This window comes from Siphonobacter sp. SORGH_AS_0500 (assembly GCF_002838835.1).
Classification (GTDB): domain Bacteria; phylum Bacteroidota; class Bacteroidia; order Cytophagales; family Spirosomataceae; genus Siphonobacter.
In genome coordinates this window covers 1-46,475 of sequence record NZ_NHPP01000028.1, presented here as the reverse complement: position 1 = coordinate 46,475, position 46,475 = coordinate 1, and the positions used below count along the sequence as shown (strand labels likewise).

General features: G+C 45.2%; 36 protein-coding genes, 4 pseudogenes and 1 riboswitch. Of the genes and pseudogenes, 19 read left to right on the top strand and 21 right to left on the bottom strand.

Annotated features, from left to right (window positions below; genetic code table 11):
- A partial coding sequence (locus BWI96_RS20875) for an OmpA family protein (protein ID WP_157830317.1) occupies positions 1-226 on the top strand: 226 nt, incomplete at its 5' end.
- Positions 227-485: 259 nt separating this feature from the next.
- Here the strand turns inward: BWI96_RS20875 and BWI96_RS20870 are convergent.
- Positions 486-1,514: a hypothetical protein gene (locus BWI96_RS20870; protein WP_157830474.1), complete on the bottom strand. Its 1,029-nt coding sequence runs from the start codon at positions 1,512-1,514 to the stop codon at positions 486-488.
- 134 nt (positions 1,515-1,648) lie between these two features.
- Positions 1,649-1,744: riboswitch (TPP riboswitch) on the top strand.
- Positions 1,745-1,857: 113 nt separating this feature from the next.
- Between BWI96_RS20870 and BWI96_RS20865 the strand changes: the two are divergent.
- A pseudogene (locus BWI96_RS20865) lies at positions 1,858-4,276 on the top strand (TonB-dependent receptor).
- Positions 4,277-4,388: 112 nt separating this feature from the next.
- On the opposite strand, the gene BWI96_RS20860 reads toward BWI96_RS20865, so the two are convergent.
- From BWI96_RS20860 to BWI96_RS20825, 8 genes are all read right to left on the bottom strand, one after another.
- Positions 4,389-4,658 (bottom strand): YtxH domain-containing protein, encoded by a 270-nt coding sequence (locus BWI96_RS20860; protein WP_106638436.1) that lies wholly within the window; start codon positions 4,656-4,658, stop codon positions 4,389-4,391.
- A gap of 40 nt (positions 4,659-4,698) precedes the next feature.
- On the bottom strand, positions 4,699-5,175 hold the full coding sequence (locus BWI96_RS20855; protein ID WP_157830473.1) for a hypothetical protein: 477 nt from the start codon (positions 5,173-5,175) through the stop codon (positions 4,699-4,701).
- Between the two features lie 380 nt (positions 5,176-5,555).
- Positions 5,556-6,854 carry a threonine synthase gene (gene thrC / locus BWI96_RS20850; RefSeq protein WP_106638434.1) on the bottom strand — a complete coding sequence of 433 codons (1,299 nt, stop codon included), beginning with the start codon at positions 6,852-6,854 and terminating at the stop codon, positions 5,556-5,558.
- A gap of 471 nt (positions 6,855-7,325) precedes the next feature.
- A complete protein-coding gene (locus BWI96_RS20845) occupies positions 7,326-9,026 on the bottom strand; it encodes an AAA family ATPase (RefSeq protein WP_106638433.1) in 1,701 nt (566 codons plus the stop codon).
- Positions 9,026-10,288: a DUF4350 domain-containing protein gene (locus BWI96_RS20840; protein ID WP_106638432.1), complete on the bottom strand. Its 1,263-nt coding sequence runs from the start codon at positions 10,286-10,288 to the stop codon at positions 9,026-9,028. The genes BWI96_RS20845 and BWI96_RS20840 overlap by 1 nt, the downstream gene beginning before the upstream one ends.
- A gap of 2 nt (positions 10,289-10,290) precedes the next feature.
- On the bottom strand, positions 10,291-11,013 hold the full coding sequence (locus BWI96_RS20835; protein ID WP_106638431.1) for a DUF4129 domain-containing protein: 723 nt from the start codon (positions 11,011-11,013) through the stop codon (positions 10,291-10,293).
- Between the two features lie 141 nt (positions 11,014-11,154).
- Complete coding sequence (locus BWI96_RS20830) at positions 11,155-12,021, bottom strand: hypothetical protein (protein WP_106638430.1); 867 nt, start codon at positions 12,019-12,021, stop codon at positions 11,155-11,157.
- Between the two features lie 28 nt (positions 12,022-12,049).
- Complete coding sequence (locus BWI96_RS20825) at positions 12,050-13,000, bottom strand: stage II sporulation protein M (RefSeq protein WP_106638429.1); 951 nt, start codon at positions 12,998-13,000, stop codon at positions 12,050-12,052.
- Positions 13,001-13,224: 224 nt separating this feature from the next.
- On the opposite strand from BWI96_RS20825, the gene BWI96_RS20820 reads away from it, so the two are divergent.
- Positions 13,225-13,965 carry an RDD family protein gene (locus tag BWI96_RS20820; RefSeq protein WP_106638428.1) on the top strand — a complete coding sequence of 247 codons (741 nt, stop codon included), beginning with the start codon at positions 13,225-13,227 and terminating at the stop codon, positions 13,963-13,965.
- A gap of 306 nt (positions 13,966-14,271) precedes the next feature.
- Here the strand turns inward: BWI96_RS20820 and BWI96_RS20815 are convergent, their stop codons facing one another.
- The 6 genes and pseudogenes from BWI96_RS20815 to BWI96_RS23020 all read right to left on the bottom strand — a co-directional run bounded on the left by BWI96_RS20815 (position 14,272) and on the right by BWI96_RS23020 (position 19,230).
- Positions 14,272-14,454 carry a hypothetical protein gene (locus tag BWI96_RS20815; RefSeq protein WP_106638427.1) on the bottom strand — a complete coding sequence of 61 codons (183 nt, stop codon included), beginning with the start codon at positions 14,452-14,454 and terminating at the stop codon, positions 14,272-14,274.
- Entirely contained in the window at positions 14,451-14,729 is a 279-nt protein-coding gene (locus BWI96_RS20810; RefSeq protein ID WP_106638426.1) for a hypothetical protein, read from the bottom strand. Before BWI96_RS20810 ends, BWI96_RS20815 begins: the two co-directional genes overlap by 4 nt.
- A gap of 66 nt (positions 14,730-14,795) precedes the next feature.
- A complete protein-coding gene (locus BWI96_RS20805) occupies positions 14,796-15,101 on the bottom strand; it encodes a hypothetical protein (protein WP_106638425.1) in 306 nt (101 codons plus the stop codon).
- A 3-nt stretch (positions 15,102-15,104) separates the two neighbouring features.
- Complete coding sequence (locus BWI96_RS20800) at positions 15,105-15,650, bottom strand: RNA polymerase sigma factor (RefSeq protein ID WP_106638424.1); 546 nt, start codon at positions 15,648-15,650, stop codon at positions 15,105-15,107.
- Positions 15,651-15,910: 260 nt separating this feature from the next.
- Positions 15,911-16,999: pseudogene (locus BWI96_RS23025) on the bottom strand (TonB-dependent receptor domain-containing protein); the annotation flags it as partial.
- Between the two features lie 38 nt (positions 17,000-17,037).
- Positions 17,038-19,230: a carboxypeptidase regulatory-like domain-containing protein gene (locus BWI96_RS23020; RefSeq protein ID WP_106638422.1), complete on the bottom strand. Its 2,193-nt coding sequence runs from the start codon at positions 19,228-19,230 to the stop codon at positions 17,038-17,040.
- Between the two features lie 437 nt (positions 19,231-19,667).
- Here BWI96_RS23020 and BWI96_RS20785 point away from each other — a divergent pair, with 437 nt between their 5' ends.
- The 6 genes from BWI96_RS20785 to BWI96_RS20760 all read left to right on the top strand — a co-directional run bounded on the left by BWI96_RS20785 (position 19,668) and on the right by BWI96_RS20760 (position 27,177).
- Positions 19,668-21,755, top strand: a complete 2,088-nt coding sequence (locus BWI96_RS20785) for a HEPN domain-containing protein (RefSeq protein ID WP_106638421.1) — start codon at positions 19,668-19,670, stop codon at positions 21,753-21,755.
- A gap of 10 nt (positions 21,756-21,765) precedes the next feature.
- Positions 21,766-22,545 carry a uroporphyrinogen-III C-methyltransferase gene (cobA, locus tag BWI96_RS20780; RefSeq protein WP_106638420.1) on the top strand — a complete coding sequence of 260 codons (780 nt, stop codon included), beginning with the start codon at positions 21,766-21,768 and terminating at the stop codon, positions 22,543-22,545.
- A gap of 137 nt (positions 22,546-22,682) precedes the next feature.
- On the top strand, positions 22,683-23,405 hold the full coding sequence (gene lipB, locus BWI96_RS20775) for a lipoyl(octanoyl) transferase LipB (RefSeq protein WP_106638419.1): 723 nt from the start codon (positions 22,683-22,685) through the stop codon (positions 23,403-23,405).
- A gap of 70 nt (positions 23,406-23,475) precedes the next feature.
- Entirely contained in the window at positions 23,476-23,889 is a 414-nt protein-coding gene (locus tag BWI96_RS20770) for a hypothetical protein (protein ID WP_106638418.1), read from the top strand.
- Between the two features lie 618 nt (positions 23,890-24,507).
- A complete protein-coding gene (locus BWI96_RS20765) occupies positions 24,508-25,242 on the top strand; it encodes a 3'-5' exonuclease (protein WP_106638417.1) in 735 nt (244 codons plus the stop codon).
- 54 nt (positions 25,243-25,296) lie between these two features.
- Complete coding sequence (locus BWI96_RS20760; RefSeq protein ID WP_106638416.1) at positions 25,297-27,177, top strand: hypothetical protein; 1,881 nt, start codon at positions 25,297-25,299, stop codon at positions 27,175-27,177.
- 27 nt (positions 27,178-27,204) lie between these two features.
- Here BWI96_RS20760 and BWI96_RS20755 read toward each other — a convergent pair whose 3' ends face one another.
- A complete protein-coding gene (locus BWI96_RS20755) occupies positions 27,205-27,615 on the bottom strand; it encodes a hypothetical protein (protein ID WP_106638415.1) in 411 nt (136 codons plus the stop codon).
- Between the two features lie 693 nt (positions 27,616-28,308).
- On the opposite strand from BWI96_RS20755, the gene BWI96_RS20750 reads away from it, so the two are divergent.
- Positions 28,309-29,235, top strand: a complete 927-nt coding sequence (locus BWI96_RS20750; protein WP_106638414.1) for an AraC family transcriptional regulator — start codon at positions 28,309-28,311, stop codon at positions 29,233-29,235.
- Between the two features lie 74 nt (positions 29,236-29,309).
- Here the strand turns inward: BWI96_RS20750 and BWI96_RS22730 are convergent.
- Positions 29,310-32,035: pseudogene (locus tag BWI96_RS22730) on the bottom strand (putative LPS assembly protein LptD).
- Between the two features lie 302 nt (positions 32,036-32,337).
- Between BWI96_RS22730 and BWI96_RS20735 the strand changes: the two are divergent.
- Both BWI96_RS20735 and BWI96_RS20730 read left to right on the top strand, forming a co-directional pair.
- Positions 32,338-33,165 (top strand): N-acetylmuramoyl-L-alanine amidase, encoded by an 828-nt coding sequence (locus BWI96_RS20735; RefSeq protein WP_106638411.1) that lies wholly within the window; start codon positions 32,338-32,340, stop codon positions 33,163-33,165.
- 143 nt (positions 33,166-33,308) lie between these two features.
- Positions 33,309-33,973 (top strand): annotated as a pseudogene (locus BWI96_RS20730) (phosphatase PAP2 family protein).
- A gap of 39 nt (positions 33,974-34,012) precedes the next feature.
- Here the strand turns inward: BWI96_RS20730 and BWI96_RS20725 are convergent.
- Positions 34,013-35,401, bottom strand: coding sequence for an alpha-L-fucosidase (locus tag BWI96_RS20725; RefSeq protein WP_106638409.1), 1,389 nt, complete (start codon positions 35,399-35,401; stop codon positions 34,013-34,015).
- Between the two features lie 72 nt (positions 35,402-35,473).
- On the bottom strand, positions 35,474-35,899 hold the full coding sequence (locus BWI96_RS20720; RefSeq protein WP_106638408.1) for a YraN family protein: 426 nt from the start codon (positions 35,897-35,899) through the stop codon (positions 35,474-35,476).
- On the opposite strand from BWI96_RS20720, the gene BWI96_RS20715 reads away from it, so the two are divergent.
- Complete coding sequence (locus BWI96_RS20715; RefSeq protein WP_106638407.1) at positions 35,898-36,179, top strand: SelT/SelW/SelH family protein; 282 nt, start codon at positions 35,898-35,900, stop codon at positions 36,177-36,179. The two genes, BWI96_RS20720 and BWI96_RS20715, sit on opposite strands and share 2 nt — an antisense overlap.
- A 118-nt stretch (positions 36,180-36,297) precedes the next feature.
- Positions 36,298-37,218, top strand: a complete 921-nt coding sequence (locus BWI96_RS20710; RefSeq protein ID WP_106638406.1) for an SdiA-regulated domain-containing protein — start codon at positions 36,298-36,300, stop codon at positions 37,216-37,218.
- A 207-nt stretch (positions 37,219-37,425) separates the two neighbouring features.
- On the opposite strand, the gene BWI96_RS20705 is transcribed toward BWI96_RS20710, so the two are convergent.
- Positions 37,426-37,671 carry a type B 50S ribosomal protein L31 gene (locus BWI96_RS20705; protein ID WP_106638405.1) on the bottom strand — a complete coding sequence of 82 codons (246 nt, stop codon included), beginning with the start codon at positions 37,669-37,671 and terminating at the stop codon, positions 37,426-37,428.
- A 451-nt stretch (positions 37,672-38,122) separates the two neighbouring features.
- Here BWI96_RS20705 and BWI96_RS20700 point away from each other — a divergent pair, with 451 nt between their 5' ends.
- The 3 genes from BWI96_RS20700 (at position 38,123) to BWI96_RS20695 (ending at position 42,822) form a co-directional block, all read left to right on the top strand.
- Entirely contained in the window at positions 38,123-40,606 is a 2,484-nt protein-coding gene (locus BWI96_RS20700; protein WP_106638404.1) for a ribonucleoside-diphosphate reductase subunit alpha, read from the top strand.
- A gap of 124 nt (positions 40,607-40,730) precedes the next feature.
- Positions 40,731-40,898: a hypothetical protein gene (locus BWI96_RS21765; RefSeq protein ID WP_157830470.1), complete on the top strand. Its 168-nt coding sequence runs from the start codon at positions 40,731-40,733 to the stop codon at positions 40,896-40,898.
- A 94-nt stretch (positions 40,899-40,992) separates the two neighbouring features.
- Positions 40,993-42,822, top strand: a complete 1,830-nt coding sequence (locus tag BWI96_RS20695) for a hypothetical protein (protein ID WP_232793858.1) — start codon at positions 40,993-40,995, stop codon at positions 42,820-42,822.
- A 284-nt stretch (positions 42,823-43,106) separates the two neighbouring features.
- On the opposite strand, the gene BWI96_RS20690 is transcribed toward BWI96_RS20695, so the two are convergent.
- Entirely contained in the window at positions 43,107-44,339 is a 1,233-nt protein-coding gene (locus BWI96_RS20690) for a S9 family peptidase (protein WP_106638403.1), read from the bottom strand.
- A gap of 828 nt (positions 44,340-45,167) precedes the next feature.
- On the opposite strand from BWI96_RS20690, the gene BWI96_RS20685 reads away from it, so the two are divergent.
- Both BWI96_RS20685 and BWI96_RS20680 read left to right on the top strand, forming a co-directional pair.
- Entirely contained in the window at positions 45,168-45,503 is a 336-nt protein-coding gene (locus BWI96_RS20685; RefSeq protein ID WP_106638402.1) for a hypothetical protein, read from the top strand.
- Between the two features lie 789 nt (positions 45,504-46,292).
- On the top strand, positions 46,293-46,475 hold a 183-nt coding region (locus BWI96_RS20680), incomplete at its 3' end, for a hypothetical protein (protein WP_157830368.1).

Sequence of the window (46,475 nt, the reverse complement as noted above, 5' to 3'; positions counted from 1 at the left end):
CAACAAGGATAACTGGGATCTAAGCGTACGCCGGGCCACTTCCGTGGTACGCCTGCTGCAAAGCAAGTTCAAGGTCGATCCCGCTCGTTTGACCGCCGCTGGCAAGGGTGAGTACGAACCCAAGGACTCTAACAAGAGTGCGGCCGGACGTAAAGTCAACCGCAGAACCGAGATTATCCTCACCCCACGTCTGGATGAATTCTTCCAGTTGCTGGAGAAAAAATAAGGCATTCCTTGAAGGAGGATACACGTGAAAAACCCCGCTCACTCATATGTGAGCCGGGGTTTTTTATGAACGCCCCTCTTAACTTTAGACGCAACTTTACCGCCTCTGGGTAAGAGGCGGTTTTTCTTACCTCTCATTCATTCTCACCTACCGGCCAGACGAGCATCCATTGCGTCTGGTTAAGAAGCGGTCTTGATACCCTTTTATTTATCTTCTTCTCCCGGCCAGACGCGATAAAGTCGCGTCTCTACAGAGGGAATTAGAAACTTTTCAACATCGTTATTCGAATCCCAGACTTAGGTAAAGCGGTTACCCCGTACCGGGTACTTGTTTGAAAGTGCTTCTGATTCTCTTCTTTCTTATGAAATAGATTCCAGGAACTTAAAGCCATAGTTAAGGCCCCTAAACTTACGTTTGCCCAAGAGAGTATTTCCTGATGCCGATTTGTGTAGTATACTTCGGTGAGTGTACCATAGCAGCCCCCGCAAATCATATTCTTCATATCCACATACTTACCATCAATTTTATAAGCTGTACCTAAAGGCTCTGGCCGATTGATTAATCCTAATACTATTTCCCCTGCTCCAGATAACATTCCTATTGCTGGTATCCATTTATCATTACTTCCTGTTTGAAGCTGATGTATATTCAAAGCACTTATTCCCAGACTTAGCCCCCCTACAATCCCGGAACTAATTCCGTACGCAGTTGAAATACGATTTCGAGATACGTACTCACTGGAACCATAACTAAAATAACTCGGCTGAATCATCGCACATTCCTCTTCCGTTAATCCTGATTGCTGAATCCATTCTTTCACTTCCGGCATATCCATGTCCTGAATATAATCATATTGATGCCGGGCGTTTATTCGCTCGGCTACTTCCCGGCCCGCGGTTTGCTCAATCAGATACCCTACCGCACAGATGGCTCCATCGCGATCAATAAAACAGGGGCGACGTTCGTCAGGATGATCGTAGTTTTTAGGGAACCGCCCTTCATCCCGATACTGCTGTAACAATTCCAGCATCTGCTTTCGCTTTTTTTGGAGATTTTCAGGCAGGTAACTGACATTACGGGAACGCAGTTTTGTGGTCACGTAAGCCAGATGGGTTTCAATTCGAAAGGTTTCCGAAGTCTGGTTATCCGGGCGACGGCCAAACGTTTCGAGGTAACTCTCGTCGCCAATGACAGCATTAATAGGTTGAACCTGTTTTTGGGTAGAGGCGAGCGTCATACCCAGGAAGGCTGCTATGCCCATAAAGCAAAGCATGGTGAAAACTTTCATGGTAGGTAAGGTTATGGAAGGACCATCTAAAGACCCCAGATTCTTTCCAAAGGTTGGAACGCAGGCGATTACCCTATAAAATAAATTGGTTTTAACCCTTTGAACTAAACACAAACGCCTACCTTTGTTCTACTGATCGCATAAAGGGGTGCCCTACCCAACGGGCTGAGATCATACCCATTGAACCTGATACGGATAATGCCGTCGAAGGGAAAGCGTTGAAAATTCAGCATGTACTGTCAATAGTCCGCCGAATTTTCACATCATCCATCGTTTCATTTACTAGTATTACTGAACCCAGACGGGATTCAGCCCCTTTACCTGTCGCTTGGCGTTACATCCTATGCATGCGACTTTTATTACTTCCGCAAGAAGCACAACGGCCTTCCTTAGAGTCCTGCTGTGCGGTCTTTTCTTTCTTTCCTTCACCACTTATGCCCAGAAAAATAGTACCGGAACGGTTATCGATGCTGCCGACCGACAGCCTTTACCCGGTGCTAGTGTTCGGGTCATTGGAACCCAGCGAGGCATAACAACGAAGTCCGACGGTACTTTCTCCTTAAGTAATCTTCCCGCTACTGCTCAAACGCTGGAGGTTAGTTACCTTGGTTACGAAAAACAACGCGTTAATCTGGATCCGTCACAACCACTTCAGATCGCATTGGTTCGTAGTTCGTACATGGCCGATGAAGTCGTGGTTTCAGCCACACGGGCCAATCAGCGGACGGGTATGGCTTTCACCAATGTCGGTGGAGAAGAGATTCAGAAGCAGAACTTAGGACAGGATTTACCCGTATTATTGAACTTTCAGCCTTCCCTAGTTAGTACAAGCGAAGCTGGAGCGGGCATTGGCTATACGGGCTTTCGCATTCGCGGTTCGGATGCCACCCGCATTAATGTAACGTTGAATGGCATTCCTTATAATGATGCCGAAAGTCAGGGTTTGTTCTGGGTAAACATGCCCGATTTTGCCAGTAGTACCACCAGCATTCAGATTCAGCGGGGGGTGGGAACTTCTACTAACGGAGCAGGTGCTTTCGGGGCGACCGTAAACGTACAAACCAATGAATTTCGCAAGGAGCTTACGCTGAAACGAACCACAGTGTGGGTTCTTTTCATACCATCAAGAATAATGTTCTGGTTGGTTCCGGCCTAATTAACGGCAAGTTCACCGTTGATGCCCGTTTATCCCGACTTACTTCCGATGGATACATTGACCGGGCGGGTTCTAATCTCAAATCGTTTTATCTGTCAGGGGCTTACTTTGGCAAGAAATCGTTCGTTCGTCTGAATGTTTTCTCCGGTATTGAAAAAACCTATCAGGCCTGGAATGGCGTACCTGAAGCGTTGCTAAAAACCAATCGGACGTATAACGAATTTACTTACGATAATCAGACGGATAACTATCAGCAGGATAACTATCAGTTGCTAAGCTCCCATCAGTTGAGCCGCAACTGGACCTTCAATTTCAACCTGCATTACACCAAAGGCCGTGGGTATTTCGAGGAATACAAGCCTAAGCAAAACCTAAGCGATTATGGCTTATTACCCGTAGTCATTGGTGGAGTTACGATAGACACTACGACGTTAATTCGTCGGAAATGGCTGGATAATGATTTCTACGGGACGGTCTTCTCCTTTGATTATGATTCCTTCAAAAAGCTGAAAGTGAATATTGGTGGGGGCTGGAATAAGTACACTGGCAAACATTTTGGGGAAGTCATCTGGGCCCGTTTTGCGAGTAACTCTAACATTCGTACGCGTTATTACGAAGACGACGCTAGTAAAACCGATCTTAACTTTTACGCTAAAGCGTATTACCAGTTAACCGAACAACTCAATGTCTTTGCGGATGCTCAATTCCGAAAAGTAAACTATGATTTTTACGGGATTGGAAGCCTCGGTCAAAACACGCAGCAGCAGGCGGCTCTTCGTTTCTTCAATCCTAAACTTGGACTGAATTATCAGATCAATGAGCATCACTCCGCTTATGCCTCCTTTAGCGTAGCTCACCGGGAACCTAACCGCGACGATTATACGCAATCTACGATCCAGAGTCGCCCCAAGGCGGAAGGGTTGCAAGATTGGGAAGCTGGGTATCGATACCAGTCCGGGAAGCTGGCTTTGAATGTAAATGGCTATTACATGAATTACCGCGATCAGCTCGTGTTAACGGGAAAGCTGAATGACGTAGGAAGCCCCACGCGAACGAACGCGGGCAAGAGTTACCGCTCTGGTATTGAAGTAGAAGGAGCGTTTCAATTCACGAAAACACTTACGCTGAATGCAAACGCAACTTTTAGCCGGAATAAAATCAAGACGTTTACGGCTTATTACGATAATTACGATGTGTACGACGCATTGGGTCGTCCTACCCAAACGCAGGCTACTTTCAATAATACGGACATCTCATTTTCTCCTAATGTCATTGCCGGTGGACAGTTACTGTGGAAGCCCGTTACAAACCTGGAATTAGGCTGGCTGGCGAAGTACGTAGGAAAACAATACCTAGATAATACGCAGGATGAAAACCGTAAGTTAACCAGTTACTTCACAAACGATATTCGGGCGATTTATAGCATTAAGCCCAAATTTGTGAAGGAAATAAACCTGAGTTTACTGCTCAATAACGTTTTCAATAGACTTTATGAATCGAATGGCTATACGTTCAGCTATACATCAGAGGACAGTTTACTACTGAAAATTATTACTATCCACAAGCCGGATTTAACTTCCTGGCGGCAATAGGAATCAAGTTCTAACATCATTTATCCAATCCAATAAAAAAAACCGGTAAGCAAGCTACGTTTTTTATGGATTGGATAAACAGCCTCTCTTAAGAGAAAGATTTGTTAACATCCGATTTTGCGTCAGCTACGTATGACGAACATCATCAGCAAAATCCTCAGCTTTCGCCTGTGCTTTTCCTTTTAGTTCAAATGCTTTGTCGCGAGCTTCATCTGCGTAATCTTCCAGGTTGTCTTTACCAGCCTGAATTTCATCCAGCATCTTGGTTGCCCAATCGTTAATGAAACGCTTTACGCTTTTGAAATTTTTACTGCCTTTTTCAGGAGCAACTACGATTCCAATCAGTACGCCTACCGCTCCGGCAGCTGCGTATCCTAATAAACTGTTTTTAGCCATGGTTGAATGGTTTTACCTTGAATTAACTCGAATGATATATTTAGTTTTTCAAGTCTTTCTTTACATCATCAAACGTCTTTTCAACGTCTGATTTGAACGATTTCCAGTCGCGTTTCAAACCGCCTTTGAGTTCGTCCATATCGTCTTCGATTTTGTCTTTACGTTTTTCGAGACGGTCTTTTCGAGCTTCCCAGCGAGCTTTCTCTTCGCCCTTGGTTTCATCAATTCTTGCGTTAATCTGTTTCAGCTCGGCATCAATGTTATCTCGTTGAGCTTCCATACGAGCCATGAATTCCCGCTCCTCGTCTTTCAATTCAGCATTTACTTCCGCTTTCTTGGCTGCTGCATCATTTTCTGCCTCTGCCAGATCTTTGTTGATTTCAGCCTTTTCTTCACGAGCGTCTTCCTGAGCTTCGGCTAAATCTTCACGAGCACTTTTTGGTTTTTCTTCGCAGGAAGTGAGCGTAAAAGCACTCACCAGCAAAGCAGCACTAATGGTCATCAAACTCTTTTTCATGGCAAAAAATAACGTAGGTTGGATTGAATGATAATGACAGGTTGAAAAGATAATTTTAATAATTAATAAAACGTAGGTTGGATTATAAATTTCAATTGTAGGTTGATGTACTGAATAAATGATTGGTTGAACGTGGTGATAAATTTCAAGTTTTGTCTCAGGTTGACGAACAGGTTATTAAAATCAAAAAGTGATACCAAACGAATAACAAGGTGCTTTTTGGGGAAAAAATTCCCACTTTTCTTTCTATTTATTACCTTAACTTACTTTTCGTTGACTGCTATACACGGTCAAGACTCAATTTCCCAGAGCTGTTACTACTTAATACAAACGAAAGAGCCGGACTTTCGCCCGGCTCTTCACTATACATTGGGAAAGGGTTATTGCAACAAATACGCCTTAAAATCGGCGAAAGTGGTAGTCATGGGTGTGGCTACTTTAGGTTTGTCCAGTAACTCCGCCAGACGCTCTGGTACGGGTAAAGTCGTTCCTAAGGTTGCTTCCATCGTTGGAAGGAATTTAGCGTAATGAGCAGTCGACAGGAACACACCCGTTACGTCCTCATTCATTTCAGCAACCACGTCTTTCAGTCCCTGGTAAGCAATGGCAGTGTGCGGACAAACGAGGTAAGCCGTGTTTTCGTACACCCGACGAATGGTATCCTGCGTTTTCGCATCGTCATACCACACACCCGTAACCAGATTTTTTACGCTTTCCCAATCGCCACCCCCCAAGAGTAATAAACGGGGGAAGTTACTGGGGTTACCCACGTCCATCGCGTTAGAAATCGTTTCCTGCGAAGGTTTTGGTTCAAAGGTACCCGTTGCCAGATAGTCAGGAACGATGTGATTGCTATTCGTAGCGGCAATAAATTTGCGAACGGGCAGACCCATCCGATACGCAATAATCCCCGCCGAAAGATTACCAAAATTACCACTAGGCACACAGAACACTAAGGGTTTACCCAAGTGTTTCAGGCGGGCGTAGGCATTGAAGTAATAAAATGACTGCGGAATCAAGCGGCTAATATTAATGGAATTAGCCGAAGCCAGATTGAACTTCGCTCGTAAATCAGCGTCCAGAAATGCTTCTTTTACCAGTCGCTGGCAATCATCAAACGTACCGTCTACTTCCAGAGCCGTTACGTTGGCTCCAAGCGTAGTTAACTGCTTCTCCTGAATGTCGGAAACCTTTCCACTGGGGTAAAGAATCGTTACTTTGATACCGGGTGTTTGGTAAAAACCCTGAGCAACAGCACCACCCGTATCACCCGAAGTAGCCACCAGAATATGAATTTCCTTCGCTGATTTTTCCAGGAAGTATGACATCAGTGAAGCCATAAAGCGACCACCAAAATCCTTGAACGCCATGGAAGGACCGTGGAATAATTCCAGCACATAGGTGTCAGGTTCCACCGCAACGACGGGAGCATCAAAGGTAATGGACTGGTCAATGATTCGCTTTAAATCCGCTTCCGGGATATCATCACCAATTAATGCTTTTGAAACCTCCAGAGCAATCTCGGTTAAGGACAGATTCTGAATATTCTCAAAAAACGAAAGAGGAAGCGTGGGAATATGGTCGGGCATATATAGACCATTATCAGGGGGAAGTCCCCGGAAAACAGCCTCTTCAAGACTAACGTCTGGACTCTGGTGTTTGGTGGAATACAGATTCATCCGAGTTTGCTTTTCATAATCAGTGGAAGTCTAAGTCCTAAGTAATTGGGGTCGGAACTCAACTCGCAGCAGCTTTCATCGAAAGACTTTCCACTGAAACCAGTAACTATTTTAGTATTAGAGCCGCAAAATTCGAGTTTTCCCTCGGGCTTGCCAAATAGAGTTTGGTTTTTTAATGAAACCACCAAGCATACTAACTGTGGATAACTCCGAAACCTGGGGATATCGGGAGTGGGTCAAGCTAGTTACAACCGCTATTTCTTGTTCGTGCACGAATGCGATCGAAGGTCTGTGCTTGGCACGGTAGCTTAGGTTAGCAGTCACTCGGCAAAGCCGAGCGACTGCGGGTAGATGTTTTTTTCTGTAATGTAGAGACGCGACTTCATCACGTCTGGGTAAGAGGTGGTTATCGTTGCTTTTCGAAAGTATAAATCCCTTACAGCCGCTTTCGAAAGTAGCGACATAGCCTAGCTATTCCTTCAACAAAAACTGGATGTATTCTTCCGCCAATTCGGGCTGATCAAACCAGTATTCCCGTAGTAACGGAGCGATTTCTAGTTTAATAATCCGCTTATACCATTCCTGAAAAGGCTCCTGCGGATGGGTGAAGTAGCTATGTCCAATGAGATATCCACCGCCCAACTGCCGATCATTGTGGATAACTTCGTTGATAACTTTTATTTTATCCACTAATTTGTGGATAACTCCTGTAGATACGTTCTGATTTTCCAAATGCTTCTGAAAATCAGCCCCAAACTCTGGGGATAAGTCTGCAAAGGCAAAACGACGGCGTAAGGCATAATCCACCAATGCCAGCGAACGGTCGGCGGTGTTCATGGTGCCAATCAAATATACATTTGCCGGAACGTAGAAACGCTCTTCCGAATAAGTCAGGGTAATGGCATTTTCGGGACCTCGTTTGTCGCTTTCGATGAGTTGAAATACTTCACCAAAAATCCGACTCAGATTTCCTCGATTAATCTCATCAATGATGAAGACAAAAGGTTGCGTTGACTGACGGGCTCGCTGACAGAATTCATAAAAAACACCATTACGTAAATAGAAATTTCCGCCGCCGTCCGGGCGAATACCCTGTAGAAAATCTTCGTAAGCGTAGGACTGATGAAACTGAATCGTTTCGATTCGGCTTTCGTCTTTTTGTTCCAGTAAGGTATAAGCCAGCCGCTTGGCAACGAAGGTTTTACCTACTCCGGGCGGCCCTTGCAGGATTACATTCTGCTTGTAATGCAAGGCTTCCAGCAACTCCCGGAAACGTTCGTCCGAAAGAAATAACTCAGCCTGAGCATCGGACTGGGTATACGCCGGTATTTCATAGGGAACGTCGGGTTCTTCTACTACTGCTGGCTGGATTACCTCCATCGGAACCAAAGCTACTTTCTCCTGAAGTTGAAGCTCCCGCTGATTCCAGGCATAATAGTCGCTTTTCAGACGCTTCAGAAAGGCCAAAGCTGTTTCGTAGGTATGAAAACGCTGCACAGATCCTTCAAAGGAAGGTTTATTCTGTTCTCCTGACCATAAGCCTGCTTTTAGTCCCTCTGCTTCGATAGTAATAAACAAATGGTGACAATGCCGGTGCGAAGAACAGTTTTTAGGAAACAACGCTAACCAGCAGTTGAGCGTACCCATGTTGGTACTACCCCTAAAATCGACGTGGTGGGTTTTATACTTCTCTATCCCGAGCTCGTCAGCAATCGTTTCGGCAATGTCCTGTAGAGTCTGGTGAATTTTTTGGGACTCAATTCGCCGGTAAAAGAGCGTGTATAATAATCGAAAGTATAGATGCTTTCCCTGTTTGCGGTACAGGCTAAAGGAATCTTTCTTGGTATGATTAGCCAGACCATCCACGACATTAACGCCGTATTTCAGAAAGTAATCCGTGTCTTTCCGCTCGATTCGTTCGCGGTAAAAATCCACGTCCTGAGCACTCAGCGGCGGACGCTCTTCCTGAAGCTGATTTAATACTTCGTAGCGTAAAAGGTTAATGGGCTGAAAATTCTGAGTAACTTGTTTATAATCTTCCAGTAACTCCTCAACGGTAGCTTTTGGAATCTCATTCAATCGGGAAAATAAAGCCGCATCGTCTGCTTCCAGTGTTTGTAAATACTGAGCAATCTGCTGAATACGCTTAATTTTCTCCTCAATGTCTGTCATTACTTCGTACGCTGATAAAATTGTTCAATCTGATTGCTGAGGTCTACTAACTGATTTTCAGGAAGATTTCCCGAAAAGTATCGTACCTGACCAATCCGTCCCAACAGACGGTCAATTTCGGACCGCTCCAGTCCACTTTTGGCCGTTAGGGTTTCTTTAAATTCTTCATCCAGTTCGGTAGTAGGTATGTTGAATCGCTGTCTTACATACGCCAGCCAGTACTGAATTTTTTTCTCCGCAATCGAGGCGTGATCGGCCTGCTGGTAATATAACTGACCCACCGTCTCTACGAATTCCAGCGATTTATTTTTGACGGGTTCAATCACCGGAATGACCCGTTGGCGGCGTTTACTTTCAAAAATCATGAATAATCCCAGCCCTGCCAGCGTGAGGTAATAAGCCCAGGTCAGGCTTGGGGTAGTGAAGAGAAAACGTAACAAACTCTGTTCACCTTCGCGGCCCTGTTTACTGTATTCATCGTAATAAATCGGCAGGTTAGGTAAATACGACAAAGCTCTAAAGGCGTAATTATCCGAACCCTGTTTTAATACATAATAGTTCGTAAAGACTTCAGGAGCCGAATGCAGGAATAGCTCGCCCTTCCCCAGCCGAAAATGCAGAAAGTTATACTGCCCGTGCTGGTTTACCCCCAAAGCTGTTCCCATTCGGGTAGAGTCCGTGGTAATAAAATGGTTTTCAGCCGTTTCTTTTTCCATGACATACCCCTGCCCTGCCTGAGCAAACACTGGGTTTAGAAAATTAATAGTCATCGTATCCAGCCGAAACCGGTTGTAAAAGGACTCCTGACTTTCTTCTGCCTCCTGCTGGCTCTGATACGCCCGATTGAAATCGATCAGGTTATGCGTCCCCGTTTTCAGGTGAAGTGTATCGAGAATGGCTTTCGGGAAACTGTTCGCCGATAAAAACACGACATTACCCCGCTTTATAAATCGGAATAAAGCTCGAATATCGGGCGTTTCAAACGTAGAATTCTCATTGATATACAGATAGGTACTTCGCAGCGGCCACTCGTTTTCCTTTTCCAAATTATAAAAAGGAACCCGTACTGATTTAACCGGCTGGCTGGGAAAAAGGCCGGGTAATAAATCAAAAATAGCTTCAGCGGCAAAGGGTATTTTCTGGTCATTACGGTACGTACGCGTCCAGTCAATGGGGCGAGGGCGGAAATATTCTACTGCGATGAACAGAGCCACAATGCCCAGCAGAATGAGGCTAAATTTGGAATTTTTCAGTTTCATCATTCTTACTGAGTTACGGGTTTGAAGGAATCAAACTCCCGCTTTATTTCCTGATACCGTTCTTCATTAATGGGAAAGTCGCCGTACCAAACGTACTCAAACGAAGAGGTTAACTGCTCGAAGCGACTGCGTACGGAAGGTTCCGTTATTTCGTAGACGTAAGTGCGGTTCGTCTTGTTAATCTGCCAGCCAATTAACTCCTGATCTGTCAGGGTTTTGAGGGCACGCAGGTATAATAATCGCACGGCCAGCCTGAAATTTCGCTGGCTACTGGCTTCTTCAATGGCTTCCTGAAAATTAATGGCGTGAATGTCCTCGTAAAGCGTATCATACGGCAAAGCAACACCGTCGGATTTTCGTTTGAAAAGTCCCATTTTATCCATGCCGATCAATTTATAGATTACAAAAACAACGATGGCAGCAATAAAGGCTATCTGAATCCATTCGCGACCGGTGCGGGTAGTAGAACTATAAAGAAAGTCAAATAACCAACTCAGAAAACGCTGCCAGATTTCATCCAGAAAACCCGTCGGTGGTTCAGGATCATAGCTGTATTTGTAATCGCGGGAGGTAGTAATGTCTTTCCAGATTTCAGCATTCGGCTGACGCAAAGCCGGACGAGCCGCTTCTACCGGAAGGACTTTCTTTCCAACCCCCAGTGAATCGCTGCCCGACTGAGCCCAAACGGACTGAGTAACGATTATAAAAAATAGTATTAAACGTCTCATTTGTTCAATTATCTGTTTTCAGTTTACGGTTTTCAACTGAGCATTAACCCTAGCGTAACTTGTGCCGAACTCCGTGCAACTCTGCGGTTAAGCCATAGGATATACAGCACCTAACCTCCATTGAAAACCATAAACTGAATATTACTCTTCTTCATCGCGTCTGGTTTGGATACCAATCTGACTGATTTCTTCCATTAAGCCAATGCCTTCTTTCTTCTCCACCAAAGAGAAATATTGAAAACCGAGAGCAACATCTACTAATCCGCCCAGAATGGCTGCACCGCCAACCGAAATAATGGAAGTTAACATCATAATCCATTGCAGGTTCTCTCCCAATACTTTCAATCCCTGAAGAAACATAATCAAGTACATAGGAACGGATAAAATCGCTCCCAGAAAACTCGCGGCAATGGTTACCAGAATCCGAATTCCGAACGTCGACAGTCCATCGCTCCAGCTAAGCTGAGCCAGTTCCTGCGAACGCTGCAAGGACCCAATGGGCGATAAATCTTCCTGCACCATACTGATCGTTCCCATACTGAAGACGGTATAGGGATAGACAACGGGTAGAAAGCAGAGAATGGCTCCCAGCAACAGACTCAAGCCATATAGAATATACATTCCTAAGGCGGGAAGTAGTTTACGGGAAACCACCCGCCAGATGTCAGCGGGCTCAATGGGTCCGTCCGTGTTGAGGTATTGAACGAGGTACGTGCTCACCACCAGCGACATCACGATGTGTGCCAGTAGATTGAAAAGCATACTCAGCAGGTATTCTATCCCCCAGCCCGCCGTACTGAAGGAGGAAGCCATGCCGTAGCGATCACTCGCTAGGCTGAAAAGTTGGGACTGAAACAAGCCCGTAGCAATGCCCGAAATCAGAGAAAACGGAGCCGCAAAGTAAAGCAAAACGGGTCCCAGCGTACGCAGGTTTTGAAAAGTGAACTGGAACGTAACGTTGATAATTTCACTAAAATCTCGCTCTTCGCGAAGTCGGATCGGACGCATGTTTCAGGTAGGTAATTAAGGTAGAAGATTATCGGTTTACCTGAGCCTTGCGGTTCAGTTGAATGGGATACCAGACAAAATACCAAAGTATAAAGCAAGCCGAAAGGGTTATGATCAGAATGCTAACCAAGGGATATAAAGGTTGCCGAGTAACAAAGCCTTCAAGAAAGCCCGCGGTTATGAAAATCGGCATCAGGCCAATGGCAATTTTCATTCCCTGTCGGGCTCCCCGCTGAAAAGACTCCCAGCGAGAATACGTTTTCGGGAAAAGGATGCTGTTACCGATGGTTAACCCGGCACAGCCCGCAATGATAATAGCCGAGATTTCCAGCGTTCCGTGAATCCAGACGGTTAATAAGGCATCCCGAATCACGCCTTGCTGAAACAGAAAAGTAAAAAAAGCCCCGAGCATTACTCCATTTTGAAATAAAACGTAAACCGTTCCCACCGAAAACACGATGCCGTACACAAAAGCCGCAAACGCCACCCGAATGTTATTGATCGTGATGGTCAGAAACGAAACCGTCATTTGCTGGGACTTATAGACGGCCATCGGGTCGCCCTTCTGAATATTATCGAGGGTCATATTAACATACCCATCCCCCAAAATCAGACGAACAAAACTTTCGTCGTATAAACTTGAAACCGTACCCAGAATTGTCGCTGCAAAGAAAAACAGGAAAGCATAGAGCAGTTGTCGCTGGGAGTTATAGAATAGGAAAGGCAGTTCATAGGCCCAGAAGCGAAACAGGCGATTACTCTTTTCCTTCCGATTGGCGTAAATTTTCTGATGAAACCGCGTTGCCAGCGTATTGAGGTAACGCGTCACCGGTGAGTCCGGGTAGAAGGTACGGGCATATGACAGATCGTCTGTTAACTCAATGAACTGCTCGGCCAGCTCATCAGGATTCTGGGTACGATCTTCTTCGTAGTGTTTCCACTTTTCCGTATTCTGTTTGATAAAAACTGCTTCCCGCATAAGAATCCAGCGAAAGACCTGTGATAAGAGTAAAGTATTTGGCCTTCGAGCCAAATTAGCAAAAACTTTTTCGTAATTCGCTCTTCGCTCAGTGATACTGTTTAGAGTTTTGCATTTTGTGTTTAGCGTTCAGTATAAATTGTTAAACAAAGAAAAGTGTACTTAAACCATAGAGAGATCATCATTAACTCTCTGCTCTAAATCCCAAACGCTCAACGCTACCCATGAATCCGACCATTGCTTTTCAGACGAATCAGAACGTTACCCTGGAATTTCTTCCCGCCAGCATCGGCGACCGCATACTGGCCTTTCTTCTTGACTCGCTCATCATGGGAGCCTGGGTGTTGCTGGGTTCTTTACTGATTGGGAAATTGATCGGCGGTGAGATTATGGACAGCAACCTGACCATCAGCCTATATCTTCTATTCATTGCTTTACCCGTTATGTTTTACAGTCTCCTTTCGGAGGTTTTCATGAATGGACAATCCATTGGCAAGAAAGTATTGGGGCTACGGGTGGTTCGGGTGGATGGAACGCCGACTACCATCAGCGATTATCTGCTTCGCTGGTTGTTACGCCTCGTGGATGTTTGGGTGCTTTCAGGGATGATTGGGCTGGTTACCATGGCCATTTTCAGTGGTCAACGCCTCGGCGACCGGGCAGCCAAGACGGCAGTGGTGAAGCTTCGAGCTCCCGTCAAGCTGGGTGATCTGCTGCCTACTCAAAACGAGTACCCAGATTATGAAGTTACATTCCCTCAGGCATTGCTTCTGTCTGACCGTGATATTACCACCATTAGAAAAGTGATTCGAAAAACGCAGCAACACCACACTTTCGATCTGTTAGCTCAAACCGCCGAACAGGTGAAGCAGGTAACCAGCATTCAAACGGATCTCGACGACTGGGTTTTCCTCAATACATTAGTGCAGGATCATACGGTACTGGCGGTGCGAGAAGGCGTATAAAAACTTTGCAGTCACTCGGCAGAGACTAGTTAATTTCCAGAAAGAACCCATCCTACCATTTTAAAGTAAGATTCTCCGCAGTCGCTCGGCTCTGCCGAGTGACGACCTAGCTGAAGGCCTCTGGCCGCCTTACGCAAGAAATTCATCAGCAACAAAACCATTCTAATACTACGACCAGAGTTTAGTAAACGTTCTTCTCCAAATGACAGCGAAGGATTAGAATTGCGGTGGCAATTCATAGCAACGGGACTCTGCGTTAACGCAGAGTCCCGTTTGTTTTCATGGCTTTTGAAAGACTCAATTTAGTTACTTATCTCGGGGTAAATCTCCCGGCGATGGATGTCCGTAATACCGTTCGTGGCAGGTATCATGAAACATGCCTTGTTGACGGAAAGATTCGAATCGGCGGGGGCCTATTACGGCCGTTAATCCACCGAAAGTAAGGATAGCCACTACAGCGACAATCCAGGGATTCAGGTTACGTTTCATGCGTTGGGTTGTAGATTGGTAGTTGCAAAAGGACGGCAAAATCCTCGTTGTTTAAACTCGGCATATTCTTCATCGCTCATCTGGCGAATTCGGTCGGTAAAGTCACTACGCCACGGGCTGCGATGTCCCCAGTGACGACGGCCACGGAAGAGTCTGAAAATGGCTCCGATGAATAAGAAAAAGAGAGCGATTCTCAGCAGAAAAAAAGGTAGGACAAACAGGGCACCGCCCAGTAATATTCCCGCCAGAATAGATTTTAAGATGGTGTTATTCATGGTATCATTTGTTTTCAAAGGGGAGGACGAACCTGCGAAAGAATTACTTTAACTGATGTTGATTTTTTATTCATCTCTTCCAAATCGCCTTTTCCATTCGCTTCGGAAACGAGTCCGTTCATCCTCATCCATGTTTTTCCACTTCTCCCGCCAACGCTGGTGGCCACCAAACGGCGTACGTTGAGGTCGCGGCCCGAAGCCCCCGAATAGAATTTTACTTAATACCAAAATCCCCATGGCCTGTGGATACGTCAGGGCTTTCACTGTGGTTACATCCACCAGAATATGATTCCAAAGCGTCTGTACCATGAAAGAAAGTCCGAAAAAAGCGGCCACGAAAAACAGGGGAAAGAAAAGGCGTCGGCGTCCCATGACTTATAGTTGATTCAGTTCGTTATAAAGCTTTTCCAGTCGTTTCCGTAAATGCTGTACGGCGTATCGTTTCCGGGAAATAATCGTTTTCAGGTTTTCGCCTGTTTCATCGGCAATTTCCTGTAAGGTTTGATCTTCCAGTTCATTCCAGATAAAAACCTGTCGCTGTTTTTCGGGAAGCTCATCCAAAGCCTGCATTAATTCTTCCCAGAAAAGATCTCTGAAAAACTGGTCTTCCGGCGTCTGAGGTTCCGTCAGTAAAACCTGCCGAATGCGGTGGTCGTCTTCGTCCTCTTCGTACATGGAAAGGGGTTCTTCTTTTTTCTTTCGGTACGAGTCCGTGATTTTGTTACGAGCTACCTGAAAGAGCCAACCGCTGATACTTTCGATTTCATCCAGATTTACCACCTTACTTAGCTGATACCAGACTTCCTGTAATAAATCTTCCGCATCTTCGTCGTTACGTACTTGCCCACGGATAAACCCCAGCAGTTTTCCGCCGTATTGTTTTACGGTCGAAAGAACAGTACGCGTGGAGGTTTCAGCCATGAATCAGTCCGCTTGAATAGTCGGTTACAAAGGAGAAGACGAAGGCGGGGAGAAATTACTTTAAAGAAGTTTACATTTTATTGAACTCTGTTTTTAACAGCCTGTAGAGACGTCCATTTATAGCGTCTTAGCTGGGAAATGAAACTAATTGAAAGGTAATAAAACCGCCTCTTTCCCAGACGCGACTTCATTGCGTCTCTACCAGAGTAATAAAAAAGGCCGCTAAATTTCTTCAGCGGCCTTTGGGTTAATGACTTAAATTAATTTTTCGAGGCATTACTTCCTCTGAAATTTCGCAGGTTATACGTGAACGTCAGCATAAAGTAGCGACTCAGCACCAGTGTGCGATTATCTTCTACGTAGGACGCGGTAATGTTCCGACTAATGCTGTTGTTCTGTTTCAGTAAATCGAAAATCGTCAGACGGATTTCGCCGCGTTGATCTTTAAGAATCTTCTGTCCAACCCCCAGATTAACCAGCGTAAAGCTACGGTCGTACCCTGCTCCCAGCCCTTTGTAAAGTGTATTGGTAACGTCAGGATTAACGGTAAAGCCCTTGCGAGAAATCCAGTTTAGACGGAAACGAGCCGTGTGTGAGAAGTAGTTACTGTTCTGCTGCGGCTGAATGGAGTAACGAACAATGTTATAAGAACCATTATACGACACCGAAAAATCCAGGTTTTCGCTAATGTTACTGCTCAGCACCGTTCCAGCATTGAAGGCGTAATTATTTGAAATGTTTGATACCTGATTGATTAAACCGGGCGTACGGGTATAATTTACGCCACCGTTCAGGTTCAGGTTACTTTTGATGGACTGAATGGGTAAGCCCAGGTTCATAAAGGCCCGCATACTGCGATAGCCCTGCAAGTTTACCGGACGCGAGTACTGGGACCCACGCGTTAACAGAACGCCCTCGGCCAGCGTCGTATCCCGATTGGCAATAAAGGTGGAGTTAGTGATGTTATTCTGCGTAAACGTGGCAAACAAACCCCCAAAGAAGTTCACCGATTTAGCGACGTTTGTGCTGTTGTAACGCAGCGATAAGTTATTGCTGTACTCCTGTTTCAGCTCAGGGTTACCACTGGAAATAAAGAGCGGGTTCGTGATGTCATACACGTTTTGTAACTGCGTAATGGAAGGAGCGTTGGTCGAAGTACGGTAGTTAAAACGCAGGTTTTTCGTTTGCGTAAACTTGTAGTTCAGATCCGCATTTGGCAGGAAATTTTGGAACGTTTTATTCACCGAAAATTCTCGTGGATACACCTGATTACCTGACAAATCTGCCATTTGATAATCGCCACCCAAGGTCAGGAACGCTTTGCTCGTGCGTAACCGATACGAAATGCCACCTCGATTGGTCGTGTATTGGTTATCGAAGCGGTTACTTAAATCGTGTTGAGATTGGAATAGGACTGTGCTTGTTCGTTATAGTCAAACGTTTCTTTGTTACTCTTACTATTGGTAATTGAACCGTTATAACTGAACTGTAACTGGCTCGATTTGGAAATCGGCTCGGTATAATTCACATTAGCCGACCAGTTATTACTGTTCGTATGCGTTTCCGATTGTTGATTAATCGTGGCGAGTGAGTCATTGATATAATAACGGTTCTGTGAAAGCTGGAAACCGTTCCGGTTATTCGTGTTCAGCGTTGTTCCTACCCCAATTGAAATCGTACGTCCGGGCTTAGCAAAACGATAGCGGTATAAGAGGTTTTGCGAGAAATTGTAGCCATTGCTATGAGCCGAAGTATTGGTATTCGTTTCCGTTAACTTGGCTCCGGTTTCGCTTTCGGTATTTATCCCGCTTACATTGCTGTTGCTGTTATTATTCTGAATACTGATACGCGGCGTCCAGATTAACGAGCTACGGGAATTGATTTGATATTCCAGCCGCAAGTTAGCCCGGTGGTTCTGGTTATTATTGGAAGAAAAGCTCGACTGATCGTAAATCTGGCCTCTGTTAGCCGTTGAAAAATACGTCCGTTGCAACACACTTTCCGTAGTATTCCGGGCCTGATTGAAAAAGTAACTGCCCGTTACCTTGATTTTTTTACCCCAGTTGTCGGTATAGTTCAAGCCCAGAGCATTCGTAGAGGTAATACCACCCTGTTGACCCGTCAGGAAGTTACCGGCGGAGTTACCGCCAAATCCTCCTCCGCCACCACCAGGGTTGCCCCCACCGCCGCGATTACCACCAAAATTTCCACCACCGCCAGGACGACCGCCACCACCACTGGAACCCAGAGCACCGAGTAAGTCCTGCATGGCGAAGTTTTGCTGGTTTACGTTGTTACTCAAGCCAATCAGAGAAATCCGGCGAGCTCCACTGAAGAAGTTGATATTTCCCCCCGCCGAGTAACGGTTGTCGGTTCCATACCCGCCGTATACTTTTCCAAACTGACCGTTGTTCTTACCCGTACGCGTAGTAATGTTAATCGTCCGTTCAGCATTACCGTCATCAAAACCCGTAAACTGGGATTGGTCGCTCAGGCGGTCGAAGACCTGAATTTTATCGACAACTTCGGAAGGTAAGTTCTTCAAGGCCAGCGAAGCATCATCACCAAAAAATTCCCGACCGTCCACTAATACCCGTTTCACATCCTGTCCCTGAGCTTTGATCGTACCGTTTTCAATGGTAATACCGGGCATTTTTGTTACCAAATCCTCCACGTTTGCATCCTTGGTTACCTTATAGGCATCAGCGTTGTAAATCAGCGTATCGGCTTTTTGTTCCACGCGTTCCTGCATGCCTTTGACCGTTACTTCTTTCAGGTTTCTGGAGTTGGAAGAAAGTTGTAAAGTTCCCAAATCCTGCACGCTGTTAAAGGGACGAATCTGAACCTGCTCGGTGTTATACCCAATGTAGGAAAGTCGTAAGCGATACGCTCCACGGCTCAGGTTGGGGAAGGCAAATCGGCCATCGGCATCCGTCGTTGTGCCACTGCGTTGCGTAGAATCGCGGGCATTTATTAATAAAACCGTTACTCCGAAAAGCGAAGAGTTATCATTTTTATCCGTCACCCGACCTCTCAATTCAATGCCCTGACCAGCCGTTGCAGGGGTCGTCGTTCGGGCCGGAACCGTCGGAGGCGGCGTAGTGGCGTCGGGCGTAGGCGTGGTATCGCGGGGAGCCGTTTGACGGGTTACATTCGCAGGAGCGGACGTTACCGGAACCGCAGGCGTGTTGGAAGGCACGGCCGATACCGGAGTGGAAGCTGGTTTAATCGTATCTGTAGTAACGCTGCCGCCCACCGTGGTTAAGGGAATCACGCCGACATCCGTAGGTACCCGCAAAGGGGCTACCTCTACTTCTTTGGCTTGAAAACCCGCCTTAGCTACCCGCAAGCGGTAAGCTGGCCCGTATTCGAGTCCTCTGAATAGAAATTTACCGGAAGTGTCTGTCTGACTTGCCAGCCGCTTGGTCGTGTCTGCGGGCTGGATGAGAACTACCTTAGCTTCGGCAACGGGTTTGCTGGAAGGCTGCGTTACGCGGCCCGAAATGGCTCCTTGCTGAGCCATAGCAGCCGTGAAATTCAGACTGATTATAAGTAAGTAGAGATAGGATTTCGTTTTCATTGTTTAACACCAGGGGTGTATCATAGAAGGCTTTTTTGCTACTGAATTGACTCTCTGATAGGGAAGGGCTGTTTAGGTTTACTAGGCTCAAAAACGGATTATGACCCGTTTCAATAATTCATCGATGAAAAGTTGTTTTGAGTAGATGAGGTTAGTTTTCCGTTTGCTGTTTTCCGTTTTCAATTGTTCTTCGTTTTCCTGTTGATTTTATAGCATTGGAGTGATTGTGGATATTAGAGACCATACCTAGGCAAGTATTTGAACTGAAAACAGAAAACCGCCAACTGACAACTAAGCTTCTTAATCGTCTGATTTTAAGAAAATACTTTCCTTATTCCGCACTAAAATATTCGTACTAGGGTTTGGGCTTTACGAGTAAGAGTCCTACGTTTGTAAGATAATTCTATTTATTCGATAGAATAAAAGCCTTATTGCATATGCAAAGTTTTCGCACTGAACTTGAAAATCCCCTGGTTGAAAAAGATATCGTCGATTTAGAGCGTAAAATCCGTCTTTTCCGGGAGGGCCAGATTCATGAAGAAAAATTCAGAAGTCTGCGGCTGGCTCGTGGTGTCTACGGACAGCGACAGCAGGGCGTTCAGATGGTACGGATTAAGTTGCCCTACGGCAAAATGACTTTCAAACAGTGGAAACGGATTGCTGATATTTCGGATGAATATTCAACGGGAAATCTTCACCTGACCACTCGCCAGGATATTCAGATTCACTTCGTAAGTCTGGATCGTACGCCTGAACTATGGGCTAACCTGGAGAAAGATGATATTACCCTCCGGGAAGCTTGTGGAAACACGGTTCGAAACGTAACGGCTTCTCCAACCGCGGGTATCGATCCCCAGGAGCCTTTTGACGTAACCCCTTACGCAGATGCTACTTTCCGTTATTTCCTGCGTAATCCGATTTGCCAGGAAATGGGTCGTAAGTTTAAGATGTCTTTCTCCAGTACAGACGAGGATACGGCCTTAGCTTACATGCATGACCTAGGCTTTATTCCTAAAATTCAGGATGGGCAGCGGGGCTTCAAGGTATATGTAGGCGGCGGATTGGGTGCTCAACCAGCTCTGGCTCATCTGTATTATGAATTCCTGCCAGCTAATCAGTTGATTCCAACAATTGAAGCGGTTTTACGAATTTTTGATCGTCATGGCGAGCGGAATAGCCGTCATAAGGCCCGTCTGAAATTCCTGCTCGCTAAAATTGGTCTGGATGAATTCAAGCGTCTGGTGGAAGAAGAATGGACAGCCCTGAAATCCAAAACTTTTGAAATTGAAGCCCCAGAAAACGAAGTGGCTCCTTTAGCGACGACGGAACCTGCCTTCGATTCGGTTGAATTGACCAACTGGTATCAATCCAACGTATTTGCTCAAAAACAGGCGGGTTATTATGGCGTATTTGTTCGCGTACCCCTGGGTAATATTCGTTCCGAAGTAAGCCGTAGTCTGATTGAACAACTGAGTCCTTACGTGGCTGATGACGTTCGCGTTACGATTAATCAGGGCTTGTTACTTCGCTTTGTGAAAGGTGAAGATTTACAAACGGTTTATACCATCCTTGCGGCTCATGGTTTTGCTCAGGCAGGAGCCAACAGTACAGCCAATATCACCGCCTGCCCCGGAACGGATACTTGTAACCTGGCTATTTCAGATTCGACTTCGATTTCACTGGAACTGGAAAAAGTCATTCAGAACGAATTCCCTGATCTGATTTTTAATAACGACCTGTTAATCAAGATTTCGGGTTGTATGAATGCCTGTGGTCAACACAGTATGGCTCACATCGGTCTGCATGGCAGCTCGATGAAAGCTCCTGACAAACGGGTATTACCGGCTCTGCAAGTATTACTCGGCGGTGCGACGCTTGGCGATGGACAAGGCCGGGTGGCTGACAAAGTCATCAAGATTCCATCTAAACGCGGTCCGCAGGCCCTGCGTTGGTTGCTGAGCGATTACGATGCCAACGCCGAAGAAGGAGAATATTTCCACAATTATTATGACCGTCAGGGCGAAAAGTACTTCTACGGCTTACTCAAACCCCTGACCGATCTGACTACCGTAGTTGACAGCGATTTCGTTGACTGGGGCCAGACGGGTGCATTTGCCACCGAAATTGGAGTTGGAGAATGTGCCAGCGTCATTATTGACCTGGTAGCAACGCTGATTTTTGAAGCGGAAGAAAAATACGACTGGGCCAAGGCCGCTTTTGAAGAAGGTCGTTACGCCGATTCGATTTACCACAGCTACAGCGTCTTTGTTTCGGGAGCGAAAGCTTTATTACTTGATAAAAGCGTAAACGTTAGCACGCAGCACGCGGTGATTAAGGAATTTGATAAGCAGTACGTAGAGACGGGAGAATTTACCTTTGGTGGTAAAACGTTCACCGAAAAGACGCTGCAAATCAACCAGAATGAACCCTCGGCAGAATTCGCAGCTCGTTTCCTGGCCGAAGCACTTGAATTTATTCAACGGGCCCGTAGCGTACGCGAAGAAGCCGTCGCTACCAAGGCCTGAGTTTATACGAATGAGCAAAAAAATAAACCCTAAACTGACCGTCGTTGGAGCAGGGCCGGGAGACCCCGATCTCATCACCCTGAAAGCGGTAAAAGTCCTGCAACAGGCTCAGGTAGTACTTTACGATGCCCTGATTGATCCCGTATTACTCGACCATTGTTCTCCCGATACGGAGAAGATTTACGTTGGCAAACGCCCCGGACAGAGTTTTTCACAGGAAAGTATCAATGATCTGATTGTGGAGAAAGCCTATGCGTCGGGTCACGTCGTGCGGCTCAAAGGCGGCGATCCTTTCGTTTTTGGTCGGGGTCAGGAGGAAATCGAATATGCCCGTCAGTTTGGGATTGAAACGGATTATGTTCCCGGCATTTCTTCGGCTCTGGCCGTGGCCGGAACTGCCGGAATTCCCATGACCGCCCGGGGCATAAGCGAGAGTTTCTGGGTCATTACTGGCACAAAAACCGATGGTTCGCTCTCTCGTGATCTTTGCCTGGCCTTATGCACCACCGCAACCGTAGTGGTACTGATGGGCATGAATAAGCTGGAAGAAATCGCTGAGCTTTGCTGCAAAATGGGTAAAGCTGATTTACCCGCTGCCATTCTGCAAAACGGCACCACGGCCGAGCAACGAACGGCTCTCGGCACGGCTCAGGAGTTACCCCGGCTGGCATTAGAACACAAGCTATCTAATCCAGCAGTGATTGTTCTGGGGGAAGTCGTTCGTTATGGGTATCGAAGTAACGACGCCGAATGGCAGGATTTCCTGAAAAACGGTAACTTATTTTCGTAACATTTTACGAAATTTTTGAATACACCAGGCAGTCGGGAATCCCGGCTGCCTATTCTTTTTACGCCGAACCTTTCCAGAATCGGAACCGTTTTATCAGGAATGCTACATTTGCAGATTGATGGAAGGCAAAGAAGATCATGAATAAAGAAGTATTCTTTCAGGACTGGGGCCTACGGGATTATCAGTCCTCCTGGGACGAGCAGGAACGCACCTTAGCAGCAGTAGTAGCCCGAAAAGTAGAGAACCGAAAGTTACCCGAAGCGGAACAGGTGCCTACGTCGAATTACCTGTTTTTTGTGCAGCATCCGCCTGTTTTTACCTTAGGCAAAAGCGGTAAACCTGAGCACTTGTTACAAACCGAACCCGAGCTGGAAAGCAAAGGCATTCATTACTATAAAATTAATCGGGGCGGAGACATTACCTTTCACGGGCCGGGCCAACTGGTAGGTTACCCCATTCTCGACCTGGATAATTTCAAACCCGACATTCACTGGTACATGCGGACGCTGGAAGAAGCCATCATCCGTACCTGTGCCGATTACGGTCTTGCCGCGGGTCGCATTGATGGCCTGACGGGCGTCTGGCTGGATTATTTGGAACAGAAAAACCCAAGGAAAATCTGTGCGATGGGCGTGAAAGCCAGCCGCTGGGTAACCATGCACGGTTTCGCCCTGAACGTAAATACTGAACTCGCTTTCTTTGATTACATCGTTCCCTGCGGCATTGAAGATAAAGCCGTTACCTCGTTGGCGAAGGAAGTAGGCCATGAGCTTGATTTCAACGAAGTTGCTCAACGCGTAAAAACGCACTTGGCCGAGTTATTTGAAATGACTATTATCGAATCCAAGGCACACGCATAAGTCCTTCCAGGAAGGGGCTTATCATTCGCAGAAATGTGAGATTGGATGCCTTGAAAAAATACGTTTACCAATGAAAAAAGACATTCCTTTTTTACCCGTTGAAGGAGTAAAAGTAGCCATCACCCGCGATATTAACGAGGCCAATGCAGCCGAATGGCGGGTGTATCTGATTAACAAAAATGAGGTTCCCATTACCAATGTTTTCGTCACTTCCCGGGGTTATAGCAATTCTGATCAGTTGGGCGAAGCTCCTCAGCAAACCTCTACTTTACGGCATTTTTATAAAGAAATTCCCGCGAATGGACATCAGGCAGTCGAGTTAATTGACCCCGCCGTTTTTCATTTGACGAACGAATACTGGGTAAGTTACTTTATTGATAATCAGATTTATGACAAGCGTTTCATTTTCGTTCCGGGTAGCCTCGACGAACAACATCTGATTTCCATTACCCAATTGCAACGCGAAGGCGTCCTTCACGATTAATCTTATTGCTTATACCTAAAAGCTGTCTAAAATTTATATTATAATGGAAGACCTTCATGAGAAACAAGGCTTATGAAACTTTGAGGGATAATGGCAGGTAACGTCTGCCTTATCGTGGGAACGAGATGAAATTTCGCACCAGTGATTAACCCTCAACTGTTCTGTCAAATGCAGGGAGAGACCTTGGGCGGAATGGGGCGGAGCTGACTTAGTCAAGTTACCGCCTAACCAACAAGCCCGCAAAAGGTCATAAGGTTCTTCGTTTCGCTCTGAATGACAGACGCTGGTGATAAGTAATGATGTGTCCTTCAGGTATAAAATGGATTTAAATGCACAATCGTGTCCCCGGATTTCATCCAGAGAAGCAGCTTTTGTTTATATCTTATTTTTAGACAATCTCTAAAAAGCGGCTCTTATTCAGATAAGAGCCGCTTTTTAGGTAAAACCGCTATTTATTGAAGATCTTGTAACGATTACATAATCTATAATTCGGCTGTAAAGTACTGACTACCAATCGATCAACCAATAACTATCAACTAGTTAATAAATAGGTTTTACAATAGAGGGGCTTCTTCGTTATTTCGGAGCATGATTTAAAAGCCACCTACACCCTACGCTATGTCTCCCCTTGAGTTTCGGGCCTTTACCAAACAGTTATTATTCATCGATATTGAAACTGTTGCCGGGAAAGCCGATTTTACCGAACTTCCTGAACGCCTCCAGAAAGAATGGATTCGAAAAGCCGGAAGGCTAAAAAACGATGAAGAGCGTACCGAAGCCGAGCTTTACCCGGAACGGGCCGCGATTTACGCCGAGTTTGGCAAAATCATTGTCATCGGCCTGGGCTTTTTTCATTGGGATGAAAACGACGAACTCACCTTCCGTGTCCGCACGTTTCACGGTCATGAGGAGGCCGAAGTTTTGCAACAATTCTGTGATCTGATTGAAAAGCGTTACTCACCCAAACTGACCCTTTGTGCCCACAATGGCCGCGAGTTTGATTACCCTTACCTATGCCGCCGACTGATGGTGCAGGGCTTGAAAATTCCCAAACCGCTGTGGAATCCGAACTGGAAACGTTATGACAACCCCCATCTGGACACAATGGAGCTCTGGAAGTTTGGCGATTATAAAAACTTCACCAGCCTGGAGTTACTAGCGGCTCTATTTGAAATCCCTTCCAGCAAAGAAAATCTTTCCGGCGACCAGGTTAATGCAACCTATTACCAGCAAAACGACCTTACCGCAATCGCTGAATATTGCCGGGAAGACGTCGTTGTTTTGGCTCAGCTTTACTTACGTTTCAATCGTTTCCCCCTTCTTCCAGAAGAGCAGATTTTCAGACTTGCCTAATGGAGGCTTTTACGTACTTTTGTCTGTCCCCGTCTTAATAAAACCTACATCTAAATGTATCATCGTTACTGTCTCATTCTCTATTCATTAGTTCTGTTTCCTCTTCTCTCTCATTCTCAAATAACCCTCACTTCTCCAACTTCCAGGTCTGTTTACCAGCGTAACAATCAGAACCAGGCTACGATTACCGTTGCAGGAAATTATTCCGAACCCGTTGATGAAATCAAAGTTCGTTTTCAGATAGCTTCTGGTACGAATATTGGCCCTAATGCGGCGGAAGATGAAGGCTGGAAATCCCTCTGGCAGTTTCCGGGTACGACTACCACCACTCCCTCCAATGGTTACTTTCAAGGGAACGTAACGGTGAAAGGAGGCTGGTATGACTTGAAAGTACAAGCCTATCGGAACGGCTCGCCGCTGGGTTCTGAAGTAACACTCTCCAAAGTGGGGGTCGGCGAAGTATTCATCATTACGGGGCAGTCTAACGCTACTGGCAATGGCGATGCCAATAATACTGGTCCCTCAGCCAGTTACGATCAGGTAAGTGCCGTAGCCATTGGCTATAGGCCCAATCCAGAACCGAACCCCGGCGACCCCAGCACCTGGAGTGGATGGGGCTATAGCAGCGTTAAGGATCGGGTCGCTATTCCATCTTTCGTTCATCTGGACGCTACTACGCCCATTTCTCCCTTTGGTCTTTCTTCCTGGTATTGGGGAGTCTTAGGCGATAAACTGGTGGATCAATTGCGGGTTCCGGTAGCTTTCTTTCAAGCCGGCTGGTCTGGTTCAGCTACCGCTAACTGGTTTGAAAGTTTAAACGAGAATGCCACTCCTACTTCGGCCTTTGGATACAATTACCCTGCGGGGCAACCTTATGCCAATCTTCGGATCACACTTAATAACTATGCCGCTCAATTTGGAGTCAGAGCCGTTCTGATGCACCTGGGCGAAACGGATAACTACCTGAATACACCCAGTGACGTTTTTGCCAATCGCTGGAGTCAAATCATTGCTCAAAGCCGCCAACAAAGTAATAAGCCTAATCTGGCCTGGGTAGTGGCTCGAGCCAGTCGCTTCGCTATTTCAGGGCCGTCAACGGTAAACCCCAACATCATTGCCGGACAGAATAGTCTGATTGCAAACAACGCGAATGTATACGCTGGTCCTGCAACCGATGGCATTCATAACGACAGTACGCATACCTACCGTGATGCTAATGACATTCATTTTAGCGGAGCCGGGCATTATGCGGCTGCCCAAGCCTGGCTCGATGCTCTGAATCCCATTTTTTCAAGCCTTACGCCCTACGAAGCCTTGCCGTCTACTCGCCTGTATCCATTCTGTACTGATGGTCAGATGGTAGTTAAAGGAGATGCAAACTGGACTTCGTATACCTGGGTTAATACTGCTGATAATTATGGAGTTAATACCACTGCTAGTGGATCACAGGCAACCTTAAGCCAGGGAAGTTATCAACTGAAAGTACGAGACGCTTATGATAATGTCTTACTCTCTCCTCGTATTAATGTCCCTAATTCTCTTGGCAGTGTCTCGGCAGCAATTACGGCTAATTCTCCGCTTTCAGCAGGAAATAATTTACAATTACAGGCCTCTGGTGGGCTGTATTACAGTTGGGCGGGTCCTAATAACTATACCTCTTCAGTAGCTAATCCAGTCTTAACTGGGGTAACCGGAGCCACTTCGGGTATCTATACCCTCACGGTTGCAAACCTGTACGGATGTAAGGCTACCGCGACTCAACAGGTGACTGTCATTACCGACTATATTTCCGCTAAAAGTGGTGACTGGACTGATTACACCACCTGGACGGCCAACTGTCCTGGATGTATTCCTACCCGTAAAACGAACGTAACGATAAAACCCCAGCATCAAATTCAATTCAATGCTGGGGCAGGTACGGCAAGTCAAAACTAGGACTAGCGGCAAACTAGTCACTCATCCTTACGATTTAATGGCATAGAAGCTCTTGGAAACCGGAGCTTCTATTTTTTTAGCAGGATCTACCGCAGCCATCAGTTCCGAAAGATTGGAGATTTTTCCAGCCAGAATTCCCTGCTGCTTGGCAGGTAACTTGCAGAACGTAACAATGGCTTGTGCTTCATCTTCAGCCAGGCGACGGCTTTCAACCAGTACGTAGGTGCGATAAAGAACCCGAATGGTGAGGTAATTGAGAATGATTAGAGCCGTTCCCGTTCCATGACGAAACGCTCGCTGGAAATACGCGGGATGATAGGCTTCTCCTTTCAGTTCAAGACGGACGTGACTGTGGGGAAAATATTGTTCCGTCACTTCACGAAATCCGTTCTCAAACAACAAGTTGATAAGGCTGTCAGAAGGAGTATACTGGTGCATAATCAAAGAGGGCAATTTGTACCAAAGATAATGAGAGATATACTCTATTATAAATCGCTTTGTTTCAGACCTTTTACTGAAAAGTAATACCTCTTTTTTTGAAAAATGATTGCATAATTTTCCTCTCCCATTCATTACTAAATTGTAAAGTACTTTTTGCTAAAGCATTGCTTTATAATCAGATAGCCTAAAAAAATGTATGCAAGCATACATTTTCCATAGAGTAAGCTTTTCTTGTCAGCCATCTACTTCTGTTTCCACAACATCAGTCCTTGCAATAAAAAGCTACGGGAGTGAGTATGTGAGTAGGCGTATGTTCGTATTAGCTAATCCTCTCTAATAGCTAAGGGCCGGTAAGGTCATCAACGGGTGCAGTCAACAATTAACAATTTTTTAATAGATAAAAAACTCGTCTCATTAAGACGTATAGTCTAGTAAATAAATTTCACGTTATTGCGTTCTATTACCTTGAATGTCTTCAGGGAACCTTAGAAATGCAATAAAACGTTAGGGTCTTGTAAGGTCCTTATTCTATTTTCTGTTTTACAAATAGGCATTATTTTAAAATAAACGCAGATTTCTAAATGCATTTATTTTTTTTGTCCAATTTGCTTTTAAAAATACAATTATTAGTTTTGTCCTATATTCAGAAAGGCCACACTTTCGAAATTCACCAGGCCTTACCCCATCGCAATGGAAGATTACAATAAAATCATTGAGTCGCTGGGCGTCCGATTTATCAAGGCCCGGCACATTCGGATGCAACAAGCCATCCGTATCAAAAACTTTTATGACATCGAAAACTCCCTGTTGATTCTATACGACGGAGAGGTGTCATTTGGAGAAGATGGTATCCGGGCAGAGCCTGGCGATATGCTCTTCATTCCTGGGGGTAAAGCTTTAAGCATTACTTACGGCAGCAGCGAAAACCCTAAAAGCATTTCCAACGAAGAGTTTCTGACCTTCCGGGAACGCTATTTCGACTCCCGTCGTGACCCTGCTGAAATCGGGAAAATCCCCCATTCCTTTGGTCTGGTGGCATTTGAAGCTAAAGTTTTCGACTCGGTTAACTTTTTTACGTCCTTAGATGTACCTCCCTTTCTCATCAAAGGCGAGGAGTCACTGGCTCACGCTCTGAAAGAAATTCTCGCGGAGGATTTCCGTGACGAAGCAGGCCGGGGCCGGATCATCAAGATCAAGACGGAAGAAATCGTTATCAATATCATTCGTTACATCCTGAAGCACCGTCTGTTTGTAGAGCAATTAGCCACCAACAGTACGTACTTCAAAGATCCTCGTCTGATCGATATTTTCACGTACATCAAAGACAACATCGGCGGCGATCTGTCTAATAAGGTACTAGCGAACGTAGCTAACGTATCGGAAGATTACGTAGGTCAGTACTTCAAAATGCTGACGGGTATTAACCCTCAGGATTACATCGAGTATCAACGCATGGAAGCTGCCGTAAACCTGTTACGCACTTCGAAGAAGAGCATTCGGGCTATCGGTGCGGAAGTAGGCTACAAAGACACCGCGTATTTTTGCCGTCGCTTCAAAATGATGTTTGGCATTCCTGCGGGCAAAATGCGTCGTCGGGAATCGCTGATGAATCTGTAAGCGAAGTTCTTTACAAAGAAAAATCCCCGATTAGCCCTAGGCTGATCGGGGATTTTTCTTTGTATTCAAGGCTATTAGAAGCCGCCCTGATCGTAGAAACTCCGGCGGCGGGATAGCTTCAGGTCTTTCAGCATGGCCGAACGTACGCGTAATTCGAAGTTATAGTTCCCCCCCCGCAGGTTCTGGGCAATAGGCGTCCAGTTGAAGGAAGCTTCCCAGCAGTGCAGGTTACGGGTCAGACCGATGTTGGTTAATGACGGAGCGTTCTGCACGAAATCCCAACCCGTAGTAAACGTCATGGCCCAGTTTTCCGTCAGTTTAATATCGCCGTTCATACTCAGCGTCTGGAACTTCTGAGCCCGAGCCAAACCGTATTTGGTATAGCTAAAGTTGTAACTCACGTTGACATTCCAGGGGACATCCCAGTCAATATACAACTGTGGATTACTCTGAATAAACCGCATTTCGGCATCACTAACGCCTTCGGCTTTCTTCTTTTGCTGGTCTTTATTATCTTTATTTTTCTTCTGGCCCCCTTTAAAACCCGTGCTGAAACCAATATTCATGGTTTGCAAAGCGGCCAGTCCTTTACCACTCGCTACTCTCAATCGGTTCACCCTTCGCCCACTCAACAGGTATTCATCCTGAACAACGTCGTAAGGGTCAAAACTGGAAGCAAAGTTCACATTATACTTTTTAAGGATAACGGTATTTGCCACCAACGACAGATTCGAGAGATTAAAGGAGTCCGCCAGGAAGTTATAACTCCCCGAAAGGCCGAAGTTATCCAGCAGGTTCACTTTCTGGAAAGCCTCTTTGGCCGTATCTGATTTGGCCCGAACTTTCATTTCCAGCTGGTTGGTCAAACTAAAGCTGGCCGAAGCCGCCTGACCTACCCCCCCACTGTAGTTACTAAATTTGGATAATAAACGCGTATCGCCCCGTTCGTTAATTTGTACTTTCTGATAAAATTTACTCGATAAATCTGGTGTATAACTCAAACTGATGGAAGGAGCAAAGGTGTGGCGAATGGCCTCCAAACGACCTAGATTTTTGAAGTAATAGGTGCCATACACCCGTGTATTAATGCCCAACGAAGTAGAATAACTATACGCAGGAGCAACTCGGTTCAGCGTATCCACAAATACCCCACCACTGTCTGATACCATTCCTTTGTAGATAGTTCCTCCGGGTTTGATATAACGATAACTAAACTGCTTGGTATAAAGGTTACCCTGCAACTTACGCCTGGCGTTACGTTGATGTAACGAGCTATTTTGAAGTTAGGCAAGGAGATAGGAATGGAAAACGTAGTGGTTACCTGACTATTTCTCAGAATCTTAGGCAGGTTTTCCAGATTGAACGGTATATTACCTACTACTAAAGTCGTTGGAGCTACGGAGGAAGTAGTCGTAGTATTTATCGTATTAGGGAAGTAGTTCGCAATTCGGAATTCGTTGCCAAAGGAGCTATTACTCACAATCTGAGGCTGAATGCGATTCGTGATATCCACATTACTAGACAAGTTCAATCCTAAACGAAACGATTCATACCAGGCCGGAGTAATGGCTTTCTTCCGGCGAAAAGGCTGGAACTGGGTAACTGCTGCATTCACCCCTACCCCTGCCGTCAGTTCCCGCGTTGTTACGTTCTGGTTTACCCGGAAGTTGGCACTGGTTTGAATGAACTGACCAAAATTATGGGAATACTGAACGGAAGACCCGAAAACGTTCTGCTGGTAACGCCCCAAACCGGTCGAAGTCGTTAGGTTTTGTTCGTTGTTACGGGTATAGTTACTACTGGCAATGTTAACCGAAGCCGAAAAACTATAGGGCCGACCTAGCGTTTGCGGGGTGTGAGACCATTGCACGCTGAAGTCATTCGAAATCGTACGGTTTGGACCGATCTCATCTCCTGACTTGTTATGGTTATAAATCAGACTGAAGTTACCGCTGTATCTGTATTTTTTGATGTAATTCCCCTGCGAACCAGCTCCCCAGCCTCCTTTGGAATAAAGCTGGCCCGTAAACCTTAGCCCCAGGTTATCATTAGCCGCCCAGTAATACCCGAAGTCCCGAAGATAAAACCCCCGGTTTTGCGGTTCCTCGCCGTAGTTTCCCAGAATAAAACCAGATTTACGTTTTTCGGAAAAAGGGAAGAAGCCAAACGGTAATCCCAGCGGTAGCTGAATTCCCGCAATAACTAAGTTGAAAGGCCCGGATATGACCTGCCTATTATCGCCTTTCCCCTGCACAAGCTTGATCCTCGGAGCCTGAATGCCGTAGTGCGGATGTAATAAGTCGCAGGTGGTATAAAAGGCTCCCCGCAGGAAGAAGTTATTAGAGCTATCTTTTTTGACAATTCGCCCACGCACGTTTCCTTCGCCCTGCTTGGTTACGATGGTTTTAATGGCGGCTCGTTTGGTCTTGAAATTGTAACGGATTTCGCTGGTATTGTAGGTGTCGGCTCCCTGCTCGAAAATAGGTTCACCGATAACTTTCCCAGTCGAATCTTTCCGGCCAATGGCGTAAACCTCATTCGTTTCCCAGTTAAGCCTGATATAATCCGCTTTGAGGTGAATGTCCTGATAATCCACTTTGGCATCCCCAAAAAGTTCGACAATCCTTTCATCGAACAGCGAAACCGTGGAATCCCGGGCAGAGTATTCGACTTTAGCCTGTATATCACTATCATCAGCCAGCGAATCAGGTTTGGCAATCTTCGCGGAGTCGGCGGGAGTAAGCGGTTTTAAAGAATCGGCGGCTACGGGTCGTCGAACACCTCCAAAAGGCAAAGCCATACGTTTTGATCCCGGACGTTGTCCCCAGGCCTGCAAACCGAGCAACACAAAAAAGATCAAAAGAAAACTGTTCTTCAACGTTTCTGAAATTTAATAACCATTCAATGAACCCGTTTTTTAGACAGGGGATTGGAAAACTTTCTAAAGCATTTTCCGTTGACACTTAATAAATCATTGAGAATTCCCAACTAAAATAAAAGCGAAGATAAGACACTGACTTTGGCTTTGCCGGTCATGTAATAGCTTTTTCCTTTAAATTTGTCGGGCAAAAATACAGAGTAACTCTTCCAACCTTTTGCAGCATGCGTGAAAAAAGCCAGTTAAAGTGTGTTAATGTATGGCCCCTTCTGGGTTTAGTAATCTTTCTCTTTAGTTTTCAGGCGAATCAATCGTCCGAAAGACCCATCCCTACCCATACAGCTCCCAGTGAAGAAAACCTGCGGACGGTAGTGATTGACGCAGGTCATGGCGGCAAAGATCCGGGGGCTATCGGCAAAAATGGAACCCGTGAAAAGAACGTCGTACTGGCCATTGCTCTGGGTGTTGGGCAGATGATTAAAGATCATTACCCCAACGTCAAAGTTATTTATACCCGAAAAAGCGACGTTTTTGTAGAGTTACACGAACGTAGTGCTATTTCTAACCGAAATAAGGCGGATCTGTTTATTTCCATTCATGCCAACGCCCTCACTCGCCGGGATTATTACGGAACGGAAACCTACGTAATGGGTTTGCACAAATCCGAACAAAACCTGGCCGTAGCAAGGCGAGAAAACGCCGTAATTCTTCAGGAAGCCAACTATCAGAAGAAGTATAACGGCTTCGACCCTTCTTCGCCGTTGGGAGCAATCATGCTCGAAAACTATCAGAATGCTTATCTGTCAAGTAGCCTTAATTTTGCCTCGAAAGTAGAACGTTATTTCAAACGAGCAGATCGCATTAGCCGCGGCGTAAAACAGGCTGGATTCCTGGTTCTGTGGGAAACGGCTACTCCGTCCGTACTGATCGAAACGGGGTATTTATCTAACCCTACGGAAGAAGCCTTTTTGGCCAGCGAAGAAGGGCAGGATAAGCTCTCAAAAGCCATTTTCCAGGCCTTCGAACAGTATAAAAATGATATGGATAACTAGGTTAGTTGTTAGTTTTGGGTTGTTAGTAACCACCTACTACTTTGCGTGATGAGGCTACTTGTTCAATCGAGTTACCAGTCACTACTCTGATTATCAACGATTCACCCAACAACGAATAACCATCCACTTACAACTTCACCCAAATGCTTCTCCGACTGATTCGTCAGAATTATTCGTTTTTTCTGCCTTATGTAATCCTTCTGATTGTGGTGGGAAGTATGCTGTCGCAACTGGACCGAACCGTACTCATGCGATGGATAAACGGGTATAATCATCCGTTCTGGGATCGTTTTTTCTATTACCTGACCGATCTGGCCGATGGAGCCACTGGGTTTGGTGTAACCGTGGGTTTATTATTCGTCCGCTTCCGCTGGGCTTTAGCGGCGGGTTTATCTTTCCTGCTGGCGGGCGAGTTTACGCAACTTCTTAAACACGTTTTTTACGAAGGCGAATTACGCCCCAGTGCTTTTTACAAAAATTCGGGCTGGGCTTTTCACACGGTTGAAGGATTGAACCTGCACAGCGTTAACAGCTTTCCCTCGGGCCATTCTACCTCGGTTTTTGCTCTTTGCTGCTTATTAACGCTTCTGGTTACCAACAAAAACTGGGGTTGGCTTTTTCTGGCAATAGCGTCTTGGGAGCGTACTCCCGGGTCTATTTATTTCAGCATTTTGTGGTTGACATTTACGTCGGCTCCATCATCGGAACAGTAACCACTTTAGTCGTTTTCGCCGGGCTGGAATCCTATTGGAAAAATCACCCCAAGACCTGGTTAGACCGCAGGGTACAACTTCGAAAATCCCTATAACTAAAAGGCAACTGCTTGAGTCAGTTGCCTTTTTAGTTATTACTTCGCCGCTCCTTCGAGCTTATATACCCAGGCATACTGACAAGGTATCGTCACTGGGGTCAGGCTAGGTGCCGTAATGCTTAGTTTGCTACCCTTCATACTGGTTTTAACTTCGCCTTTATACCCTAGCAGCGTTACGCGTTTCGGCGTGTTAATGTTTTCTACGGGAATGGTATCCATCCATTCTGTCGTCAGTACATAAATATCTTTTCCTTTTTGGGTGAAGAAAACTTTGTTACCCTTCCTGAAGGCTGGAGCCTGTGCCCAGGCACGCGTACCGTAGATCGCCTGGTCATTCACTTTCATCCAATCGCCCATATCTTTGAGCCGTTGCTGCATAATGACTGGAATTCGTCCATCGGCGGTGGGGCCAATATTCAGTAGTAAATTTCCTCCCCGAGCTACTTTTTCCACAAGTATGTGGATAAGTTGAGCGGAAGACGAATAATCTTCTAAAATCTCCGACCGGTTATACCCAAATGACCCCCCAATGCCCCGGCATTCTTCCCAGGGACGGCTGAATTTCATGTTATCTGCATTACCCTCGTGCACTAAATCGTACTCTGTAGTGTAGAAGCCTCCGTGCTTGGAACGCGTTTCCTTGCCCCAGCGGTCATTTACCACTACCGTTTCCTTCACAGGCGACTCATTATAAAGCCAAGCCAGGAACTCCGTACTTTTCCACACCTCTGATGGATGATCCCACTCCCCATCCGTCCAAACCACATCGGGCTTATAGGTAGTCACTAAGTCTTTTAACTGCGGAATCATGTGGTTATCCACATACTTATCCACATCATTTCTATATAAGGGGTTATACCATTCATACAGCGAATAGTAGTAACCCATATGCAAACCTTTCTCTTTTACCGCTGCCGTTAGATCCCCCAGCAAATCGCGGTGTGGGCCGACATCTACGGCATTCCAGTTCCAGGACTGGGCACTGGGCCAAAGGGCAAAACCCTCGTGGTGCTTGGAAGTCAAGACCACATATTTGGCTCCCGATTGCTCAATGATTTTCGCCCACTCATTCGGTTTAAATAACTCGGCCTTAAAATCTTTCACAAAATCCTGATACTTGAAATCCGCTCCGTATACCTGATCATGAAATTTCTGGAAAATAGGAGACGTCCGGCCTTTCTTATCCTGCCATTTCCACCAGTACCATTCAGAATACTGGTCGTAAACGCCGTCAATGTCACGGGCGGTGGGAGCAAAAGAGGGCACCGAGAATAAACCCCAGTGAATAAAAATTCCAAATTTGGAATCCTCAAACCAGCCGGGAATGGGCCGGGAGTCGATAGAAGCCCAGTTGGCTTCGTATTTTTTCTGGGCAAAAGCTTCCATCGAACAGAGGAGTAAGAGCGATAAGAAGATTTTTTTCATGTGTTTAGAGGAATAGAGATGTACGTACAAAAGAGTACGAAATAGAATTCCTACTCTGAGGATTAATGTTTTCTATAAGGCGTCTTCAAAATGTTCGATTTCAGTTTTTGTTCGACTCATACTGATGGCAATGACATCAAACCGGATATTTCCCCGCCAGTTGGTTTCGTAGACAAATTGATCCGCCGCTTTTTTGATGCGTTCTATTTTTTTAGGCGAGACAAACGACTCAGGATAACCGTAGGAAAGATTGGTTCGGGTTTTTACTTCGACAAACAAAATCCAGTCGTCTTTTCGAGCGATCAGGTCAATCTCGGCCCGCCCAGCCCGATAATTCTGGTGAATGATTTCATAACCTTTAGCTTGCAGGATCTGAGCCGCCAGTGCTTCGCCTTTTTGGCCTAATTGAGTCGTGGTTAACACAAAATTTAGGGTAGGTTGGTGGAACGTAAAGGAAAGATGGCAAGATTTGAAGGTAAACCCAACGATTGGCTTCATGAAACCCCGATTAACCATTGAATATTGCCCCAAATGCGGCTGGCTATTACGCTCGGCCTGGCTGGCACAGGAGTTATTGACCACCTTTACGGAAGAACTGGGGGAAGTCGCCCTGAGGCCCGCCGAAGTTTCTGGTCGATTCAAGATTTACATCAATGACGAAGAAATTTTTGACCGGAAACGGGCGGGCGGTTTTCCCGAAATAAAAGAACTAAAACAGCAGGTCCGCGACCTGATTGCTCCCGAAAAACCCCTCGGTCATTCCGACAAGAAAGCCTGATTAATAGTTGATGGTTTTTAGCCGCTGCGATTGCCAAACTATCAACTGATATTCAATACTTTGCAACCGTCTGTTATTTATTACAAGAATTTCCATACTTACTAACCACTCAGCCTTTATGAAGAAGTATCTGTTGATAACCAGTTTAAGTTGGTGCTTTTTAAGTTGTCAAACTGCTGAAACGAAGCAGGAGCCTCAGAAAACAAAAGTTAAAATAGTAACGGAGTCGCGTACGCTCGAACCCCTGAGTTACGATCTGCAAAACCCCATTCAGACTTTTAAAATGCCCGCTTCGCTTAAGGAAATCTCTGGCATTACTTATGTAAAGGCGGGTCAGTTGGCAGCAATTAATGACGAAGAGGGCGATTTATTTCTCATCGACGCCCAAACCGGAAAAGTGACCGATCAGCGAATGTGGGGGACGAAGGGAGATTACGAAGATATTACCTATCACGAAGGTAAATTTTATGTGCTCCGAAGTGACGGTCGTTTATTCGTCTTCACCCTCGGGCAAACTTCACAGCCGGGCGGTTTTCTGACGAATAAGTCTACCCATATTCAAATGCTGGATCTTAGTTTGCCCGACAAAAATGAACTCGAAGGTCTTTGCTTTGATCCCAAAACAAAAAACTTTTTCATTGCCGCCAAAGAAACCAAACGCGAAGGCGTGGATAAAGACAGTCGTTACGTTTATTTCTACGATCCTGTACAAAAAGAATCCCGCCGGGGACTGGTTTTACGGAAGCGGAGTTTCGAGAGCGTGGGGTTTACAGGTGAAGACGCCAAATTTCGGCCCTCTGCCATCGCGGTGCATCCGATTACCCAAGAGGTGTACATTTTAGCTGCTTCCGGTCAGAAGCTACTAGTACTAGATCGCAAGGGCGGTAACTTTATCCACGTAGAAAAACTAAATCCGAAAGCATTAGAGCAGCCCGAAGGCCTTTGCTTTAGCCCTGACGGTACCTTATATATTTCCAGTGAAGGCAAAAAAGGGCTGGGCGTTATTCAGGTATTTAAATGGAAAGGAGAGCAGAAGTAATTAATGCGGAATTGTGTTACCTATAATGGTCCATTTTTTTGCAGACCATAACCTACGCTCTTTTGTATTAAATCCATTTTTTGATAAATGATACTAATAGCGAAAAAGCTGGCATTAGTAACATATACCCATTTTTCCAGCCGCATAATAAAAAGAGGCGGTTACCCGAACAGGTAACCGCCTCTTTTGGAGTTCGTTAAAAACGGACTATTTCTTACCGTAACGTTTGTTGAATTTATCAACGCGTCCAGCCGTATCGAGGAGTACGTTTTTACCAGTGTAGAAAGGGTGAGATTGTGAAGAAACCTCAACTTTCACTACAGGATACGTCTTTCCTTCGAATTCTACCGTCTCTTTCGTGTCTGAAGTTGAACGGGTCAGGAATTTATAGTCGCTTGAAAGGTCCCAGAATACTACCTCGCGGTACCCAGGATGAATGTCTGCTTTCGCCATTATATTGATAGTTAGTCAGTTACGATTCTTTATGAACGGGCCGCAAAAATAATCATCTTTTGGGAATGTTACAAAATTTTACTAGAATGTTTTTTATTAGCTATCCCACTGAAAATCTTTTTATTGGACTTTTTAAAGTTTCTTCCATTCTATCGCTCCAGTGGGCGAATAATCATTCGAGTCGTAACTTTTTGTCTCTGAATTCAATGCGTTCGAGAAGCCTTCGCGGCACGGAATTTTAGTGAGTTACATGAACTTTCAGGCAGTTGCAAGTCCACGTTCTTAACATTAATTTCACATTTGAAAAGTTAAGGTTCGGTGGGAACGATTGTAGAAGATATGCAGTTCGGCTTTTCATGTTTGCTTAATACTTACCAGCTCCCTTAGTGAGCATCTTTACCTCAACCCAAGTTTTTAAGTTATTCCCGAAATATTCTAACTCGCTGAAAATATGCATGTTATTAAACGAGACGGCCGACGCGAATCGGTAAAATTCGACAAAATAACCGCCCGCATCGAGCGGCTTTGCTACGGACTTGACCCGGCTTTCGTTCAACCCGTTGAAGTGGCAATGAAAGTAGTTTCTGGTATCTACGATGGTGTCAACACCGTAGAGCTGGATAACCTAGCAGCGGAAACGGCGGCCTCTTTAACGACTCGCCACCCCGACTATGCGACCCTGGCAGCTCGTATCGCCATTTCTAACCTGCATAAAAATACGCAGAAGTCATTCTCGGCGACGATGAAGCAATTATATCATTACGTCGATCCCAAGACGAATGAAAATGCTTCTTTGATTTCTAAGGATACGTATGATGTAGTAAAGAAAAATGCTGGATTACTGGATTCTACTATCATCTATGATCGTGATTTCGGTTACGACTACTTTGGCTTCAAAACGCTTGAGAAATCATATCTACTTAAAGTAAACGGTAAAATTGCCGAGCGTCCTCAGCACATGCTGATGCGGGTAGCGATTGGTATTCATGGCAGCGACATTGAGTCGGCTATTGAAACCTATAACCTGCTTTCAGAACGCTGGTTCACGCACGCGACACCAACGTTATTCAACGCCGGTACGCCGAAACCTCAGTTATCTTCCTGCTTCCTGTTAACCATGCAGGACGACAGCATTAACGGTATCTATGACACGCTGAAACAGTGTGCCCTGATTTCGCAGTCGGCGGGTGGTATCGGTCTGAGCATTCATAACATCCGGGCCACGGGTAGTTACATCAAAGGCACGAATGGTACTTCCAATGGTATCGTTCCTATGCTTCGCGTGTTTAATGACACGGCTCGTTACGTAGATCAGGGGGGTGGAAAACGCAAAGGCTCCTTTGCCATGTACATTGAACCCTGGCATGCCGATGTGTTTGAATTCCTTCAGTTAAAGAAAAACCACGGTAAAGAGGAACTCCGGGCCCGCGATTTATTTTTCGCCCTCTGGGTACCTGATTTATTCATGAAGCGGGTGAAAGACAATGACGTTTGGTCATTAATGTGCCCCCATGAATGCCCTGGTTTATCGGATGTATACGGGGATGAATTCGAAGCTTTATACGAAAAATACGAGCGTGAAGGCAAAGCTCGCCGTACGGTAAAAGCTCAGGATCTGTGGTTCGAGATCATGGAATCGCAAATCGAGACGGGCACTCCTTACATGCTGTTCAAAGACCACGCAAACCGCAAGTCGAACCAGAAAAACCTGGGTACGATCAAGTCTTCGAACCTGTGTACTGAAATCATTGAATACACCGCAGCTGATGAGGTAGCCGTTTGTAACCTCGCTTCTTTAGCTCTGCCTAAGTTCGTGGAAAAAGGTGAGGATGGATTCCTGCGTTTCAACCACGAAAAACTGTATGAGATTACGAAAGTAGCTACGCGTAACCTCAACAAGATCATTGATATTAACTATTACCCCGTCCCTGAAGCTGAACGTTCGAACAAACGCCACCGTCCGATCGGCTTAGGAGTACAGGGTCTGGCAGATACGTTTGTATTGCTACGCATGCCCTTCGAAAGCGAAGAGGCCCGCCAGTTAAATAAAGATATTTTCGAGACGATCTATTTTGGAGCCATGGAGGCTTCGATGGAAGAAGCTCAGAAATACGGCACGTACGAAACCTGGGCCGGAAGTCCCATTTCTCAGGGTATCTTCCAGTTCGACATGTGGGGTGTGAAACCTACTTCGAACCGTTGGGACTGGGAATCGTTGCGTGAAAAAGTAAAAACCCACGGGGTACGTAACTCCCTGCTGGTAGCTCCGATGCCAACGGCTTCGACGAGCCAGATTTTGGGTAATAACGAGTGTTTCGAGCCTTTTACTTCTAACATCTACGTACGTCGGGTGCTTTCCGGCGAATTCGTAGTAGTGAACAAGTACCTGCTGCGTGACCTCGTGAAAATGGGCTTATGGAACGAAACGATGAAAAATAAACTCATCGCAGCCAACGGTTCCGTACAGAACATTGCTGAAATTCCTGCTAACCTGAAAGAACTGTACAAGACGGTTTGGGAAATCAAGCAGAAAACCATCATTGATATGTCAGCAGACCGCGGTGCATTCATTTGCCAGAGCCAGTCGCTGAATATTCACATGACGGATGCCAATTTCGGTAAAATCACTTCCATGCACTTCCACGCCTGGGAGCGGGGACTGAAAACGGGTATGTATTACCTGCGTACCAAAGCCGCTGCCGATGCCATCAAGTTCACGGTAGAAACGCAGGCTCAGGTAGCCATTCAGCCCAGTACGGCCACTGTGCACGAGAAGGCAATGAACTACTTAGCAACGCCTGAAGCACAAGCTGCTCTCTCAACACCTGTGATGACGAAAGAGGTGGAGCCTATCAAGTGGTCAGAAGAAGATGCAAAGGCAGCTATTGCCTGCTCGCTGGATGATCCTGAAGGTTGCGAGATGTGTGGATCATAATCGCGATATTTAGTTTAGATGAGCTTTATAAAACCCGCTTTAGAGCGGGTTTTATTTTTTCTGTATAGGACCTAAAACTCCTTTGTAAGTTCTTTCTATAAAATAATACGCATTGTATTCCGATATGAAAACGACTCCGTTAACTCTCAAGCAGCTCGCTCAACTCAAGGTCAAGGAAAATCCTGAACTTGATGAGCAATTCAGGGGAAAGGTTTTATTTCCCGAAAAGTTAGCTTTAGCCCATGAAGAAATTAGAAAATATGGCTTAAGCTTTCATTCCAAGCGTAAATAAATCAAAAGGCAGACGGCAGCGTCTGCCTTTTTTCATTTCCTACAGGGCTATCTCGCCTCTCCACCGTCTCTTCGATAACTTACTCGTTAAATCGATGAGAAAATACCTCTGGACTTTGGTGCTCTTACCCGATCTATTATTTGCCCAACGGATTAACCGACAAGCACTGGTAGAGCGTCATTCGGTTATTACTACCCAAATGGATACGTTGGCCTCGGTCTCGGTAGGTAATGGTCGTTTTGCCTTTACCGTTGATGCAACGGGTTTACAGACGTTTCCAGCCTATTACGCTCAGGGCGTTCCCCTGGGGACGCAGTCGGAATGGGGCTGGCATAGCTTCCCTAATCCTGACAAGTACAAACTGGAAGAATCGCTGAAGCCTTACCCGCAACAGGGAAGACAGGTAACTTATGCGGTTCAGAAAGGCTCGACGGCCCGCGAAAAAGCAGTCATTGATTTTGTCCGCCAGAATCCGCACCGCCTTCAGTTGAGTAATCTGGGCTTGGTATTACTCAAGAAGGATGGAAGCGAAGCCCGACCCTCGGATCTGACGGGTATTCGTCAGGAATTGAACATGTGGACGGGAGCCATTAAAAGCCATTTTGAGCTAGAAGGTACGCCAGTAGAGGTGTTAACCTACGGTCACCAAAGCAAAGACGCCGTAGCGGCTCAAATCAAATCCCCATTGTTCGCTCAAAAGCGTCTAAGGATTCGGTTACGCTTTCCCTACCCTACGAATCAGTTTGTCGATGCTGGAGCTTATTATGAGCAGTCGACTAAACATACGTCACGAATAGTTACTAAATCAGGGAACTCCGCCCTGCTTGAACATAAGCTGGATCAGGATCAATATTTTGTTCATCTGAACTGGAATGGGCAGGCCACGCTTCAGTCCGCACAATCCCATGAATTTTTGCTTACTTCAACCGAACCGACACTGACATTATCTGCCTTATTTAGCCCCAAAAAAGCTCAGGTTCCTACTTTCGCAGAAACGCAGACCAGTAGTCGTAACGGATGGAAAAGCTTCTGGACCTCTGGAGCGGCCATTGATTTTTCTGAAACCACTGATCCTCGAGCGAAAGAACTTGAACGCCGCATTATTCTTTCCCAATACCTAACCAAGATTAACTGTGCCCAGTCCATGCCGCCGCAGGAAACGGGCTTGACCTATAACAGTTGGTACGGCAAACCTCACCTGGAAATGCACTGGTGGCACGGGGTCCATTTTGCTCTCTGGGGGCGAACAGAATTAATGGAAAGAAGTCTGGCTTGGTACAGAAAAACGGTAAATCAAGCAAAGGCTATCGCCGTTCGGCAAGGATATAAGGGCATCAGGTGGCCGAAAATGACGGACCGCGAAGGTAATGAAACGCCTTCGTCCGTCGGAGCTTTCCTGATCTGGCAACAGCCGCATTTTATTTACCTGGCTGAATTAGGTTACCGGGATAAAGCTAATGCCAAAGTTTTGAAAAAATATGCTGATCTGGTCGAAGCTACGGCTGATTTTATGGCCTCCTATGCCACCCTTGAAGGGAACCGTTATGTTTTGGGCAAAGGCTTGATTCCCGCTCAGGAATGTTTTCATCAGGAAGAAACCTTTAACCCTACATTCGAACTAACCTACTGGCGTTGGGCTCTGGAAACAGCCCAGCAATGGCGGGAACGGCAAAAGCTAGGTCGTAAAAAAGAATGGGACGATGTACTTCAGAAACTTTCGCCTTTGCCTCAAAAAGACGGCGTTTACCTGGCTACCGAAAGTGCTCCAGATTCCTATACCAATCCCAACTGGATGACTGATCACCCAGCCGTATTAGGAGCTTTAGGCGTAATGCCCCAGCAAACTGGAATGGATTCAACGATCATGCACCGAACGCTGGATTTGATCTGGGAAAAATGGAACTGGGACCACACCTGGGGTTAGGATTCTCCGATGACCGCCATGACGGCTACTCGACTCTATTAGCCCGAAAAAGCAATTGACGCATTGTTAATGCCCATTCAGAAAAACACGTATTTATCTTCCCGGCAATGGAGGTTTGTTGGCCACTGTCGCTCTTTTGTGTGCCGGTTTCGATGGAAGTATCAAAGAAAACCCTGGTTTACCCAGGCACTGGAAAGTAAAATGGGAAGGACTTAAAAAGATGCCTTAGTAAAAAATGCCGAATGAAGTTCATTCGGCATTTTTTATGGCTGTTCATCTCAGTCTTAAGGATTAGATCCTATCATGGTCAGTGTTCCCAACGCATATTGCAAGACAGCGGAAGTATGATTTGCACCACTCACGGGGAAATACTGCACTTTTACAGCTCCTTTTGCTTTCATTGCAGCAAACGCCGTTTGAGAATTCAGAACCGGTACCAGATCGTCAGCCGTTCCGTGATACATCCAGAGCGTAGTATTGGGCTTCCAGTCATAAACGTCGTTATCCTTCACCGCATTCAGAAAACCCGTATCCGTTCCATCATTCAACCCTTTTTTAAACGAATCCGTAAACGTATTGCTAATGCTGGTATTAATAACCAGGGAAGATAAATCCGACTGATGTTTCACTTCCGGTGGAATTTGCGAAGCATAAGGCTCTTTGAAATAATAGCTAGCCGGGCGGTTTAATCCATAAATTCGATTATAAGTCAATAATACCCAGGCATATAAGCGATTGTAACTTACAGTCGTGGTAGCCTGATTATTAACGATATACTTCATAAACTCAGTCTTATTGTAAGCTCCTGAGCCCACCGAAACTGCTCTTAAATTAAACTCTGAAGCCGCTTCTTCTTCTATTTTCTTCAATAAGGACATCGTAGCGTATCCGCCCTCGGAGTAACCTGTAAGGTACAAACGCTTATCCCAATAACGGGTATCTTTCTTCGCAAAATATTCCTTTGCTGCCCGAAGCAAATCCAGGCTCGCCTGCGATAAACCCTGACGATGTTCATACGTATGTGCCAGATTTTTCGACGCTCCGTAACCAATATAATCGGGAGCAACAGCTACATACCCCTGGGCTGCCAACAGAATTACCAACTGTGCATCGTTACCAGCACTGGGGTTTAGATTAGAAGGAGCCTGGGCTTCCGTCGAAATTGTTCCGTGCTGATAGCTAACCATTGGAACGGCACTTGCATTGGCACTTAACGCAGGAATGACGATGGCTCCTGAAGCTTCAATTTCCTGATTATCGGTATTCTTCGTTTTATAGGTAATCCGATAGGCTTTAACACCGTAAGAAACCAGGGTTCCATATAAGGGATTAGAAGTAGCGACCAAAGATTTTACCTTATCAACGGATAGAGAATCAATAGTTTCAACTTTAACTAAATACTTATCGGCAACTTCTCCTGGATTTGGTTCGGGATCTTTTCCGCAAGCCAGCACGAAAAAAGTAATCAAACACAACAAGGCTTGGGAAGAATAATGCAATAAATGAGTTTTTTTCATGGATTTGGTAAAGAAAACTGCCGATTAAAAGAAGAATGGCCTAGACAAGCCGAAGATAACGAAAAAATATCCGTAACTCCCTAGTAATTAGCCATTCAAATTAATATCCAATCGGGTTCTGTGTTTATAAAAAACAAATAAAATCTTTATAAAGTTCCTATTATTTGAGCATTATAACCTACTAACCTACCCAAACACTCTTTTGGCAAATACCTTGATAGAATATTTTTTTCGTGCCTAAAATACATAATTTAATACATCTAAAATAAGGTACCTAAAGATTAGTCAATGAGTATTTACCTTAATGTAAAACATCTTTACATTACTTTTTAAAAGTATATTTTCGAGTCAGTATACCCTCATAATTGCTAATAAAACAAATTTTTATTAGCTAAATAAATTAGAAATTATGTACTATTAGTTTCACCAAGCTTAAACCTATTTGTACATATTTAGTCTAATTTGGCAGTTCGTCTGAACAGGTATTTATTAGATAACGCCCCATTTAAAACTCTTTTTTAAAAACAAACGTCAACTTAATGGAGTTACGTAATTAGAGTAATGAAGTAAATTTAAGGTCCTATTTTATCCAACTTTGCTTCTAAAAAATCCATACCTACCGATTTATGATACCAATGATTTGTTTTTTAAAGCATAAATCAGATATTTGTTTCGTTATTATACACAAGCAGCACAATTAATTATTTATCAATTCATGAAAAAAAATCAATTCTTTTCTTTTCTCCTAACGACAATGTAGAGGAAAAGAAAAAGTCAGCCAAAACGAAAGAGGCCCCAACTACTTCTATTTCCAAAAAAGGAAAGCTGTTGTTATCTCCTGCTGTACTTGAATTATTGGAAGCAGACCCTGCAACCAGCTCATTCAAAGTAGGTACAGAAGAAAGAAAAAGAGGCGTTGGTTCCTTCTTTTTAGTGAAGGCAGATGAGGCAGATACAGATGCTTTCCCAATTGCCAAAAGTGGTCGTGGTCATGGTATTGCCTTAGGAGCAATTTTCGATAGAATTGGCCTGGATTACAAAACGTTCGATTATACGTTTGATATCAAACCTTTCACTTATGAAGAAGAAGGTATCAGCGGATATGAATTATCATTAAAAGAAAAATCTCCTCGTACGGCAGCTACTAGTTCTGAAGAAGAATAGTAAAGTATGAGTAAAAAAGAAAAGGTTCGGCTTTGTAAAAAGCTGAACCTTTTCTTTTTTGTCTCTATGGCTAGCACCTGATTTTTCTCAACATTGTTTAGTAATTAGTTATTAATGGTGTTTCCTGATGACTTTAACGGGCAGGAAAAGTGTAATCCGGCATTTAAGACTAAGAAAATTAGAGAGTTATCTGGTTGTTAAGCCTAAAGAAACTAGGCATCTAAAATTGTAACCCAATAACTTTGACTAGCATTCATTCTTTCTATTAGGATAGGTTCGTAGTTATTACTACCAATCGGTTATTATTCGTTAAATGCTTAACTACATTAGCGTAATTACTCCATCCCTTTTACACCTGAAATGAGAGTAAGAGCTTATCCACTGGCTGAGGCCTCACCTCTGCTCCCCTAAATAGCTCCTGAAAATTCTAACAAAATTCTAATTGCCTCCAGGCTACAATTGTTACTGAAATTGCGGAATTTTAAGGTTCTTTACTAGTACTAAAGAAAATTGGGAATGGACTGACCGGGAAAATTTTGTCCCGGTCAGTTTTTTGTAAATCCCCTCAGAAACGTAAGAATACGGTTTTTTTCAAAAAATAGCCCTTGATTTTAAAGGCGAGGACGGGTATCTGCCTATTTCATCTATTCTTTAGCAAATTCGGCTATTTTAGAACCATCCTTCGTTAAAATACCGTATATGTTTGCATGGTATACTCATCAACAGTCTGGTATATTTGCACTTGAAAACTGAATTTGCTAAATCCCCTTTAAAACTAGTATCCACATTATGAGAAAAATTTGGGTAATGCTGGCTCTGTCCACAGCCGTAATGACCAGCTCCTGCGTGAGCAAGAAAAAAGCCCGGGCCCTACAAACCCAGGTCAACGACCTCCAGGCCGAAAACGCCCGCCTGGCTGAACGCATCCGCGTCGAACTCGGCGACTGCCAGCAAAAGTCCGCTTCCCTGCAG

Excerpts from the sequence above, each read along its gene's own strand:
- BWI96_RS20870 (WP_157830474.1), bottom strand. The coding sequence starts at position 1,514 with ATGAAAGTTTTCACCATGCTTTGCTTTATGGGCATAGCAGCCTTCCTG.
- BWI96_RS20860 (WP_106638436.1), bottom strand. The coding sequence starts at position 4,658 with ATGGCTAAAAACAGTTTATTAGGATACGCAGCTGCCGGAGCGGTAGGC.
- BWI96_RS20855 (WP_157830473.1), bottom strand. The coding sequence starts at position 5,175 with ATGAAAAAGAGTTTGATGACCATTAGTGCTGCTTTGCTGGTGAGTGCT.
- thrC (WP_106638434.1), bottom strand. The coding sequence starts at position 6,854 with ATGAATCTGTATTCCACCAAACACCAGAGTCCAGACGTTAGTCTTGAA.
- BWI96_RS20845 (WP_106638433.1), bottom strand. The coding sequence starts at position 9,026 with ATGACAGACATTGAGGAGAAAATTAAGCGTATTCAGCAGATTGCTCAG.
- BWI96_RS20840 (WP_106638432.1), bottom strand. The coding sequence starts at position 10,288 with ATGATGAAACTGAAAAATTCCAAATTTAGCCTCATTCTGCTGGGCATT.
- BWI96_RS20835 (WP_106638431.1), bottom strand. The coding sequence starts at position 11,013 with ATGAGACGTTTAATACTATTTTTTATAATCGTTACTCAGTCCGTTTGG.
- BWI96_RS20830 (WP_106638430.1), bottom strand. The coding sequence starts at position 12,021 with ATGCGTCCGATCCGACTTCGCGAAGAGCGAGATTTTAGTGAAATTATC.
- BWI96_RS20825 (WP_106638429.1), bottom strand. The coding sequence starts at position 13,000 with ATGCGGGAAGCAGTTTTTATCAAACAGAATACGGAAAAGTGGAAACAC.
- BWI96_RS20820 (WP_106638428.1), top strand. The coding sequence starts at position 13,225 with ATGAATCCGACCATTGCTTTTCAGACGAATCAGAACGTTACCCTGGAA.
- BWI96_RS20815 (WP_106638427.1), bottom strand. The coding sequence starts at position 14,454 with ATGAAACGTAACCTGAATCCCTGGATTGTCGCTGTAGTGGCTATCCTT.
- BWI96_RS20810 (WP_106638426.1), bottom strand. The coding sequence starts at position 14,729 with ATGAATAACACCATCTTAAAATCTATTCTGGCGGGAATATTACTGGGC.
- BWI96_RS20805 (WP_106638425.1), bottom strand. The coding sequence starts at position 15,101 with ATGGGACGCCGACGCCTTTTCTTTCCCCTGTTTTTCGTGGCCGCTTTT.
- BWI96_RS20800 (WP_106638424.1), bottom strand. The coding sequence starts at position 15,650 with ATGGCTGAAACCTCCACGCGTACTGTTCTTTCGACCGTAAAACAATAC.
- BWI96_RS23020 (WP_106638422.1), bottom strand. The coding sequence starts at position 19,230 with ATGAAAACGAAATCCTATCTCTACTTACTTATAATCAGTCTGAATTTC.
- BWI96_RS20785 (WP_106638421.1), top strand. The coding sequence starts at position 19,668 with ATGCAAAGTTTTCGCACTGAACTTGAAAATCCCCTGGTTGAAAAAGAT.
- cobA (WP_106638420.1), top strand. The coding sequence starts at position 21,766 with ATGAGCAAAAAAATAAACCCTAAACTGACCGTCGTTGGAGCAGGGCCG.
- lipB (WP_106638419.1), top strand. The coding sequence starts at position 22,683 with ATGAATAAAGAAGTATTCTTTCAGGACTGGGGCCTACGGGATTATCAG.
- BWI96_RS20770 (WP_106638418.1), top strand. The coding sequence starts at position 23,476 with ATGAAAAAAGACATTCCTTTTTTACCCGTTGAAGGAGTAAAAGTAGCC.
- BWI96_RS20765 (WP_106638417.1), top strand. The coding sequence starts at position 24,508 with ATGTCTCCCCTTGAGTTTCGGGCCTTTACCAAACAGTTATTATTCATC.
- BWI96_RS20760 (WP_106638416.1), top strand. The coding sequence starts at position 25,297 with ATGTATCATCGTTACTGTCTCATTCTCTATTCATTAGTTCTGTTTCCT.
- BWI96_RS20755 (WP_106638415.1), bottom strand. The coding sequence starts at position 27,615 with ATGCACCAGTATACTCCTTCTGACAGCCTTATCAACTTGTTGTTTGAG.
- BWI96_RS20750 (WP_106638414.1), top strand. The coding sequence starts at position 28,309 with ATGGAAGATTACAATAAAATCATTGAGTCGCTGGGCGTCCGATTTATC.
- BWI96_RS20735 (WP_106638411.1), top strand. The coding sequence starts at position 32,338 with ATGCGTGAAAAAAGCCAGTTAAAGTGTGTTAATGTATGGCCCCTTCTG.
- BWI96_RS20725 (WP_106638409.1), bottom strand. The coding sequence starts at position 35,401 with ATGAAAAAAATCTTCTTATCGCTCTTACTCCTCTGTTCGATGGAAGCT.
- BWI96_RS20715 (WP_106638407.1), top strand. The coding sequence starts at position 35,898 with ATGAAACCCCGATTAACCATTGAATATTGCCCCAAATGCGGCTGGCTA.
- BWI96_RS20720 (WP_106638408.1), bottom strand. The coding sequence starts at position 35,899 with ATGAAGCCAATCGTTGGGTTTACCTTCAAATCTTGCCATCTTTCCTTT.
- BWI96_RS20710 (WP_106638406.1), top strand. The coding sequence starts at position 36,298 with ATGAAGAAGTATCTGTTGATAACCAGTTTAAGTTGGTGCTTTTTAAGT.
- BWI96_RS20705 (WP_106638405.1), bottom strand. The coding sequence starts at position 37,671 with ATGGCGAAAGCAGACATTCATCCTGGGTACCGCGAGGTAGTATTCTGG.
- BWI96_RS20700 (WP_106638404.1), top strand. The coding sequence starts at position 38,123 with ATGCATGTTATTAAACGAGACGGCCGACGCGAATCGGTAAAATTCGAC.
- BWI96_RS21765 (WP_157830470.1), top strand. The coding sequence starts at position 40,731 with ATGAAAACGACTCCGTTAACTCTCAAGCAGCTCGCTCAACTCAAGGTC.
- BWI96_RS20695 (WP_232793858.1), top strand. The coding sequence starts at position 40,993 with ATGAGAAAATACCTCTGGACTTTGGTGCTCTTACCCGATCTATTATTT.
- BWI96_RS20690 (WP_106638403.1), bottom strand. The coding sequence starts at position 44,339 with ATGAAAAAAACTCATTTATTGCATTATTCTTCCCAAGCCTTGTTGTGT.